Origin of the sequence: Psychroserpens damuponensis (assembly GCF_000826655.1) — a bacterium.
Lineage (GTDB): Bacteria > Bacteroidota > Bacteroidia > Flavobacteriales > Flavobacteriaceae > Psychroserpens > Psychroserpens damuponensis.
This window is the reverse complement of sequence record NZ_JXJO01000011.1, coordinates 1-57671: the sequence shown is the minus strand read 5'-3', so window position 1 is coordinate 57671 and position 57671 is coordinate 1. Positions and strand designations below refer to the sequence as shown.

Here is a 57671-nt window from a genome sequence, read left to right as displayed (position 1 = left end):
CCACATATTGATGCTCGTACAATGGAAATACATCATACAAAACATCATAATGGTTATACTACAAAGTTAAATGCTGCGATTGAAGGAACAGATTTAGAAGGGAAATCTATAGAGAACATACTGGATAACCTAGATATGAATAATAAAGCTGTTAGAAATAATGGAGGAGGTTTTTATAACCACTCTTTATTTTGGGAGGTTATGAATCCTGAAGATAGAGGATATCTTTCTGGAGAATTAAAAGATGCCATTGAAGCAGCCTTTGGTTCAAAAGACGAATTTATTGATGCTTTTAGTAAAGCAGCAGCAACACAATTTGGATCAGGTTGGGCTTGGTTATGCGTGCATAAAGGAGGTAAAGTTGAAGTATGTTCAACTCCAAACCAAGATAACCCTTTAATGCCAGGAGTAACTTGTGGCGGAACACCAATTTTAGGATTAGACGTTTGGGAGCATGCTTACTATTTAAACTACCAAAACAGAAGACCAGATTATATTAGCGCATTCTTTAATGTGGTTAACTGGAACGAAGTTGAGCGTCGTTACGCAGAAGCAAAGTAATTAACTCTTGTGTTGGTAACGCTTGCCTGCATTTTATGTAAGCAAAGTGTCTAAGCCAGAACAAGGAGATCTTAATAGTGAAATTTAGAAAGCAAACTCATTTTGGGTTTGCTTTTTTTATGCTTCGGAAACAGGAAAACTTGAAATTACGAACGGACTAAAAATGAAAAAAGCCGAACGAGAGTTCGACTTTTTTGCCCCAAATCTACCATAAACTTAACCTACTTATGTTATGGTGAGACAAATATACTAGCACTTTTAATTAAAGCATCAATTTTTAGACCAACGACAAATAAATTGGCTTAAACGAGGAAAAGCGTGTTTTTTTAATAAAATTGCACGATATGCGTATGACATGTGTCGTGACCACTAACAAGTTATTTAATATATAGAATAGTTAGAAGTGGTAGCGTAAAAATAGAGATGAAATAGCTCTTGTGCTGTTCATTTATATCCATAAAAAAAGCCGAACGAGAGTTCGACTTTTTTTGCCCCAAATCTACCATGAACTTAACCTACTTATGTTATGGTGACTCCAATGTATGTGTTATTTAATTATAGCATACTAAAAACTAGATGAAATACGTATTTATCAGATTAAAAACAAATTTTAAAAGGTAAAGTGATGGTATTATGCACTTTATCTAATAAGCTCTCTCTTTGTTTCCTTCGTAAAAATTAACGAACGCTCTGTTAACCACACGGTTACCTCCTGGAGTTGGGTAATTACCAGTAAAGTACCAATCACCTAAATTTTTAGGACACGCCTTATGTAAATTTTCAATAGGCTGAAAAATAGTTTTAACCTTTGCCTTTACAGAAGGGTCAGAAATTAGCTCAGCAATTTTATCAGATATTTCATCTGCAGTAAATTGGTCATATAAATCCTTTACGTAATTTTTAACCTCTTTATCTTTAAGCACGAGTTGCGCTTTACATTTATGATAAACCTCTTCTATTAAATGGTATTTGTTATTTTCTTTCAATAATTCTAACATGGCTCTAAACGCAATGAGACTTTCTAAATTAGCCATGTCAATCCCATAACAATCAGGATAACGAATTTGAGGAGCAGACGATACAACTACAATTTGTTTAGGGCTAAGTCGATCCATCATTTTAATGATACTCATTTTGAGTGTTGTACCTCTCACAATACTATCATCAATAATTACAAGGTTGTCTGTTGGTTTAATAACACCATATGTGACATCATACACGTGAGCCACTAAATCATCACGACTACTATCTTCTGTAATAAAGGTTCTAAGCTTAACATCCTTAATTGCTATTTTTTCAATACGAGGTCGTTCTTCTAAAATATCTACGACTTGTTGTTGGCTAAGTTTTCCGTCACCAGCCAAAATAGCTTTTGTTTTTTGTTCATTTAGGTGTTCTTCTACAGTTTCTATCATTCCATAGAAAGAAGTTTCCGCAGTATTAGGAATATACGAAAACACCGAGTTTTTTGTATCACCATTAATTGCTTCTAATACTTTAGGCATTAATAATTTTCCTAAATTTTTACGTTCTTGATAAATCTCGGCATCACTACCACGAGAAAAATAAATACGTTCAAAAGAACAAGCTTTACGCTCAAGAGGTTCTAAAATTTGTTCAATAAATACTTCTCCAGATTTTTTAGTAATAATGGCATGACCAGGATCTAATTCTTTAACATCATCAAATTTAACATTAAACACGGTTTGAATTACTGGACGCTCTGAGGCTACAACCACGATTTCATCATCTTCGTAATAATACGCAGGTCTAATCCCAGAAGGATCACGCAAAACAAAAGAATCTCCATGCCCTAATAAACCTGCCATAGCATAACCTCCATCCCAATTTTTAGCCGCTTTTTTTAATATTTTGGCAACATTTAAACGTTCGGCAATTAAAGGTGAGCATTCGTTTTTACTATAGCCTTCTTTCTTAAGTTTTTTGTAAATTTTTGCAACAGCATCATCTAAGAAATGACCAATTTTTTCCATAATAGTTATGGTGTCTGCTTTTTCTTTTGGATGTTGTCCTAATCGTAAGAGTCCATCAAACAACTCATTAACATTGGTCATATTAAAGTTACCTGCAACGATCAGGTTTCTATGCATCCAATTATTTTGTCTTAAAAATGGGTGAACGCTCTCAACACTGTTTTTTCCAAAGGTACCATAACGCACATGTCCTAAGAGTAGTTCTCCAATGTAGGGAATATGTTGTTTTTGCAACGCTACATCACCTTGATATTCTGGGTGATCGGTTAATTCAGTATTTATGCGTTCATTGATTTGAGCAAAAATATCTTGTATAGGCTGTTGAGCAATTGAGCGCACACGGCTTATATAACGTTCACCAGGTTTTGTGTCTAATTTGATGCTTGCAAAACCAGCACCATCTTGTCCACGATTGTGTTGTTTCTCCATTAAGAGATACATTTTGTTTACACCATAAAATGCAGTTCCATATTTTTCTTTATAGAATTCTAATGGTTTTTTGAGTCTTATGAGTGCAATTCCGCATTCATGTTTTAAAGCATCGCTCATTGTTGTATTGTTGTTTTTAAGTCTTCCAAAATTATAAATTTCGGGTTTTAGTATAGAATAAAAAACGCGCTCAGTTTAGAGCGCGTTAGTTTATGACAGTTCAATATTAAATTGAGTGAGTTTCTTAAAGTCTTTTAATCGATACTCGATATCGTCTTTAGTTAAGTTTTGCATGCGTTCTGTTCCAAATTTTTCAACACAAAATGATGCTAAAGTAGATCCATAGATGACAGCGTTTTTCATATTCTCAAAACTGTAGTCTTCTGTTTTTGCTAAATAACCAGCAAATCCTCCTGCAAATGTGTCTCCTGCTCCTGTTGGATCAAAAACTTCCTCTAATGGTAAAGCTGGTGCATAGAACATATGATCATCATGAAATAATAAAGCACCATGTTCTCCTTTTTTAATTACAACATATTTTGGTCCCATGTCATGAATTTTACGTGCAGCAACAACTAAGGAGTATTCACCCGTTAATTGTCTTGCTTCTTCATCATTAATTGTAATCACATCAACGTTTTTAATCACAGAAAGCAAATCATCTAAAGCAATGTCCATCCAAAAATTCATGGTATCTAAAATAGCCAATTTTGGTTTTGTCGTCATTTGGTCCAATACACCTTGTTGTACCATTGGGTGTAAGTTTCCAAGCATAACAACTTCTGCATCTTTATAAGTTTCAGGGACAACAGGATTAAAATGTTCTAATACATTTAGTTCAGTCACTAAGGTATCACGAGAATTCATGTCGTTATGATATTTACCACTCCAAAAAAATGTTTTACCATCTTTTACAATTTCAATACCATCTGTATTAACATTTCTATCAGATAAAAGATCTAAATATTTCTGCGGAAAATCGCCACCAACAACAGATACTGCTGCTGAATCTACATCGAAATTTGAGGCAGATAACCCGATATAGGTTGCAGCGCCTCCAAGAATTTTATCTGTTTTTCCAAATGGTGTTTCAATAGCGTCAAAAGCTACTGTACCAACTATTACTAATTTGCTCATAAAGCGTTTTAAAATTTGCTGCAAATATACAGTTTTTGAGAACTATTATGCGAATTTATTTTCGTCCAAAATCTGCAGGAATTTCTCCCCAAGCTTTAGTCTCCCATTTCACAATGGTTGTTTTATACTCATTATCTTTTAACCATTGTACAGCACGATCTACAAGATCATAAACGGGTTTGTTCTTTTCATTACGCTCTAACTTTGAGTTACATGTTTTTTTACGAACCCAACTCATGGCTGTTTTTGAGTCTGTATATATAATACGATCACTATTGTGTTTTTTTAGAAATCCTAAGCCATGTACTAGTGCTAAAAACTCTCCTAAATTATTCGTGCCTTGCGCAAAAGGACCTTGAATAAACAATTGTTTTTTTGTTTTAGTATCCACACCACGATATTCCATAATACCAGGATTACCCGAAGAAGCAGCATCAACAGAAATGGAGTTATAATTTGGCTTACCTATTTTTTTGAGTTGCTCTGCAGTGAGTTCACTTTTAAAGGATTTACTCTTGCCTATATAATCAAAGTAATTACCTTTTAATGCTTCTTTTGCAGCAGTAAACGTTGCAAACGATTTATATTGCGCACCTTCAAAATTTTTGATTTGAGCTTTACAATCATTCCACGATTCAAACACACCTGTGTGATGACCTTTCCAAACGGTATAATATTTTTTCTTTTTTTTACTCATGTTTACTTTCCGTGAAAACGGAAATCTTATATTCTTAGTTTCAAAAACATCTTGATTGCGCTCGATGTGACAGTACAATTTGTTTTTGTCATTCAGAAGGAGGTACGACTGATGAATCTATTTAATTAAAAGTGAGATTCTTCGCTTCGCTCTGAATGACATTTAGTGTTTCAATAATTTATCAACAACCTCAGGAAAATGTTTCATCTCCAATTCATGAATCCTATCTGCTACATCTTGAGCAGAATCGGTTTTGAGTACAGCACATTTCGACTGAAAAATAATAGCACCTTCATCATAATGCTCATTGACATAATGTATAGTTATTCCGGTTTCGGTTTCTTTATTAGCAACGATTGCTTCGTGAACGTTCATGCCATACATGCCTTTGCCACCATATTTTGGTAACAACGCAGGATGAATATTAATGACTTTATTTGGAAACTCGTTTAATATATGCTTCGGAAACATCCATAAAAAACCAGCTAGGATAATAAGATCGGGTTTTGAATGTTTAAGTATATTTAAAACATCATCAGTTTGAGTAAATGCTATTTTGTTGAATGATAAGGCACTAACTTTAAGGGTTTTGGCTCGCTCTAAAACTTTGGCATGAGGATTGTTAGTAAGTACCTGAATGACAGAAGCATATTCTCTGTTGTGAAAAAACTTAATTAAATTTTCAGCATTAGTGCCACTTCCGGACGCAAAGATTACAATTCGTTTCATTTACAGACAATCAGTTAATGTTATTCAAAACAAAAAAAAGAATAATAATTAACAATTAGAACGTAAAAGACAAAATCTTCAAAGTAATTTTAGTAAATTACCAACACATTTTTAAACTAAAGGTGTGTATTGAAATAAAGTTTTTTTATTTTTGCGACCTAATTAAAACTTAAAATTAAAAAATTATGTCAGACATTGCATCAAGAGTAAAAGCGATTATAGTAGACAAATTAGGAGTTGATGAAAACGAAGTTGTAACTGAAGCGAGCTTCACAAACGACTTAGGAGCAGATTCACTAGATACTGTTGAACTAATCATGGAATTTGAAAAAGAATTTGATATTCAAATCCCAGACGATCAAGCTGAAAATATAGCTACAGTTGGTCAAGCAGTCTCTTATATAGAAGCAGCAAAATAATTCAGTAAATATTTATGGAATTAAAGCGAGTTGTAGTTACTGGTTTAGGAGCATTAACACCTATAGGAAATACCAAAGATGAATTTTGGGATGCACTTGTAAGTGGTAAAAGTGGTGCCGCACCTATAACATATTTTGATACTGAAAAGTTCAAAACAAAATTCGCTTGCGAATTAAAAAACTTTAACGCTACCGATTTTCTTGATAGAAAAGAGGCTCGTAAAATGGATAGATTTGCACAGTATGCTATGGTAGCTTCAGATGAAGCTATCATAGATTCTAAGCTAGATCTAGATAAAATTAATAAATTACGAGTAGGTGTTATTTGGGGTGCAGGAATTGGAGGATTGGAAACATTTCAGGATGAAGTATTAAATTTTTCTGCTGGAGATGGTACACCAAGATTTAATCCATTCTTTATCCCAAAGATGATTGCAGATATTGCACCAGGAAACATATCTATTAAACATGGATTTATGGGACCTAATTACACAACAGTATCAGCATGTGCATCCTCAGCAAACGCTATGTTTGATTCATTAAATATGATTCGTTTGGGTCATTGTGATGTAATTGTAACAGGTGGTAGTGAGGCAGCAGTAACTATTGCAGGAATGGGTGGTTTTAATGCTATGCATGCACTATCTACAAGAAATGAAAGCCCAGAAACAGCTTCTAGACCTTTTGATGCAACCAGAGATGGTTTTGTATTAGGAGAAGGAGCAGGAGCAATTATTCTTGAAGAATATGAACATGCAAAAGCACGAGGAGCTAAAATTTATGCTGAAGTGCTAGGAGGCGGTTTATCGTCTGATGCACATCACATGACAGCACCTCACCCAGAAGGTATTGGTGTAATTGCAGTAATGAAAAATTGTTTAGAAAATGCAGGAATCAAACCTGAAGAAGTTGATCATATCAACACGCATGGAACTTCAACACCTCTAGGAGATGTTGCTGAGCTTAAAGCGATTTCTGAAGTGTTTGGTGATCACGCAAAAAATATCAACATCAACTCTACTAAGTCCATGACTGGACATTTATTAGGAGCTGCTGGAGCTATTGAATCTATTGCTTCAATTTTAGCAATGGAACATGGTATAGTGCCTCCTACTATAAATCACGAAGTTGTAGATGAAAATATTGATTCTAGCTTAAATTTAACATTAAACAAAGCACAAAAAAGAGACGTAAAAGTTGCTATGAGTAATACGTTTGGATTTGGCGGTCACAACGCTTGTGTATTATTTAAAAAACTAGATTAAATCCCGAATGAGCTTCATTCGTAACATATTAAAAAATTCCCGTTCTGATGAAGACGGGAATTTTTTTTTATTACTCAACGATATTCTAGGTTATAAAGTCAAAAACAAATCATTGTACTTTAAAGCATTTACCCATCGTTCTATGAATATAAAGGACAAAAAAGGGAATGCTATAAATTATGAACGATTAGAATTTGTAGGTGATGCTATGCTGAGTGCAGTAATTGCCGCCTACTTATTTGAAGAAGTTCCTCATGGAGATGAAGGTTATTTAACTAAAATGCGCTCTAAAGTTGTGAGCAGAGAGCACCTAAATGAGTTAGGTAAAGAATTAAAACTTATTGATTTAGTAGAGAGTAAGATTCCTAAATCTAACTTTGGAAACAATATACATGGTAATCTTTTTGAGTCTTTAGTAGGAGCCATATATTTAGACAAAGGATATCAATACTGTGAAAAATTTATTCATAAACGTGTGATTAAACCTCATGTAGTTATCGAAACCTTAGAAGGTCGCGTTATTAGCTATAAGAGTTTATTAATTGAATGGTGTCAAAAAGAAAAGAAAACATTTGATTACAATGTTTATGAAGATACAGGAAATGATGAATTAAAACATTTTTCGGTTAAACTCTCCATAGATGAAAAAGTTATTGCAAAAGCAAGGGCAACCTCCAAAAAGAAAGCTGAAGAAAAAGCGTCGAAGCGTGCCTTTTTTGCATTTCAGAATGAAATAAGTAAAGCAATTTAATAGGTGTAATTATTCTTTGCAACTACAACGTTTTCGCTTTGTCTAGGCGTTAAGATTAACTTTAACTTCACGTTTTAATGGCTATATTGTGCTATATTTACAATATGTAGTTGATTGATTATGGCATTACACAAATTACTTGTTGACGATTTTTATGATGCATCGTTTTCACTCATAGCGATACATTGTAGGTTGGAGGATTATCGTTTGGCTTATCTGTTAAATAAACATTTAGAACTCAACTTACAACGACGAGAACATGATTTAGATTATAATTACTTTGATGCTTCTTTCGCTATTTATGAATGGGAAAATGAAAAGATAGATAGCGTATGGAATTTCGTGTCAAACGTATGTAAAAAAGAAGAAGCAGCTTTGCAGAGTTCGGGATCTTTATTTAATCAAAATCAAGCAACTGTTACAAGAACTATAAACCTACTACCCGAATTAAAAAAAGTAGATTACCTCATCAAAGTTACAAATGAAGATAGACACTTTAATGAAAAACTTATTTTAAATAAAATACAAACAATACCACAAGTTATAACAACGTATAGCGTTGATATCGACCAATTAAAATCAAAAGAACACTTAATTTTCGACTAATGTTAAGAAGAAAAAAAACAAAAATAGTAGCTACACTCGGACCAGCAACAAGTACAAAAGCAGTACTTAAAGGAATGCTAGAAGAAGGTGTAAATGTATTCAGAATCAATTTTTCACATGCAGATTATAAAGATGTAGAAGAGCGTGTAAAAATGATTAGAGATCTTAACGAGGAGTATAGTTTCAACGCCTCAATTCTTGCAGATCTTCAAGGGCCAAAATTAAGAGTTGGCGTCATGAAAGGTGAGGTCGTGGTTAACGAAGGTGATGAAATTATTTTTGCTACAGGAGAGCGTTTTGAAGGTACAAAAGATCGTGTTTACATGACGTATGACAATTTTCCTCAAGATGCAAAACCAGGAGAACGCGTACTTTTAGATGACGGTAAATTAATTTTTGAAGTGGTGTCTACAGATGGTAAAACTGAAGTATTAACACGTGTTATTCAAGGTGGACCATTACGATCTAAAAAAGGTGTAAATCTTCCTAATACAAATATTTCACAACCAGCTTTAACCGAAAAAGATATTGACGATGCTATTTTTGCCTGTAGTTTGCAAGTAGATTGGATGGCTTTATCATTTGTTCGTCACGCTGAAGATTTAATGCAGTTAGAAGAACTCATAAAGGAACACAGCGATCATAAAATTCCAATTATCGCAAAAATTGAGAAGCCAGAAGCCGTAGAAAATATCGACAAGATTGTTGCTTATTGTGATGGCTTAATGGTAGCGCGTGGAGATTTAGGAGTTGAAATTCCTGCAGAAGAAGTGCCATTAGTTCAAAAGCAATTAGTGTTACGAGCTAAACGTGCTAGAATCCCTGTAATTATTGCCACTCAAATGATGGAAACAATGATTACAAGTTTAACACCAACTCGTGCTGAGGTTAATGATGTTGCCAATTCAGTTATGGATGGTGCAGATGCTGTCATGTTATCTGGTGAAACTTCGGTTGGTAAATACCCTGTTCAGGTTATTAAACAAATGTCTAATATTATTAGAAGTGTTGAAGATTCCGATTTAATAAAAGTCCCACAATCACCTCCACATATCAAAACAAAACGTTACATCACAAAGTCTATTTGTTATCATGCAGCTCACATGGCTAATGATATTAATGCAAAAGCCATTTCTACGCTAACAAATTCTGGTTATACCGCTTTCCAAATTTCCGCATGGAGACCAAGTGCACATATTTTAGTATTTACGTCTAACAAAAGAATTTTAACGCAATTAAGTATGCTTTGGGGAGTCGAAGCCTTTTACTACGACAAATTTGTAAGTACAGATGAAACCATAGAAGATGTAAATGCTATTGCCTGTAAAAAAGGCTATATCTCAGTTGGCGATATGCTCATTAGTTTAGCAGCTATGCCAATTCAAGAAAAAGGAATGGTAAATACCTTAAGAGTTACAGAGATTACAAGTTGTAGTTTATAGTAAATTTTTAAAATGATGTCATGTTGAGCGTAGTCGAAGTGTAAGTTGGGCGTTACCACAACCCTTTCTCTGCGTTCCAGGGCAAGTGGTCGCGCTTTCACTACTCGCTCTCTACGAGGAGCTCAAACATACCGTTCAATCGCTAACGCTAATCAAGCTATTTAAATCTGTCATATAAATTCTACTTGAGCCATTGTCATATCTGTTGATTTCAGTCATTAATTCATCAAATTTGAAATACCCATTTTCTTTTTTATCGATATTACTTTTTCGGCTTGTAAAATAAAGCGTTCCTGTTTCCGTATTAACAAAAGGACAATAATCAATGTATTTAGAATTAATCTCAACGCCAAGATTTGTTGCAGGTTGCCATTCATCATTTTTATATGTACTTATATATAAATCGGCACTTCCAACGCCATCTTTTCTACGCCAACCGCTAAACAAAATGTAAGATTCATCAGGTGCTACAAAGGCATTAAATTCGGCACCTTTAGTATTAACTCCAGTACCTAAAGCTTTAGGTGCTTCATAACCGTTATTGTTCCATTCACTTTTAAAGATATCGTCCTGTCCATTCATACCGTCTTTTATTGCTGTAAAATAGATGTTATTTGATTGTGTAATTGATGGATAAAATTCATCATAACTAGAGTTTACAGGTGCACCAATGTTAATGGGTTGAGACCATTTAGAATTTATTTTTTCACGTTCAACATACCAAATATCAAAATCTTTTACTGTAGTGCTATCTTTAGAAATAGGTCTATTAGATGCAAAATATAGTTTTAAACCGTCTGGAGATAGAAAAGGCTCTAAATCTGTATACCGACCAGAAAAGCTTGCTATTTTAGGTTCATTCCATGCGTTGTTTTCTTTTTGTATTCTCATAATTACAGAGAGCTCACCTAAAGGGCTTAGTATGGTAAAATAAGCTTCATTTTCTTGAGGTGTTATAGTAAAATCTCTAACGTTCGTAAATTGTGAAAATAGAGCAGGAGCTACAGGAACCACAGTGCCTTTTTTAAAGGTAATCTCAGAATTAGTTGGGACTTCCTTAGATGCTGTTTTTATGTGTTGGGTATTATTGCAACTTATTAGAAAAAGGCTAAATGTGATAAGAATTAATGGTTTCATATGATAATGTAAAAACTTATAGGTGTAACTTAATATTAATTAGTATTTAGAACTCAAACTTTAATTGTACGCTTACGGGTTCTTCTTGTATTACTTTTTTCTTTTTCTTAGAATCTTCAGTATTTAAATTAGAAAGCGAAATTCCCAATAGTCGTACCGAATTACTCATTTTTTCCTGATATAGTAAATCTTTTGCAGTGTCTAAAATAAGGTCCTTATCATTCACAAAATACGGCAAAGTTTTACTTCTAGTTTGTAATGTGAAATCACTGTATTTAATTTTTAAAGTTACTGTTTTTCCAGAGACTTTACTTTTGTGGAGTCGTTTAGCAACTTCTGCTGCAATATGCTCTAGTTTTTCTAGCATGAAAATTTCCGAAGATAAATTCTCCTTGAACGTGCGTTCTGCTGCGAGCGATTTTCTAATTCTATTTGGCTTTACTTCACTCGTGTGAATACCTCTAACCACGTGATAGTAATAACGTCCAGATTTTCCGAAGTTATCATCCAAATAGTCTAGCGATTTTGATTTTAAATCTTTACCTGTAAAAATTCCTTTTTGGTACATTTTCTCAGCAGTTACCTTACCAACACCATAAAATTTTCTAATATCTAAATCTTCTAAAAACTGAAGTACCTCTTCAGGATTTACTGTTTTTTGTCCGTTAGGTTTGTTATAATCACTAGCAACTTTGGCAATAAATTTATTGATAGAAATACCAGCAGAAGCAGTTAACCCAACGTCATTAAAAATGCGAGATCTAATCTCTTGAGCTAATATTGATGCGCTAGGATGTCCTTTTTTGTTATCAGTAACATCAAGATAAGCTTCGTCTAATGACAAGGGTTCAACAAGATCTGTATACTCAAGAAAGATGCTACGTACCTTTTTAGAAATTTCGCTGTAGCGCGCAAAATCTGTTTTTACAAAAATAAGATGTGGACATAATTTAATTGCCAATCGTCCAGACATGGCGCTTTTTACACCAAATTTTCGTGCCTCATAACTTGCAGCACTTATAACACCTCGTGTGCCTCCACCACCAACAGCAATAGCTTTTCCTTTTAGACTAGGATCATCCATTTGAGCCACAGATGCGTAAAACGCATCCATATCTACATGAATAATTTTTCTAATTGGTAAATCACTAAGCATAAAGCAAATTTATAATATCTTTGATTCAATTGATGTGCAAAACATGAAACTTATATATACACTTTTAATTTTAATAATAGTATTGCTTATATGGTCGGCAATTAAGCCATTTGAATACTTTACATGGTGTCTAGAAGTGTCGCCAGCAGTAATTGGTGTTTTAGTGCTTATGTTTACATTTAAAAAGTTTAGATTTACTAATGTTGTCTATGTACTTATCTTTTTTCACTGCGTTATTTTAATTATTGGAGGTCATTATACGTATGCCGAAGTACCTTTATTTGATTGGATTCAAGAAACCTTTAACCATAGTAGAAATAATTATGACAAACTCGGACATTTTGCACAAGGCTTTGTGCCAGCCATGATAACTAGAGAAGTGTTACTTAGGAAAAACGTGGTGAATTCTAACAGTTGGCTCAATTTTATCGTGGTTTGTATTGCAATGGCTATTAGTGTCACGTATGAGTTTATAGAATGGGCAGTGTCGTTAAGCACAGGTGAAGGAGGAGATTCTTTTTTAGGAACACAAGGTTATATTTGGGATACGCAATCTGATATACTTTTTGCCACCATTGGAGCTATTTTGGCTTTGATTTTCTTCGGAAAATATCATACACTACAAATAGAAAAGTTGACAGTGTAAATAATAAGATTTCCGCTTTTGCGGAACGTAAAATATGATAGAAATAGAACGCAAATTTTTAGTGACTTCAGAGGCCTTTAAAACCGAGTCTTATAAACATACAAGAATTATTCAAGGATTTTTAAATACCAATCCTGAACGTACCGTAAGAGTGCGATTAAAGGGTAATCAAGGGTTTTTAACCGTTAAAGGAAAATCTACAAGTGATGGATTGTCACGTTTTGAATGGGAAAAAGAAATCTCAATTACCGAAGCTCAATCGCTTTTAAAATTATGTGAAAAAGGTGTGATTGATAAAGTGAGATATGAAGTCAAACAAGGTAATCACGTATTTGAAGTGGATGTGTTTGATGAAGATAATAAAGGATTAATTATCGCTGAAGTTGAGCTCAATCACGAAGATGAAAACTTTAAAAAACCTAATTGGCTAGGAAAAGAAGTTACAGGAAATAAGCGCTATTATAATTCTCAATTGAGCCAAAACCCATTTACAAACTGGAACCTATAAAATTTTAAATTATGAACCTATTACGATTATGTTGTGTTGCCGTATTACTGTTATCCTGCAACGATAAAAACAAAGAGTCTGTTGTTTTAGATCAAGAAGTTGAAGACAAGGCAACAACTGCTATTATAAAAGAGCAGTCTGTAATGCAATTAAAAGAGCAACTAAAAACAAAAGGGTTTGAGGTGTTTGAATATGTAGATGAAAAAACTCAAGATACCATTTTGATGCAGCAATATTTTATGGCGTTTTTAAAAACAGGTAAGCACAGGCATCAAAGTGACGAGGAAGCAAAACGGTTACAAGAAGCACATTTGGCACATTTAGGAAAAATGTACGACTTAGGCTATGCCGATATTTCTGGACCTTTTGGAGGTGATGGTGCCATTAGAGGTATTACAATATATAACGTACCTACATTACAAATGGCAGATAGTTTGGCGAACTCAGACCCAATGGTAAAAGCTGGTCGCTTAGAAATTGAAATTCACCCATGGTGGGCAGCAAAAGGATTTAAGCTTAGATAAATACAAAAAAACCACTCAAATTTGAGTGGTTTTTTAGTTTCAGTTTTATTGCGTTAGTCTTGCTTTTCTTCCGAAGAAAAAGAATCAACTGTTTTCATATCTTTTACCTTATAAGTATCACCTGCCTTTGCAACAGCTTCTTCTAAAGTTTTTGGAGTTACCATAGCTTCATCATACTCAACCATGGCTAATTCTTTTTCAAAATCTACTTTAGCAGATTTTACACCATCCATTTTGGCCATTTTCTTTTCAATTGCTTTTGCGCAACCCATAGCACATGTCATCCCTTCTATACCAAATTCTGCTTTAGCATACGTGGCATTAGGGTCTAATTTTTTAGCCGTTTTTGTATTGATGTTTGATGCCGTTTCTACTGTTTTAACTTCAGGTTCTTTTTCACTTTTACAAGCAACCACAGCAATAGAAATCAATGCAATAGCCAATATGTTTTTTAATGTCTTCATAGTAATGTTCTGTAATTATTTAAACAAACTTAATAAATATTGATGTTCGGTGCATTAAAATTAACGAATTTTGTGACTTAGTTAAGAGAACTTATGAATGATAATACGAAAAAATGGATTTTTCTACTGGTTTTGTCAGTGATTTGGGGAAGTTCATTCATATTAATTAAAAAAGCGCTACTCGGTTTAACACCTTTTCAATTAGGTGCATTGCGCACTATAATTACAGGAGTTTTTCTATTTTCAGTGGGATTAAAAAGCTTAAAATCAATACAAAAAAGGGAATGGAAATGGGTTGTTGTTTCGGGTTTTCTTGGGTCGTTTATTCCAGCGTTTTTATTTGCTATTGCCGAAACTGAAATTGATAGCGCAATTACCTCAATTCTTAATTCGTTAGTACCCTTAAATGCTATTTTGTTGGGATTTGCAATCTTTAAAATAGGCTTTACTAAACGTCAACTTTTTGGAGTTATCATTGGGTTTATAGGTACAAGTATACTAATAATGCAAGGCGCAGATTTAAATCCACACCAAAATTATTTGTATGCAAGTTTCGTAATTATTTCAACAGTGATGTATGCATTAAATGTAAATATTATAAAAAAGTATCTCCAAAACGTAAAACCATTGAGTATAGCTACAGGTAATTACGTAGCTATTTTTATTCCTGCAGTTATCATATTATTGTTTACAGATTTCTTTTCTTCGGAAACTTTAGAGCACCCAAATTTTAAAATGTCAATAGTATATGTCGTTATTTTATCCTTTTTTGGAACTGCGCTTGCTAAAGTTTTATTTAACACATTGGTTCAAATCTCTACACCCGTTTTTGCATCTTCAGTTACGTATATAATGCCAATTGTTGCCTTAATTTGGGGGTTTTTAGATGGCGAAACTTTTGGGGTTTTACAAATAGTTGCTAGTATGATTATTTTATTAGGTGTTTATCTAGCCAATAAGAAGAAGACATAAAAAAAATCCGAAGTAAAATATACTCCGGATTTTTTAAAATTTATGTATTGAGATAATTAGTCAAAATCAGCATCACTAACACCTTCGTTTACTTTAACCGATTTTACTGCAAAATCAAAACGACGTGGTCCAGCTGTTTGTCCCATTTTAAATGGAAACTTGATGCCACCAACATCTTTATATTCAGAATAAAATATAGATTGAGAACCAGCTTCACTAGTTTCAACTTGCTTAATTTTTAAGCCAGTTTCTACGCTATAATATAAAGCTTTACTGTCTCCTACAGTGACTTTATAAGCATTTTCACCATCAATATTTTCAATTTTTTCTAAAGTTGCTCCACCATTTAAGTAATTAACTTCAGGAAAAGGAGATGACTCAACAGTTGCTTCTTTTAATTCCTCAGGTGTCATGTCTTTACGTTGCCCTTGTTGTACAATATATCCTCCCTCAGGACTTACAACAGATTTCATAAATGATTGTCCCATTGCAGATACTTCTGACATCGCTTGGTTTTTAGAAGTTTTCTTCATTTCTAAATTCATCATAACACCTGGTTGTAATTCTGCTTCCGCAGTAATATAAACAGAGTTTACTTTATCTAAAGCAGCTTGTCCACCAACGGCATCAATATAAGCTTGCATTACTTTAGTAGCATCCATATCTGCAGGCATTTCAATCTCATAAGATGGCTTATCTGTTGCTGTAGCATACTTATCAAAATATTTAATTGGGATACCAGTTTTTTCAAGATTTTCTAATACTTCGCTACCTTTTCCAATAACTACGATACGAGCGTTTTCAGTTTTAAAATAAGTGTTTGCAACACGATTTACATCATCTGCTGTTACCGCATTGATTTTTTGTAAATATGTTGTGTAAAAATCATCTGGAAGATCATTTAATTTAATGCTTAAAGCATAACGTGCAATAGTTTGTGGACTTTCTAAAGCTAATACAAAATCGCCTACATATTTAGCTTTTGCATTTTTAAGCATATCTTGCTCTACTGGCTCAGTCTTAATACGGTTGATTTCTTTCAACGTTTCAACAACAGCACTATCTGTTACCATATTTCTAACAGCAGCACCTGCAGTAAAACGAGACGCGTACTTGTCTGTTCCAATCCCAGATCTAGCGCCATAGGTATAACCATGAGCTTCACGAAGATTCATATTTAAATAACTGTTAAAACCACCACCTAAAATTTTATTTGCAATTAATACAGAGTGGTAATCGTCATCTTTCATTTCTAAATCAACATTGTTTGTTAATGAAATGTTTGACTGCACAGCATTAGGCATATCTACAAAGTTAATTTGTGTGTATTGAGCATTTGGAGCCTCATTAGGAACAGTGTAATCTACACCTACAGATTTTTCCCACTTAGAAAAATGTTTTTCTATTTGTTTTTTAACCTCTTTAAACTTTACGTCGCCAACAACAACTAAGTAAGCGTTGTTAGGGTTAAAATATGTTTCATAAAAAGCAACTGCATCACCAAAAGAGACATTATTTACAGTTTCTTCTGTAGTAAATTCTCCATAAGGGTGGTTTTTTCCATAAGATAAAGCCGAACCAACTCTACTAGCAACAGCATCTACACTGTTTTCTTCAGTTTTTAAACCATCAATAAGCTTTGCTTTTTCTTTGTCAAATTCTTCTTCTGTTAATAAAGGATTGATTGCAGCATCTGCCATTAATTCTAAGATACGATCAGAGTATTTTGATAATGAACTAGCAAAACCACCTCTAAAATTAAAATTTAATCGTGCACCTAAAAAGTCAACCTCTTCATTAAATTCATCTTTAGAGATGTTTTTAGTTCCGTTACCTAACATGGCACCAATTAGACTCTCAACACCACCTTTTTGACCAACCGTCATTGGTTTATTGTCAATAGTTAGAGAGAATGACACTCTTGGTAATTTATGATTTTCTACAACTAAAACGGTTAAACCATTTTTTAATGTAAACTCTTGTGGCTTTTCCAAAGAAATTTTTGGAGCAGGTCCTGGTTCTGGCATTTTAGAGCGATCAACTTGCGCAAATGCACTAACCGACATTAAAAATGCTACTATTAATATTGATATTTTTAATTTCATGTGTTCGTTTTTTATTTATTTTATGATTGTCACATGTTACATCAAATTAACTAAATCGTTTATAGATTATTAAGTTAAAATCGATGTTTCATTTTCATTCATGTTTTAGTTGTCAGTTTTTTCTTTTGGTAAATATTCTAACTCAACACGTTGATTAGGATTTAAATATTTTTTTACAACATCCTGAATTTCTTGTCTTGTAATAGAACGGTAGATTTCAATTTCAGAATTAATTAAATTGATATCATCATATAACATGTAATTTCTTACTAAAGAGTTTGCTATACCTTGAATACTTGAATTTGAATTTACAAATCTGTTTTCAAATTTATTTTGAAGTTTTTGATAGTCATTTTCTGAAATGAGCTCTGTTTGCATTTTAGCGATTTCAACATCCATTTCGGCAAGTAAAGCATCTAGTGTAGTGTCTCCTAATGGAAGCCCATAAATAGCATAAATACTATAGTCCATTTGATCGATATTAATTGCACCTACTTGAAGCGCCATTTTCTTGTCATCAACAATAGTTTTGTATAATTTTGATGTTTTACCATCACTTAAATAAGCCGAAACCATACTTAAAACATAAGCATCGCGTTCTTTAAATCCTGGAGTTCTATAGGCAGTAATAATTGCTGGAATTTGAATGTTAGGATCATAAAATTTAGCATCAATTTTTTCTGTAATAGGATCTTCTTTGGCAAAGTTTCTAGTTGGAACAGGTCTGCTTTTAATTTCAGAAAAGTACTTTTCTACTAATGTCTTAGCTTCTTTACTATCAATATCACCAGCAACTACTAAAGCTGCATTATTTGGTCCATACCAATCTTTAAAATATTTTTGAAATTCCTCTAAGGTAGAAGCATCCAAATCTGCCATTTCTCCAATATTCTTATTGGCATATGGATGTTTTGAAAATAAGTTTTCACTAACAGCAGCTAAAAACTGACCGTAAGGTGAATTATCATAACGTAATCGTTTTTCTTCTTTTACAACTTCGTTTTGAGTATCAACGCCTACTTGATCAATTACAGGGTGAAGCATTCGTTCAGATTCCATCCAAAGCCCTAATTCTAAGTTGTTAGAAGGAAATACTTCATAATAATACGTTCTATCTAAAGAAGTGTTGGCATTGTTACTACCACCATTTGATGATACTATTGTAAACCATTCTCCACGGTCTATATTTTGAGTTCCTTCAAATAGAAGGTGCTCAAAAAAGTGAGCGAAACCTGTACGAGGAGCTGCGGCAGTTCCTCCTAAATCTTTTCCTCCAACATTATACATGACACCAACAGTTACTACTGGTGCAGTATTATCTTGGTGTAAAATAACGTGAAGTCCGTTATCTAAATCAAATTCTTCAAATTCAACCTGTTGTGCTTTGGCAGAAAAGCCAACAAGCATCAAAGAGGCTAAAATTAATAGGTAATTTTTCATTGTTAGTTTGTTTTAATTAATTGTGATTTTTGTGTTAATTGTGTCAATATGTTCTACAAGTGTGGTATTGTATTAAAAAGTTACACTTATGCTACAAAAATAATGAATAGCATTGCCTTTTTTATAGTTTTTGATCTAAAATATATCTTTAAAATGAGTTATTTAGCATATAATACAATAGCAAAAATGGGTGAATTATAATATTTCAGAAGGATTAAAAAATTAGAAAAAGCTATAAACTTCTTCAAAATGTTTATATCGTTTGTAAATTAATGAATTAGAATGTATATTTGCACCCGCTTTCTGAAGAGAAGGCACATATTTTATTTAAAAATAATTAATAAAAACGTTACGCTATGTACGCAATTGTAGAGATAGCAGGGCATCAATTTAAAGTTGAAAAAGACCAAAAAGTTTTTGTTAACCGTTTAGCAACAGAAGAAGGTAAGAAAGTAGATTTCGATAACGTTCTTTTAATTGGTGATGGTGACAATATTACTTTAGGCGCCCCAGCTATAGACGGAGCACAAGTAAGTGCAAAAGTCTTAAAGCACCTTAAAGGTGACAAAGTAATCGTCTTCAAAAAGAAGAGAAGAAAAGGATACCGTGTAAAAAATGGACACAGACAATCTTTATCTGAAATCGTAATTGAAGGTATTACTACTTCTGGAGCTAAAAAAGCAGCTCCTAAAAAAGAGGCAAAGAAAGAAGAAGCAAAAGCTGCTCCTAAAAAAACAACTGGAAAAGCTGATGATTTGAAAAAAATCGAAGGTGCTGGACCTAAAGCTGCTGAAGCTTTAGTAAATGCAGGCCTTGATACTTTTGCTAAAGTTGCAGAATCTGATGCCGCTAAATTAAGCGAAATCTTATCTGAGGCTAGCTCTAGATTATCTCACATAGTTACAGAAACTTGGCCAAAACAAGCTAAATTAGCTGCAGATGGTAAGTGGGATGAACTAAAAGAATTACAAGACAGATTAGACGGTGGAATTGAAAAGTAATTTTCTGTACCATTAATTATTAACAATATAAAACCTTAAGACAATGGCTCATAAAAAAGGAGTAGGTAGTTCTAAAAACGGTAGAGAATCAGAATCAAAACGCTTAGGTGTTAAGATTTTTGGTGGACAAGCAGCATTAGCTGGTAACATTATCGTAAGACAAAGAGGAAATACACATCACCCAGGTGAAAATGTGTATGGCGGAAAAGACCACACTTTACATGCTAAAGTAGATGGTTTAGTAAGATTCACAAAGAAAAAAGATGGTAAGTCTTTTGTTTCTATTGATGCTTTTGAAGCATAGTTGAATTTTATCTCACAGTATTAAAAACCTATTCTCATTGAGAATGGGTTTTTTTTTGGTTTATAGATTTTTATCTTTTAGAGCGTAGCGAAGAATCTCTTTATAGACTGTTTTAATTTTAAAGATTCTTCGCTACGCTCTGAATGACAGAATTAATCCACAATCTCCATCTTCTTCAGTAAGAAACTTGCATTCATATTCTGGCAAATTCCTTCTTTGAATTTGTAATCAAAATAGAGCTCATCGTTAACGATTTCTGCATCAAAATAATAGTTTTTAACGTCGTTGAGTTCTTCGGAAATTTCACAAAGACTCAAATCGTGCGTGGCAATAATACCTGTTGCGTTTCCAGCTACTAGTTTCTCAACAAATTTTCGCGAACCAATCGCTTTATCTGTACTATTTGTACCTTTTAATATTTCATCTAAAATGATAAAGTAGGGTTCTTTTAGGATGGCATCTACAATAAATTTAAGACGTGTTAACTCACTAAAGAAGTAACTGCTATCATCAGTTAAAGAATCACTTGTGCGCATGCTTGTAATGAGTTTTACAGGAGAATATACACTAGATTTCGCAGACACTGGTAATCCAACGTTAGCCATGACAATATGTAGTGAGATGGTGCGTAAAAATGTGCTTTTTCCAGCCATGTTTGCACCTGTAACAATAAAAAATTCTCGATTATTTATTAATACATCACTGTTTACTCGTTTTGTTTTAGCTAAAAGTGGATGTCCTAAATCTTTGGCTTCAATCACTGGTTTTTCTGAGGAAATCCTAGGGAAGCTTTGCTCATTATGATTAAAGGCATAGGTGCCTAAACTATTATAAGCATCAAAAAATGATACAACTTCAAACCACTCTTCAACTTTATTGGCGTATTTAGAAATCCATTGTTCTACTCTATAGGTGTTTCTAATGTCTAATAATAAATATCCATTGCCTAAAATGGCTCCAAAAAGATTATTTCTATTATCCAACGCATCTAAACATTTTGAAAATTCGGAAAATATTGCAGATGCTTTTTTATTATCAGATTGTATTTGTTGTTGTTTGTTTTTTAATAATTGTGAGGTAAACGTGTTGTTTTCTATCTGTTGTAGTAAGGAGGCATATTGTCTAAAGGTGTCTTTAGTTTTGTCTGCATTTGCTGCTAGACTATTAATCTTTTTTAGAAATAATCCTGTAATTCCTAATCCGGCGAAAATCCAATAGCCAAAATAGCCTATACCTATAATCTCAAAAATGGCTAATGCTAGTAATGATACAGAAATTAGAGCAAAGAGCCAAGTTGCCCAAACCATCTGTTTTGGAATAAAGGTTTTATGAGTTTTTAACCATTTAATAATTGTAGGAGCAGATGTTTCGGTTTTTATGAGACTTGCTGTAGCTGCATAGAGTTGCGTCCATTCGGTTTTTTGTGATAATTCTTTAATAGCCTCTTGTCTGTCTTCTATACAAGAAACGTTATTGGCTTTTAAAGCATTTGCTAGTTGTGCTTCGCCTTCTTTAGAACTTGTTCGGTTGATATATTGAAAGAATGATCCTTTTCCGAAGAGATCAATATCTAAACTATAATAATGAAGTGGATCCTGAAATTGCTCACCTGTAGGTCTATGATGAAATTCTCCAGCTGCTATTTTTAATTCTTCTTCATTTATAACAACTAATGATTTGTGTAATTCTCTTTGTGCTTTTAAATTGGTGTATTTAGTTAGTAAGAATAAGAATAGGAGTAACCCAACACTGGCTATGCCAACTGCTATTTGCCAATTAGGTAGCACGAGATAGATGGCAAATGCGGTAATTAAAAATATACTTAATCGCAACATGCTATATAATACAAGTTGCTTTTTAAGTAGACCAACTTTGATTTGATGTGTTTTTAATTGTGTATTATAAAATTGTATAGTGTTATTCATAAGTTGTTTTAAAGTATAAAGAAACAAAAAAACCCAAGTCGTTACAACTTGGGTTTAAACATATTTAATTTAAGTAGTATTAACCTTTAAGTGATGCTTTTAAATACTCACGATTCATGCGAGCAATGTTCTCTAGAGAAATTCCTTTAGGGCATTCAACTTCACAAGCTCCAGTGTTGGTGCAGTTACCAAAACCTTCTTCATCCATTTGTTTGACCATGTTTAAAACACGATCTGTAGCTTCTACCTTACCTTGTGGTAATAATGCAAATTGAGATACTTTTGCTCCAACAAATAACATTGCAGATGAGTTTTTACAAGATGCAACACAAGCTCCACAACCAATACAAGTTGCTGCAGAAAAGGCATCATCAGCATCATGTTTATTTACAGGAATCGCATTAGCGTCAATAGTATTACCAGATGTGTTTACAGAAATAAATCCACCAGCATGTTGTACGCGATCAAAAGAACTTCTATCTACAATTAAATCTTTTACTACAGGAAATGCAGTTGCTCTAAATGGCTCAATTGTAATTGTGTCTCCATCTTTAAACATTCGCATGTGCAACTGGCAAGTGGTTACTCCACGATCTGGACCATGAGCTTCTCCATTAATATATAACGAGCACATACCGCAAATACCTTCACGACAATCGTGATCAAAAGCGACAGGACTTTCGTTATTGTTGACCAATTGTTCGTTTAAAACATCTAGCATTTCAAGGAAAGACATATCTGGTGAGATATCGCTGACTTTATAATCAACCATACTCCCTTTATCACTTGCGTTTTTTTGACGCCAAATCTTTAGTGTTAAATTCATCATAGCTATCCTTTATTTGTAACTTCTTTGTTTTAATTCAATATCATTAAACTCTAGTTGCTCTTTATGTAATACGGCATCACTAGGTTCTCCTTTGTATTCCCAAGCAGAAACGTAAGCAAAATTTTCATCGTCACGTAATGCTTCTCCTTTTTGCTCTCCGTCTAATTCTACAGAGTCTTCTCTAAAGTGTCCTCCACAAGATTCTTCTCTATTTAAAGCATCTTTAGCAAACAATTCTCCTAACTCTAAGAAATCTGCTACTCGACCAGCTTTTGCTAATTCTTCGTTATACTCTTCGTTAGTTCCAGGTACTTTTACTTCTTTCCAGAATTGCTCTCTTAAAGCTTTTATTTCTGAAATAGCTTCGGTTAAACCTTGAACGTTTCTGGACATTCCTACTTTGTTCCACATAATTTTTCCTAATCTCTTATGGAAATAATCTACAGAGTGTTGTCCTTCATTTGAAACGAAGAAGTTTATTTTTTCACGTACTTCTTTTTCAGCGTCTTCAAATTCTTTTGTTTCCGTTGAAATTGGACCAGTACGAATATCATTAGATAAATAATCACCAATAGTATATGGTAATACAAAATAACCATCGGCTAGACCTTGCATTAAAGCCGAAGCTCCAAGTCTGTTTGCACCATGATCAGAGAAATTAGCTTCACCAATACAATATAAACCAGGTACAGTAGTCATTAAGTTATAATCTACCCAAACGCCACCCATTGTATAGTGTACTGCAGGATAAATCATCATTGGTGTATTGTATGGATCTTGATCTACGATCTTCTCATACATTTGGAATAAGTTTCCGTATTTATTTTTGATAACTTCTTGTCCTAATTTCTTAACAAGAGCTGCATCATTTTCATCTAAGCCTTTAACGTGAGCTGTTTCTTTTCCGTAGCGCTGAATTGCAGAAGCAAAATCAAGGAACACAGCTTCACCAGTTGCATTAACACCAAAACCAGCATCACAGCGCTCTTTTGCTGCACGAGAGGCCACATCACGAGGTACTAAGTTTCCAAAAGCAGGATAACGACGCTCTAAGTAATAATCGCGATCGTCTTCGGCTAAATCTTTAGGTTTTAATGTTCCAGCTTTAATAGCCTCAACATCTTTCATGTGTTTTGGTACCCAAATACGTCCATCATTACGTAAAGACTCAGACATTAACGTTAGTTTAGACTGATGATCTCCAGATACTGGAATACATGTTGGGTGAATTTGTGTGTAACATGGGTTAGCAAAGTAAGCACCACGTTTGTGAGCTTTCCAAGCTGCTGTAACATTACTTCCCATCGCATTAGTTGATAAGAAGAATACGTTACCATAACCACCAGTTCCAAGAACTACAGCATGAGCTGAGTGTCTTTCAATTTCACCAGTAATTAAGTTACGCGTTATAATGCCTCGAGCTTTTCCATCAACTTTAACAACGTCTAACATTTCGTGACGATTGTACATTTTGATTTTACCACGACCAATTTGGCGGTTCATAGCAGAATACGCTCCTAATAATAGTTGTTGTCCTGTTTGTCCAGCTGCATAAAAAGTACGAGATACTAATACACCACCAAACGAACGGTTATCTAATAATCCACCATATTCTCTTGCAAAAGGAACACCTTGAGCAACACATTGGTCAATAATATTTGCCGAAACTTCTGCTAGACGATAAACGTTAGCTTCACGAGAACGATAATCTCCACCTTTTACAGTATCGTAAAATAATCGATATGTAGAATCACCATCTCCTTGGTAGTTTTTTGCTGCGTTGATACCTCCTTGTGCTGCAATTGAGTGCGCACGTCTTGGAGAATCTTGAAAACAAAATGCTTTTACGTTATATCCTAACTCTGCTAAAGTAGCAGCAGCAGATCCACCTGCCAATCCTGTACCAACAACGATAACATCTATGTTACGCTTGTTAGCTGGATTTACTAAGTCGATGTGGTTTTTATAATCTGTCCATTTATCTTTAATTGGACCTTTTGGTATTTTTGAATCTAAAGCCATAGAAAGCTAATTTTTAATGTCCTGTTAAATGATGAAACAATGCGATGAAAATAAATCCTAAAGGAATACCGATTGCATATACTTTACTAAATCCTACCAATCCTTTGGTGTATTTATTGTTTGCACCAACCGATTGAAATGCAGAATTAAAACCATGCAATAAGTGTAATGCTAAAAACACAAATGCTATAACATAAGCTCCAACTCTAATCGGACTGTGAAATTTCTCTACTAATTCATGAAAATATCTGTACTCGCCATTATGCATACCAGACATATCACCAACGATATATTTTGTGTTTATTTCTGGAATCCAAAAATCAATAAAGTGTAAAACGATAAAAGCTAAAATTGCTAATCCACTCCAGATCATATTTCTACTCATCCAAGATGAATTTGCAGATCCGTTGTTTTTAGCATAGCTAATTTGTCTTGCTCTGTTGTTTTTTATCTCTAAGACAAAACCCATAACAAAGTGAAAGATGACACCAAATATTAAAACAGGTTGCAATAGATACTGAACTGCCCAAAATGTTCCCATAAAATGAGATACTTCATTAAAAGCATCTGGGCTAAAGACAGATAGAATGTTAATTGCAAAATGTTGTAATAAGAAAATCATTAGGAAGAGTGCCGAAAGTGCCATGGCAAACTTTCTTCCAATAGACGAATTTAAAATTCCGCTCATTATAATTGTGGTTGAATGTTTGTTATACAAAGATAAGGCTCAGAGGCTAGCACAGCAAATTTTAGTTTCTATTTTAGTTATTTAGAATGGGTTTAATTAGATATCACAGGTATTAGGCCTCTTAATCCCATATCTATGACTTGCTCGCCAGCTTCAGGTTCGTATTTTCCATCCATATGTACTTCTGTCCATTCAAAGCTATGATTAGTTGAAAATGAAAGTGTTATAATGATGTCTTGAGTTTCGTTACCCGTAAGTGATAATGTATTTTCAAACTCACCAGTAACAATACAAGATCCTGAAGGAACTGGAGATGTATTAGATAACGGATTTGGGACCGTTGTCGCTCCTACTGGTGCTTGTCCTTGAGTTGTAAAACCTAAAGCTTCAAAAGCCCAAAACCCTTGTGCTTTATTTTCATTGACATTAAACGTGCTTCCATTAAGGTTAAAAGATGTAATATATGAGTTATAACCTACAAAACTAGCTAAGGTTCCAGTGATATCTTGTCCATTCACTAATATATCAATATCACCTTCTTGATAGGCTAAAGAGACTCTTACCCATTCGTAATTTCCTGTAGCAATTTCACTTAATGGAATGGTTAAGAAAGTGTTATTGTTTCCAGCAAAAACTGCATTTTGAAAATTTATAGCAACATCACCTCCAGCAGTGGTTTCATCACCATTAAAAATAATTTCACCTGTGCCTAAAGCTGTTGTTGAAGTTGGCGCTAGTTCTATATAATTGGCACTCATTTGTTGTATTGTAGGAGATTGAGCGGCATTGCCTGAACTTACAGAAGCTGGTTGTCCTAAATTACCTAAGCGCTCTTGTGTTGGGTCAAATTTTAATTTTATAATTAAATTAGGACTATTTGGTTGTGAAGTATCATCTTGATCTTCACCACAAGCCATTAGAATTATAACAATAAATAGCCATAGTAATTTAAATACTTTCATTAGTTTAGAGTTTGATATATAACTCTAAAAATATTAAAAAAGTATTGTATTTATGTTTTCTCAACCGCATCTCGATTTTTTATAAACATAGATTTATAATAATCGTATGACTCAGCGTCATAATCATCTCTTGTTTTCTCCAATATCTCTAATGCTTTACTATAATATCGGCTGGCTTCATTCTTGTTTCCAGATTTGAGATAAGCCTCGGCTGTACTGTCATAAAGATTTGCATTATCTGGATATAGTGATAGTGCCCAATTAAAAACACCTAATGCATCTTCATACTTTTTGTAATATAGACAGTCATAACCAAAGGTGTTAATTTCATCTACAGAAGGTAATACTTCATATCCTGCAAATTTTGAAAGTTCAGAATAAAACGATTTGAGGTCGTCAACAAAAGGAATGGTATTGTCTTTTATGAGTTCTTCATTTTTTTCTTCGGAAATCGTCCAGATTTTAGCCATCTCAGAAAACCCTTTATTAATAGTATGAATTGGTGTTGTAGAATGATTTTCGCCTTCAAAAACTGTAAAGTGATACTCTAAATTTTTGGGATTATGATAGTTAATTATGTGATCGAGTTTTTCTGAAGCTTTTCTAAAGTTATTTTCCATGCCACCTACGGTTCCAGCAGACACATAAATGAATTTTTTCAAAGTATCATGCGTTTTTAAATAGGTGTCAAAACGTTTGTTTATTTGCTCATTATCATATTCTAAATTGGGACTAATTGCAATCACTGCTTGAAAAAATTCTGGTTTGCTTAATACCGAGTTTAACACAAATGTTCCACCTAGAGAATGTCCTATTGCTAATCTAAAAGGTTGGATTCTGTATGTTTTTTCAATTAAGGGAAATATCTCGTTTTGTAAATGATCTTCCAAAATATGTGCCTCTCCAACTTTGGTTTCTCCCCAACCTTCTTGAGTCTTTTTGTCTGTATACATTGGAGTAAATTCACGTGCGCGTTGCGTTGTCTTGATGCCAACAATAATATATTGGTTAAACTCTCCAACCTGAGACATATAATCCATGGTGCCACTTGTCATATCAAAAAGCGGATCAAATTGACCATCAAATAAATAAATCACAGGATACTCTTGAGTTTTATTTTCAGAATAAGAAAATGGAAGGTACACACGTATTTCACGTTCTGCCTCAAACGCTTTTGATGTTAAAGTGTGCGTTTTTGATGTTCCAGAATACTGTTGAGCAAAACTAGAGTAAATGGTTACTAATAAGAATGCGATTAAACTATTGATTTTCATAATGTCGTTTTTTGATGATGATTAAATGTTATTCTATAGGATATAATTTTGGTTCTAAAATTCCTTTATCTTTTAAATAATAGTCTTTGTTCATTTCAAAATGCATCTCAGTCATGGTGTTTAAATAAGCTTCTAAGGGTTCTAAATGGATAGATTTTCTTCTTTCATTGACGTTGATACTGTCACTTAACGGTTTAGGATAAGCTTGTCCTGTATTCATATTATAAGTGACTTGAGTGCCATAAACCTGAGCTTTTCCTGTATTAAGTAGAACTCGATCAACTAAAAGTCCATAATCACTTGGGTCTGCATTATTATTTTCGATCTCAATTTTCATTTGTTTTAAAACCTTAGTTTGAAATTCGGGGTTATGGTCACTGTGTTGTACCATTAACCAAAAATTAGTAGCACCTTCTTTTCCTACTAAATCATAACCCGTAAAGCCATGTGTGTTAAAAATCTCTTGAAGTCGTTTTTCGTGCGTTGTAAACACACTGTCTTTAAATGTATTCCAGCTGTTTTCTGATAATTCCTTATGCTTTCCTTGTGGAATATAGGCAGCAACCTGATCTAACTCGGCCATTTTACTAAGTTCATCAGCTAATGCTTGATTAAATACGACTTCCTTTTTAATTAAACCAGTATCTTTAGGAGTGTCTTTACAAGACAACATTATTAGAACAATGCAAATTAAATTAAGAGTTTTATTCATGCGTTTTTAGATGATGTGCATGACAAATTTAAGGCCATAATAATTTAAAAAATTGTAGAAATGGGACAGTTACTTAGATTTTAAAACCGTCCAAAATGTGTCTTCAGTACCAAGATGTGATAAATTACCAAAGAATTTTTTAGGATTAAAACCAGTAATTTTTTTAAAATGTTTGATAAAATCAGACTGATCATAATAATCATTTTGATAGGCTAAATCTGTTAACGCAGGTTTGTATTCTTGATAGGTATTGATGGCTTTTCTAAATTTAACCAAATTAGAAAACGATTTGGGTGAGCAGTTAAGGTGTTTTTTAAATAAGCGCAGCAAAGTTTTTCGGTTGATATGTAATGCTTCGGAAATTTCTAAAACACTCAAATCGCCCTTAAACATTAAATCTACAGCTTTAATAAGTCGATGGTCTTGAAAAGGCTTAATGTTTTGCAATAAAAAAGCATCTAATACCATTACTTTTTCATCAAAATCTGAAGTATTATAAACTTGATTTAAAACTGTGACGAAGTCGTTTCCGAAGTAATTAAAATTTCTCATTGGATCCTCAGTTACGATTTCGGTAAGGGATTCAGATAAAAAATTATTCAATCCTAAGGGCTGAAAAACAATGCCTATTTTATCAAAAGGTGCTATGATTTTTCCAAATCGACTATTGGGATGAATTCCTGTGTATATAATTTCAAAATCTTGATGTGCATTAGGTACTACTTTAGAGGTATTGCCATTAAAGCTAATTTTAGAATTTTGATATACGGTTATAGAGTTTCTATAATGCGGATAAAACACAAAGGATTTTGTATAATTGGTTTCTTTTGAAGTATTAAAATAATAATAAGCGATGTACTTAGAAAGCACATCACTTTTAGGTTTTAACGTCGTGTAGGTTTCTTTTGGCATTAGTATATCATCGAAAAAAGGTAGGTTTATTTCAATCGATTATTTAACCTCAAATGTCGTTTTTTCATCACCAATTTGAATAGTATATTTGCCTTTTGGCACATAATATTTGCCATTTTTAGCTTTATTAATATCAATACTAGTGTTTTCTTTTAATAGTGCTTTTCTACCTTTTTCAGTTACTGTTAAATCGTATGCTGTATAATTAAAGCCTTTATCTGCATTAATTTTTACTTGGTTTACAAGGGCTCCTTTTTCAGAATAAATACGCATTGTTTTTTCTTCGGAAACATTAGAATAAAACGTGACGTCTGTTTTAGGTTCAAAGGTGTCAAACCACTTGCTCCATGCATTTCCCCAGCGTGAAGAATGTCTCGCATCATTTACATTAAAAAGCGTTGTGTTTTTAGATTTCATGCTATCACTCATTTGTTGAAGTGGTGTGAGATCTGTTTGATAAATACTACGACCATGAGTTCCTAATAATAAATGTTTTGCTTCGGGTTGAATCACGATATCATGCACAGCAACATTTGGAAGTCCGTTGCTAAATGCTTCCCAGCTAGTTCCGTTGTTAAACGATACATAAGCACCATTATCGGTTCCTAAATATAATATGTTTTCATTTTCAGAATCTTCTCTAATCACATTCACAGGAGATGTTGGGATGTTAGCGCTAATATCTTTCCAGGTTTTTCCCATATCATCACTCATGTACGCGTAGACTTTAAAATCGTCCCAACGGTAACCGTTTAATGTAGCGTAAACCCGTTCTTTTTTATGTTGTGAGGCGACTACGCGACTTACCCAAAGATCTTTTGGTAAGGTGTTAGAAATATTTCTCCAATTTCCGCCACCATCATTTGTAACATGAATTAGGCCATCATCACTACCTGTGTAAATTAAGCCAAATTGAAAAGGGGATTCGCTAATAGCTGATAAAGTACCATAAGCGACATTTCCCTTTTTGCCACCATTGGTTAAATCACCAGAAATGGCAGTAAAATCGGTTCCTTGATTCATAGAACGCATTAATTTATTACCACCCAAATATAAAATATCTTGGTTGTGAGGTGAGAGTAAAATTGGTGTTTGCCAATTAAAACGATACGGACTTTCCCCTAACTCATGCTTTGGCTGAATGTAGGTAAACTCTTCTGTCTCTAAATTAAGTCTGTAGTAGTTTCCAAATTGATATCCTGTATAAACAACGTTGTGATTTCTATTATCAATTTGAATTTGCATGCCGTCTCCACCCATTATACTTTCCCAGGGATATTGACCAGTTTGGTGCCATTCTTTATTTTCGGGAGCACCAAATGTGCCTTTCCAAACACCATTATCTTGTAAGCCACCATATACATTATATGGTTTTTCATTATCTACATTAATTGCATAGAATTGTCCTACAGCAGGCGAGTTATTTTTAATCCAATTTTCGCCATCATCATACGTGATATTTACACCACCATCATTACCATTAATTAAGTGATTTGGGTTTTTTGGATTAATCCATAGCGCATGATGATCTGCATGAACATTTTCTGCGCTTATTGAAGTATATGTTTTACCACCATCTTTTGATTTAACGATTGGCACACCATAAATATAAATATGATCTGCATTATTTGGAGCTACATAAATATGACCAAAATAATATCCATAGCTGTAGTAAATATCATCTAGATAATCGTCGTGTGTTTTTTTCCAAGTAACACCTCCATCTGTACTTTTATAAACTTCAGTACCAATAACTGGAGTGTCAAATAACATAGAATTGGCATCTTCTAAATAACTTGCCAAATCAATAGGTTTTACATTGCCACTTCTTACCATTTGTTTAACATTTTCAGCTCTGTATTTCTCTTGAAACCCATTCATTTTCAAGTAGCCATTTAATTTTTTATCGTCTAATTTTAAAAACTCATCAGTAGTCATCGTTTTAAAATCGTCTTTTGATAATACGTTTGAGGGTTCTTTTTTTTCTTCGGAAGGTCTACGAAATTGGCTGTCATGAACTGCGTAAACTATATTATCATCATAAACCGCTAAGCCAATTCTACCAACGCCTTGTCCTGTTGGAAAACCACTATTTTCTATAGAGACTTTAGTCCAAGTATCACCAGCATCAGTGCTTTTGTAGATCCCAGAATTATTGCCATTACCATCAAAATTCCATGCTTTACGATCTTTAGTCCATGACGACGCGAACATTAAATTGAAGTTATTAGGATTGGTTTGTACATCAATAATACCACTCATATCGTCAACAAATAGCTTTTGCGACCAAGTGTTACCACCATCTGTAGTTTTGTAAATTCCTCGTTCTTGATTTGCAGAATATAAATGACCAGTAACACCAATAACCACTTCATCTGGATTATTAGGGTTAATGAGTATGCGACCAATATGGTGAGAATCTCTCAATCCCATATGTTGCCAGGTTTTACCGTTATCGGTAGATTTTAAAACGCCAATTCCTGCATAACTAGAGCGAGAGGCATTGTTTTCTCCCGTTCCAACCCAAATGGTTTTAGATTTCCAATCAACAGCAAGATCTCCAACGTTTTGAGTTTCCGAAGAATCTAGAATAGGTGTAAACGTTGTACCGTTATTTATGGTGTGCCAAACGCCTCCTGATGCATAGCCAACGTAAAATTCAATTGGGTTGTCTGGATTTACTGCCAAATCAGTAACACGACCACTCATAACAGTTGGTCCAATATTGGTAAAAGCAACGTTTTTAACTAATGAAGTTTTTGTGAGTTGCTCTTTTTTGTTAAGTGCATCTTTAATAGTTTGTGACGACGTAGACGGTTGTTGAGCATTAGCTAAAACTGATGCTCCAAAAATAAAATAACAGATATATTTTAACATAATTGGTACGGTTAGATTGAAATTGAAAAAATAATAAGCCTAAAGGTACTAAATATAGTTTATGGTTTTTAGAATTACTGTAAATGAGAATTAAAAACAAAAAGGTGTTTGATTTTTAAATCAAACACCTTTTTTATGTCATGTATTATTGGTTTTTATTCGATAATAAACTTCTTTGTTATTGTGTTATTTTCGACGTTTATTTTAATAAAGTAAACGCCGTTTTGAAGTTGACTTACATCAATGCTGTTAAGGGTGTAAGTGGTATTTAAATTTTTGGTAACAACCAACCTTCCTCTTACATCATAAATGGTTGCAAGCTCTAATTGTAAGTTTGATGAAGTTAGAATATTTAAATTGTTTTTTGCTGGGTTTGGATATATTGATACATGTTCTGATATGTAAACGTCATCGATTCCAAGACTAGAGCAAGCAGATGCTGTCATAGCTCCAGCACCACAAACTGTGGTGTTTGTATTTCTATCCATTACATCTGCAGCACCTGCCAAATCACTAGGACCAAGAATTCTGCTGTTTTGACCATTAGCAATTGAATAGTGCATGACTTCGCCAGGATTAATAATATGTGCCAATTGGTGACCATGTCCAAGTTCATGAACTGCAACACTTTCAAAATCAACTTCAAATCCGGTAGCTGTTCCTGGACCAAATTCCCATGACAATACAGAAAGATCTCCTGTAAATACATCATTAAAAACGATGTCTAATTCTGTGACGACAACATCAATTCCGCCAGGTGATGAAGCGTTAGTACAAGATCCAAATCTTGATGTACAACGTCCTAGAACTCCAGCGGGTAATTCTGTTCCATTATCAAAACGAATTACATTTACGTCGTCATCTGCTATGACGTCTGTTGTGGTTACTGCTCCAATTTCCCAATTAATTCCAGTAGTGCAAACCCATGACTCAAATGCTCTAACAAATGAGGCGTTAGCTGCAGAATTGGCATCGAAACTGGTTTCCATTTGCCATGTGTAACCTCCCGAACCGTTTAAGTCAACATGCTGCGATTGAAAATTCGTGGTCCCATTACTAGGGTTTATTTGAGAATAAAAGACTGTGAGGTCAGAGCTAGAGGTTGTTGTAAAATCAAATGATGTAATAACTTGTATGTCGCCAGTTCCTGCTCTAGAAGGTACTTCTACTTCTATTTGATTATCTGACCAGCTTAGTACTTGACTGTCTAATGCGGTATAATATTGATTACCTCCAAAGTTAGCATCTCTAAAATTAACGGTCCCTTGTGTGCTACCAAATCCTATTCCGTTTATAGTAAGTATATCTCTTACACCACCATTTATTATAGTTGGTGAAAATCCTGTTATTCCTATAGCTCCATTATCATCACGATTTGAGATGTAGTTATTATAGATTGCTTCAGCATCAAAATTTGATACTTCTACAACATTAGTAGTGTTAGTTAAAGCTTTAATAGTATTATGAAATGATGTAGTAATACCTGTATCACTTATAAAGGGATTAAAAACAGTGTTGTTTTGTAAATCATATTTGTAGAACCCTTGTGAAGATGCATAAGGTTGAAACTTACTATGCGAAGTTCCATTAGATATAGATACATTATTATCATCAAGAAGAAATACACCAATATCTCCTACATTAAGAGTAAGACTAGGTGTTACAACTTCAAATTGGTTAGCGACAGTTCCGCCTGGTGTTATAACTTCAATTATTTCGGTATGTGTTTGACCTTTAAATACTTTGTAAACTTCAATTGTATTTACTGTATAAATGTTATGATGGTGGTTATCCCAAAATGAGTTTTTTGAGATGACTTTACCTTCAATAATTTGTGATGACGATTGTACTTGAGTTGACAATGGTAATTCAACTAAAAGCTCTTGAGCTCTTAAGGTTATAGATGTTGCTACTGTTAAAAACAAGGTAAGCAACAACGTTGAGTAAGTAATATTTTTCATGGAAATGAGTTAGGCTATTATGGGAAATGTGTATTTCGGCGCGTAAATATAACAATTTACCGATAATTTGATATAATTACTTAATCTATTTACCTTTACACTGTAAAAACATAACATAAAATGAGCATGATAAAAATAGTATTACTCAAAGCCTTGATTAATACTATGAAGCATGATAACTATCTAAAAATAATCACATGAAATATCACAAAATAGACAGCAATCTTTTTATAAAAAACCGTAAAAATTTTATGTCTAAAATGAAACCGAGTAGTCTAGCGGTTTTTAATTCTAATGACGTTTATCCAGTAAGTGCAGATAGTACGTTGCCTTTTGCACAGCATCGAGATATTTTCTATTTAAGTGGTGTAGATCAAGAAGAAAGTATTTTAGTGCTTTTTCCAGATTGCCCAAAAGAACATCATAGAGAAATCTTGTTTTTAACCGAAACGAATGAGCATATTGCAGTTTGGGAAGGTGAGAAATTAACTAAAGAAGCTGCTTTAGCAACAAGCGGAATTAAAACCGTGTATTGGCTTAAAGACATGGAGAAAATCATGTTTGAACTCATGACGCAATGTGATACCGTTTATATTAATACTAATGAGCATTATAGAGCATCTGTAGTTACCCAAACTCGCGAAGACCGTTTCACAAAATGGTTAAAAGATAGATATCCTGCGCATAGTGTTGCAAAAAGCAATCCTATTTTACAGCGCTTACGTTCTGTTAAAGATCAAATTGAAATTGATCTTATGCAACAAGCTTGTGATATTACCGAAAAAGGATTTCGTCGTATATTAAATTATGTAAAACCAGATGTTTGGGAGTTTAATATAGAGGCTGAGTTTATGCATGAATTTTTAAATAATCGTTCTAAAGGTTTTGCATACACTCCAATTATTGCTTCTGGTAATAATGCAAACGTTTTACATTATATAGAGAATAATCAGCAATGTAAAGCTGGTGATTTAATTTTGTTTGATGTTGCTGCAGAATATGCCAATTACGCAAGTGATATGTCTAGAACGATACCTGTTTCTGGACGATTTACCGATCGTCAAAAAGCGGTGTACAATGCTGTAAACCGTGTAAAGAACGAAGCTACAAAATTATTAACTCCAGGAACTTTGTGGGCAGAATATCATATTGAGGTTGGAAAATTAATGACTTCGGAATTATTAGGGCTTGGGTTGCTAGACAAGGCAGATGTACAAAATGAAGATAAAGATTGGCCAGCGTATAAAAAGTATTTTATGCATGGTACTTCTCATCATATAGGATTAGATACACATGATTACGGAATATTAACAGAGCCAATGCAGGCCAATAATGTATTTACGGTAGAGCCAGGAATTTATATTCCTGCGGAAGGTTTTGGTATTCGTTTAGAAGATGATGTAGTCATCCAAGAATCTGGAGAGCCTTTTAATTTAATGCGAAATATTCCAATTGAAGCTGACGAGATTGAGGAGTTGATGAATAATTAAATCCAAATAGATTAAAGTTTAAAGCCTAAAGCAAATTGCTTTAGGCTTTTTTAGGTTTAGAAACTAATCCAGCTACCAAACAAGCCACTAAAGCAGGTAAAACCCATCCTAAACTATATTGAGCTAAAGGAATATATTGTGTAAGTTGTTCTAAGTCTTCCGAAGGAGAAATAAAACCTACAACATCTGGGATGCTACATAAAAATGTTGTAATCACAACAGCTCTAAATACGACAGGTGTTGAAAATCGTTTTGGTAGTACATTTAATATAATAAGTACAATGGTTATAGGGTAAATAAATAATAAAACTGGCACTGCAACAATAATAATAGAGTTGAAATCTAATTGTCCAACCACAATGCCTAGTGCACTTGCCAAAATTGCGGTTGCAATATATACTGTTTGGGAATTTCCCATGAGGCCTTTAAAATAATCTGCTGTACCTGCAACAATACCTATGGCAGTTGTAAAACAAGCGAGAGAGATTAAAATGCTTAAAACAGTGTTGCCAAAACCTCCAAGAGATGATAAACTAATTTTGCGAAGGAGATTCGCACGCTGCATGTCATTTGGCAATGTATCGTTGATGCTAATTTCTGAACCGTAATAGGCACCAACCGAAATGAGTCCGGCATATATAATAAATAAACCAAATCCTGCAATCCAACCAGATTTTGCTATAAGCGATTTTTTCTCTTCAAAACTACCATTATGTCTTAAATTAATAGAGATTATTATCACAGCTCCAACGACAACAGCTCCAATAGCATCAAAGGTTTGGTAACCTTCTAAAATCCCTGAAACTAATGGTGTGCTCATTTCTGATGTGGATGTGAGCATTTCCGAAGAAAACAACCCAATGCCAATAACCGTCAATAACATAATCACTATTAAAGGGGTTAGAAATTTACCTATAAACCCTAATATTTTTGAGCGATTAAGAACAAAAACCAAAACAAGAATAAAATAAACCGTACTAGTTAATAATGGGCTGGTGCCAAAAGTAGGATGAATTGCAATCTCATGCGTTGCAGCTGCTGTTCTAGGAGACGGTATCGCTACAGCGATCACATAAATTAAAATACAATAAATAAGACTAAATTGCGGAGATACTTTTTTGCCAAAGTCATATAACGTGCCTTGTAACTTGGCGTGTGCTAAAATACCTATAATTGGGATGACAACAGCAGTTATCATAAATCCTAAGGCAACCCAAAACCAATTGTCGCCAGCATTATACCCTAAAAGTGGTGGCAATAATAAATTTCCTGCTCCAAAAAACAGAGAGAATAAACCAAAACTGGTGATAAAAAGTTCTTTTCTAGAATTCAATATTTAAAATTTAGTTAGTTTATCAAATATAGTAAAATGTTAATTGCAAAATCTATTCAAACCTTATCTTTGCGGCTATGATACTATACCATAGAGAAAGTCCGGTTTATTATGAAGATGAAGGTCAAGGAGAGGCTGTAATTTTACTGCATGGGTTTTTAGAAAATTCGTCTATGTGGAATGATTTAAAACCGCAACTATCAAAAAATAATAGGATTATTTGTGTTGATCTATTAGGTCATGGTCAAACTGAATGTCAAGGATATGTTCATACCATGGGTGATATGGCAAATGCGGTTTTAGCCGTCGTAAATCATTTAAAACTAAAAACATATACCTTAATTGGCCACTCCATGGGTGGTTATGTCGCTTTAGCCTTGGCTGAGAAAAACCCGAATGCAGTACAAGGTTTGTGCCTTATGAATTCTACATTTCATGAAGATGATGATGAGCTTAGAGCGTTGAGAAAGCGAGCTAATCTCATGGTTCAAACCAATTTTGAAAACATGGTAAGGATGTCGTTTACGAATTTGTTTTCTTCGGAAAGTAGACGAACTCATAAAATAGAGGTTAAAAAAGTTTTAGAGCAAGCATTAAAAACCTCGGCACAAGGTTATGTTGCAGGACAAGAAGGTATGATGTTGAGAGAAGATAAGTTTGAGTTCTATAATAATCTTGATGCTAAAAAATTAATTATTATTGGTGAAAAGGATCCTGTTATTAAAGGAGCATTGATTTTAACAGAAACTAAAAATACTTCGATAAGATGTGAAACATTGTCTTTAGGTCATATGAGTCATATTGAAAATAAAGAGGAATTATCTTACATTTTATTGCGTTTCGTCGAATAATTACAACTTTTAAACCTTAAGTGATTATTATTTAATATGTTAGTAGTCCCAAAAACTAACAGTCATGAAAAATGCTAACTCTACAAAATTAACTAGTCCGTTAAAAATTTACTGTGATATATTTGGTCATAAATATGAAATGACAAAAAAAGTCACGTCTCATGTTAAAGAGTATACTTGTAAATGTTGCAAGCATCAATTAACAACAAACGGCAATGGTAAGCTTACAGAGCTTACGCCTAAGTTTCAAGAAATCAATGAGATTTTAGAAGTTATTTATTCGCGAAGAATGTCACGTTTAAAGCAAAAATCGCTCAGTTCGTCGATATATTAAAGTAAAATCGTACGTTATTATTTGGTTTTCATATATTTAGATATCCTCTAAAATTATTAATTAATAGCGCAATACATTGAAAAGTTTCTACTGCTCGGTTTTTGGACATCAATACGAGGTTTCAAAAAACATTACATATCACGTAAAAGAATATAAATGCTCTCATTGTAACTCTCAAGTAACCACAAGTGGAAATGGTGGTTTGACACCATTAACTCCAAAATTTCGAGAAATCAATTCTGTTTTATCACGAATTCATAAAAGAAGAGTTGCTAGAATGTCTCAAAGCACAACACCCAAAATGCAACAACATGATGAGTTGTTAGATTTTAGCCCTCATTTTTCATAGCATTCCACCCTTTGGCTATTATTGGTATAGATTGTTCACCACGAGTGATGAGGTTCATGCCACGTCCTTTTTCAGTGATATAACCTATTACTGTTAAATTTGGATTCCCTTTAATTTTAGGAAAATCGTCTTGAGAAATCGTCATTAATAATTCGTAATCTTCACCACCATTTAAAGCAATAGTCGTACTGTCTATTTTAAACTCTTCGCAAGTAGAAATGACTTGAGGGTCTAAAGGTATTTTATTTTCGTAAATCTCTGCGCCAACATCACTTTGTTTACATATGTGTATGATTTCAGATGATAAACCATCACTTATATCAATCATACTTGTAGGTTTAACCTCTAATTTTTCAAGTAGCTCTACAATATCTTTTCTTGCTTCAGGTTTTAATTGTCGCTCAATAATATAGGTATATGGGTCTAAATCTGGTTGATTTTGCGGATTCACTTTAAACACCTCTTTTTCGCGTTCTAAAACTTGTAATCCCATGTAAGCAGCACCAATATCACCACTTACTACTAGCAGATCGTTAGGTTTGGCGCCATTTCTATAGACCACATTGTCTTTGTCAATTTCACCAATTGCTGTTACAGAAATTATAAGGCCAGTGGTTGATGAGGTGGTATCTCCTCCTACAACATCAACATTATATATAGAGGCAGCAGTTTCAATTCCTGCATATAAATCTTCTAGAGCTTCTAATGGAAAGCGATTGGAAACTGCAATAGATACCGTAATTTGAGTGGCCTTAGCATTCATAGCATACACATCACTCAAATTAACAACAACAGCTTTGTATCCTAAATGTTTTAAAGGCGCATATGATAAATCAAAATGCACGTGTTCAACAAGTAAATCTGTAGTGACTACAATTTGTTTTGATTTTGCATCTAAAACAGCAGCATCATCGCCTATACCTTTTATTGTCGAGGACTGTTTGATGTCAAAATTTTTAGTAAGGTGCTCAATGAGACCAAATTCTCCAAGTTGATCTAATGAAGTACGTGATTGGTTTTTATCTTCTATCATGTTGCAAAAATAAGTCCATTTTTTTAAGCAGAGAATGCATTTAGGGTATTTTTAAGGACTTCTGAAATAGTAAACCATGCATTTCAACGAAAAAATACGTGTTTAGTCGGTTTTTTGAAAATTATGTTCTAAATTCGTAATCCCAAATTTATCAACCTACTATGAAAACGTCTACTAGCAAATTGCTATGTTCAGTTTTTGGACATAACTCAAAACAGACTTCAACAACAGCAAAAAAAGCACGCGGATTATCTTGTGCATCTTGTAAATCTAAACAGATAGATAGTGATTTTGAGCGTTTAGATATGTTTCCGTTTGAAAATAAAGAAATAAAGACCGCTTTACAGGAGCTTTTTATTTTAAAGATTCAGCATACTCGCAAGCACATTTCCGTGTAAAACACAATTCCTATTTTATTTTAGAGTTTGATGCTAAGGCTTCAAATTCGCATTAAAATTTGTTATACAATCATTTACTAATATAATGTTAGGATGCATGGTTAAAATCGACATATGTCGTATATTTGCAATCTATTAATACCGTTTCTTATTTGAAATGATTTTAAAAGAAAATGTTGAATTTTTTCTTTGAGCTGAATATAAAAATAAAGCAGAGCCTGGATTACGGTTTGTTTATTTTATTGAGGTAGAAGGGCAAATGGACATTTTATAAGGATTATTTTAAAGGTGAAAGGGTATTTATAATATCTATATAACAAATGATAAAAGTATCAGAAACAGCGAAAAAGAAAGTCATGGAACTCATGAGTGATGATGGCTTTAATACAACAACAGATTACGTTCGTGTTGGTGTAAAAAGTGGTGGATGCTCTGGTTTATCTTATGATTTAAAGTTTGATAACGAACAAAAAGAAGATGACAAAGTTTTTGAAGATAATGGCGTTAAAATCATTGTTGACAAAAAAAGCTTTTTATATTTGATAGGAACCACTTTAGAGTATTCTGGAGGATTAAATGGTGCTGGATTTGTATTTAACAATCCTAATGCGAATAGAACTTGTGGTTGCGGAGAATCATTTTCGCTTTAAATCCCATCCTAAACTTTCCTTTTAGGAAGGAATTAAAATTGTAAACATTATTATGTCAAAATATACAGAAGACGATTTAAGAGAAGAATTAAAAACCAAAGAATACGAATATGGTTTTTATACTGACATAGAATCTGAAACATTTCCAATTGGATTAAACGAAGATATCGTTCGTGCTATTTCAAAGAAAAAAGAAGAGCCAGAATGGATGACAGAATGGCGATTGGAAGCATTTAAAGTTTGGAAAGAAATGACTGAACCTGAATGGGCTAATGTACATTATGAAAAACCAGATTTTCAATCTATAGCATATTACTCGGCTCCAGTAGCAATTGATCCAAATAAAACACTTGATGATGTAGATCCAGATTTACTAGCGATGTACAAAAAACTGGGTATTTCTGTAGATGAGCAAAAGAAAATGAATAATATAGCAATGGATATTGTTGTAGATTCAGTTTCTGTTGCGACAACATTTAAAAAGACTTTAGCCGAAAAAGGAATCATTTTTATGAGTATTTCTGAAGCGATTAAAGAACATCCAGAATTAGTTAAAAAATATTTAGGTACAGTAGTCCCTCAAAAAGATAATTTTTATGCTGCCTTAAATAGTGCTGTGTTTAGTGATGGTAGTTTTTGTTACATTCCTAAAGGCGTGCGTTGCCCAATGGAACTCTCTACCTATTTTAGAATTAATCAAGCAGGAACAGGGCAATTTGAAAGAACTTTAGTAATTGCCGATGAAGGCAGTTATGTATCCTACCTAGAAGGTTGTACCGCACCAAGTCGTGATGAAAATCAATTACATGCAGCAGTTGTAGAACTAATTGCTCTTGATGATGCCGAAATAAAATACTCTACAGTACAAAACTGGTTTCCAGGAACTGCGGAAGGTAAAGGTGGTGTTTACAATTTTGTGACTAAAAGAGGGCTTTGTGAAACTAATGCAAAAATTTCTTGGACCCAAGTTGAAACAGGAAGTGCCGTGACTTGGAAATATCCATCATGTGTCTTAAAAGGTGATAACTCGGTTGGTGAGTTTTACTCAATAGCTGTGACTAATAATTATCAGCAAGCAGATACAGGTACTAAGATGATTCACTTAGGGAAAAACACAAAATCTACGATTATATCTAAAGGAATTTCCGCAGGAAAATCTCAAAACTCCTATAGAGGATTAGTGCAAATAAGCTCTAGAGCAGAGAACGCTCGTAATTTCTCACAATGTGATAGTTTACTAATGGGCAATGAATGTGGCGCACATACATTCCCATATATTGAAGCTAAAAACAAATCGGCCCAAATAGAGCACGAAGCCACAACGAGTAAAATTGGTGAAGATCAAATTTTCTATTGTAATCAAAGAGGTATTGATACCGAAAAAGCAATTGCTTTAATTGTTAACGGTTTTAGTAAAGAAGTGCTTAATAAATTACCAATGGAATTTGCTGTTGAAGCACAAAAATTATTAGAAATAAGTTTAGAAGGTTCGGTAGGATAAACACAAAAAGTATAGCATGAAAAAATTACTTGTACTATTGATGATGTTTACAGTATTTGTAAGCTGTAAAGAAGACAAAAAAACTGAGGTTGACTCATCTCAAGATGATAAAACAATAGTTGCTCAAGATGGTAAAACTCCAAAACAGAGTGATGGCTTAGTTGCGGTTCAAGGTGATTTTATTTATTATGCAGACGCAGCCGTATTAAAAACACCAACAAAAATATATGGCGTTGTGGTTGACGAGAAAATGCAAGAATTGCAAACTCAAGTTAAAGCCTATAAAAAATTAGATACAGATATGGTACCTGTAACCATTAGAGGTCGCATGTTTAAAAAAGATCCAAGTGAAGAAGGCTGGGAAGATAGAATTGAGATTAAAGAAATTTTAAAAGTTTCGCCTCCTAATCCAGAGGTGAACGACGTTATAAAAATTGGAAGCAAATAGTATGTTAGAAATAAAAGATTTACACGCAAGTGTAGAAGGTAAAGGCATTTTAAGAGGAATAAATTTAGAAGTTAAAGCTGGAGAAGTTCATGCTATCATGGGACCAAATGGTTCAGGTAAAAGTACTTTAGCTTCTGTAATTGCTGGTAAAGAGGAATACGAAGTTGAAAAAGGTCAAATTCTCTTAAATGATGAAGATATTGAAGAATTGGCTGCCGAAGAACGTGCACACAAAGGCGTGTTTTTGTCATTTCAATATCCAGTCGAGATTCCTGGAGTTAGCGTGACTAACTTCATAAAAACAGCAATTAACGAAACTAGAAAATCTAAAGGTTTAGATGATATGCCTGCAAAGGATATGTTGAAAATGATTCGTGAAAAAGCTGAGCTTTTAGAAATTGATAGAAAATTTTTATCACGTTCTTTAAATGAAGGATTTTCAGGTGGCGAGAAAAAGCGTAATGAGATTTTTCAAATGGCAATGTTAGAGCCTAAATTAGCAATTCTTGATGAAACAGATTCTGGTTTAGATATTGATGCTTTGCGTATTGTTGCTAATGGTGTTAATAAATTAAAGAGTAAAGATAATGCTGTAATAGTAATTACACATTACCAACGTTTATTAGATCATATTGTTCCTGATTTTGTGCACGTGCTATACAATGGACGTATTGTGAAATCTGGTACTAAAGAGTTAGCTCACGAGTTGGAAGAAAAAGGTTACGATTGGATTAAAGAAGAAGTAGGAGCTTAAATAAGTGAGCAGTAAACAGTATACGGTAGGTCGTTTTTTTTAACGAGCTTACTTTGAATGCTGAAGACTAAGAACTGAAGATTAAAAGAAATGGAATTAAAAGATAAGTTAGTATCGTCATTTATGGCATTTGAAGACACAGTAGATGTAGATGCTCCTGTACATGATGTTCGAAATGAAGCGATTAAAATTTTTGAAGACAAAGGATTTCCTTCTAAGCGTGATGAAGCATGGAAGTACACATCGTTAAATAGTGTTTTAAAACATGATTACAGTGTGTTTCCTAAGCAAGAAAATGCCATCGAATTTAGTGATATAAAAAAATACTTTATTCATGATATTGATAGCTATAAAATTATTTTCATTGACGGTAAATACTCTTCTCACTTATCACAAACCACACATGATGGTATAGATGTATGTTTAATGTCATCTGCATTAACAAAGCCTAAGTATCAGCTTATTATTGAAAACTATTTTAATAAAGTAGCTTCAAAAGATGGGATTTCATCATTAAATACTGCGTTTTCTAAAGAAGGTGCTTATATTCATATTCCGAAGAACAAATTAGTCGCCAAACCAATTCAAATTATTCATTTTTCTACAGGAAATGAATCGGCTTTACTTTTACAACCACGTAATTTAATTGTTGTAGATGAAAATTCTCATGTTCAAATTATCGAACGTCATCAAAGTTTAACAGAAAACCCTGTTCTCACCAATAGCGTTACCGAAATATTTGCAGCTAAAAGAGCTATTGTAGATTATTATAAAATTCAAAATGATAAAGAAAGTGCGTCACTAATTGATAGCACATCTGTAAATCAAAAACGAGAGAGCCACGTCTCAATGCACACCTTTACATTTGGAGGAAAATTAACCCGTAACAATCTTAATTTTTACCAAAATGGAGAGCGTATGGACTCTACTTTAAATGGCGTAACCATCATTGGAAATAAACAACATGTAGATCACAACACATTGGTACATCACATAGAACCAAATTGTGAAAGTCATCAAGATTACAAAGGTATTTTTGCAGATAATGCTACAGGTGTTTTTAATGGAAAAGTACTAGTAAATAAAGAAGCTCAAAAAACAAATGCATTTCAATCTAACAACAATATTTTGTTGAGTGACAAAGCATCAATTAACAGCAAGCCTCAGTTAGAGATTTTTGCAGATGATGTGAAATGTTCTCACGGTTGTACAATTGGACAACTTGATGAAAGTGCTATGTTTTATATGCGTTCTCGTGGTATTCCAGAAAAAGAAGCTAAAGCATTATTAATGTTTGCATTTAGTAATAACGTATTAGACTCGGTGAAAATTCCTGAAATTAAACAACGCATCACTAAAATTATAGCTAATAAATTGGGAGTTAATATTGGGTTTGATCTCTAACAAATTCAATGTGACTTACTTGTCCGTCACAGGACAATAACATTCCAATTATTTTACCCTTTGTATTTGTTGTAAACTCATATAAAGTCCTGTCATGATTGCCAAAACTATAATGTTGAATTGGATATAACGTGATGTTATCATGATTTTTATAGCTTAGTTTGAGTGTATTATCATCTATAAAAAACGTATAATTTGTTTGTAGTTCTTCGGAAAAATAATCACCTACAAAATCGTTTAAATTAGAAGGATTTTCGGTGATTAGTGTAGCGCGTTTAAAATAAAAAGGTGTACCTGAAAATGAGATTATCAAATCATAATTAGGTGTTTTGGTAAAATCGTAGGTGACATGCTGTGCGTGACGTCTTACAAACTTATTTGTGTCAACTTGCAATAAAGGAATGTGCTGTTTTCCCATAGAACCTATAGCTTTTAAGGTGTCATTTTCTTCGGAAATTTGCATGATCATATCACTATTAACTTCTTTATAATCTCCTGTAAATACATTTAGTTGTTGTGGTTTAAAACGTGTTAATTTATCAGTAGATACAACTTCAGTTTGTTTTGAAGGTAATAATAGATCCAAAATTTGATATGATATAGGCCTTGGGTTTATAGATTGCAAATTGGTTAATATAATTATACTAATTTGTGCTTCAGGTAGTGTTAAGAGCTGAGTTTGTCCTCCAAAACCATAACCGCTATGGCTCACAGTTTTAAGCCCTTTATATTCGTCAATCATTACACCTCTTGCATAATTTGCTTTTTTTCCGGTTGTTAGAATTTCCGAAGTTATAAGAAACGTTGCCAGTTCTTTAAATTGATCATGGTTACCATTGAGCATTGTGGCCCAAATCGCTAAATCTTTAAGATTACTTCCCATGCTTCCTGCACCATAACTTAATTGCGTTGATGTATTGTATACAAAATTATCGTTGTGTTTTTGATATCCAATCGCTTTATTTTTTATGACTGTGCCATGAGAAACTCTAACAAAAGTATGGGTCATTCCTAAGGGTATAAGAATGTTAGTTTTAAGGTATTCATCTAAATTTTGCCCCGAAATTTGTTCTATAATTAAAGCTAGTAGGTTGTAATTTGTGTTAGAATATATGATTTTTTCGCCAGGAGCAAAGTCAAGGTGTTTTTGTCTTTTAGCTAGATTTAGAACAAAAGCGTTATCATAATAATCTCTGTTAGGGTCAAAACCAGACAAAAACATGGTGGTATGATAATTTCTAATTCCACTTGAATGATTTAGCAAATGTTTGATTTGAATGGTTTTGCCATAATCTGGAAAATTTGGAAAAAATTGATGTAAGTTATCCTCTAGATTCAGTTTTTCCTCTTCAATCAAAGACCATATGGCAGCTGCAGTAAATTGTTTTGCAATGGATGCTAAACTAAAAACAGTAGAATCTGAGTTTTTGATATTATAATCCAAATTAGAAAGCCCAAACCCTTTAGAATAGATGGTCTTGCCATGTTTTAAAACTTTCACACTTAAACCTGGTTGCTCATCAGATTTGTAACTATCAAACAATATATCAATTTGTTGTGTTAGATCTGTTTGTGCGTTAAGTGGGCTTAAAGCCAATACGCAAACTAAAGTGCTAAAATATTTTATGATTGACATTGCTTGTATTTTTGGTAGAAATATGTTGGTATGAGTCCAAAATTTAAAAATAGGAATCCTACAAATACGATAATCCCTCGATAAGGCCATGTTAGAAATTCAAACATAGCGCCAATGCCAAGAATAAAAAATGTTATAAAGCCAAGGATGTAAAATGATTTTTTCATGTGTAATTAGGTATTGTTTTTTAATGGTCACATACTGTTCGTTATTAACCTTTCATTTTGATAAGCATATGTAGAACAGCCTCGTTTGATATGAAATGATAGTTAGGACAAAGTATGAATGGAGGTTTTGTAACGTGCATAAAAGTGCATAGGTAAGATTACTAATACCGAAATTATTATGGCACTAAGCAGCCAGGCATTTGCATATGGCCATTGCATCATTTGAAATACTAAACTCATAATCAACAATACTATGACTATAAAACCACTCGTAAATTTTACTTTGTTAATCGTTATAATTTGTTTTGCAAATTTTTGATAATTGGTTTCTAGTTGTAGATTTTGAAAACTAGCATAACCACCAAATTTTTGAAGTGCTTTTTGATATAATACATCAAAATCTTGAGATTCATTAGTTTCTATATACGTACAAATATGATCTAACAAGTCTTCTCTTAAATCTTTAGAGTTGACTCCGTAAAATTTTAAGTTGTTATCAATAAATTCAATGTGTTGCTCTGTAAGTATCATGCTTTTAAAGTTTCAGAATTAAAAATAAGATGTAGCGTATCCATGAAGTCATTAATTTCTTTAGTAACCTCAGTCACCATTATTTTGCCATTACTCGTGACTTTGTAATACTTTCTTACACGTTTACCTATATATACTTTTTCGGTTTCTAATATACCTTTAGCTTCTAGTTTATGAAGAATAGGGTATAAAGCACCTTCAGAAATATCTATTTTGCCTGAAGTCAATTTTTTTACTTCTTGAGTTATTTCGTAACCATACATTTTGTCTCTACTATCTATTAGTTTTAAAATGATGGGTTGTAATGTTCCTTTTGTGAGTTCTTTGCTATACATTTTACAAATATACATTTTATTTAAATGTATTGTAATAAAATATTAAAAAAGACATAAGTTTCGTTTTTGGCATATTATTTTAAGTAAACATCTCGTAACTTTGTACATATGATAAACATCGCTAAAATAAGAGAAGACTTTCCAATCTTAAACCGTAAGGTTAATGGGAAACCCTTAATATATTTTGATAATGCAGCAACGTCGCAAACTCCACAACGAGTTATTGATGAGATTGTAAATTATTATTCTAATTATAATGCTAATATTCATAGAGGTGTGCACACGCTAAGTCAAGAAGCTACAGACTTATATGAAGCGGCACGATTAAAAATCCAGAAACATTTCAACGCAAAGCATAGTTATGAGGTTATATTAACGTCTGGTACTACTCACGGTATTAACTTAGTAGCCAATGGTTTTTCTACTTTGCTACATAAAGGAGATGAGGTACTCGTATCTGCGTTAGAGCATCATAGTAATATTGTACCTTGGCAAATGTTATGCGAGCGTACAGGAGCAACGCTCAAAGTGATTCCTATGAATGAACATGGCGAATTAATTATGAGTACGTATGAGGAGCTACTTTCAGAACAAACAAAATTGGTATTTGTTAACCATATTTCTAATGCATTAGGAACGATCAATCCTATAAAACAAATGATTGATATGGCTCACAAGGTTGGAGCGGCTATTCTTATTGATGGTGCGCAATCTTGTCCGCATATAAAACCAGACGTTCAAGAATTAGACGTTGATTTTTATGTCACTTCTGCACATAAAATGTGTGGGCCAACAGGAGTTGGTATGCTCTATGGTAAAGAAGAATGGCTTAATAAACTACCACCTTATCAAGGAGGAGGAGAAATGATTGATCAAGTGACTTTTGCGAAAACAACTTATGCTGGCTTACCTCACAAATTTGAAGCTGGTACTCCAAATATTTGTGGTGGTATTGCTTTTGGAGCAGCAGTAGATTATATGAATGCGATTGGTTTTGATGCTATTGCCAGCTACGAGCATAAACTTTTAAATTATGCCACGAAGCAATTATTAAAAATCGACGGACTAAAAATTTATGGTACAGCAAAAGAAAAAACCTCAGTAATTTCTTTTAATATAGAAGGTATTCATCCTTACGATATAGGTACTATTTTAGATAAAATGGGTATCGCAGTAAGAACAGGTCATCATTGCGCACAACCTATTATGGATTTCTTTAAAATTCCAGGAACGGTTAGAGCTTCATTTGCGTTTTATAATACAAAAGAAGAAATCGATGCTTTAGTTAAAGGTGTAGAGACTGCAAAAATGATGCTCTCGTAAAGTTTGGCTTCTTTTTTGTAATATTACTCGTGTAACCATTAAAAAAAGAATAGTATGAAACTAATTATATGTATGTTTATTGTGCTTATTTCAGCAAAAGAATGCGATAAAAATAAAGCACAATTAGCGAATCAAAATACTGCAGAAACGACAACAGTAGAAATGACTGAAAGAGCAATTCAAAATGATGTCAAATTTAATTATCGCGCTATTACCCGAGGTTTTTATTTAGAAATTTGGATTGAAGGTGATTCTATAAAATATACTTCAGATAATACTTTAAAGTTCATTACCTCAACTATAATTCCTGCCAAAGAACAGGTAGACCTTATGAAACTGCTAAGCGATATAGACGAAAAGATGCTTCCAAAATTGGAGGCTCCTTCCACTAATTTTAGATTTGATGCTGCTGCTATTGCAACTTTAGAAATCTCTAAAGATGAAAATTCATATAAAACAGTGTCTTTTGATCATGGAAATCCGCCAAAATCGATAAAAGCTATCGTTGAAAAGATGTTATCGATTAAAACAATGATCGAGAAGCAATAGAGATGTCGTATCTTTGTAACTTCGGAAGAAAACGGTCAAACAGACAAAAATAGAAGAATGACAATTTCAGAAATACAAGAAGAAATAATAGACGAATTTTCAATGTTTGATGATTGGCAAGAACGCTATCAATATATGATAGATTTAGGCAAATCATTACCTTTAATAGATTCAAAATATAAAACTGAAGACAATATTATTACAGGTTGTCAAAGTAAAGTTTGGGTACATGCAGAGATGAAAGCAGATAAAATTGAATTCACTGCAGATAGTGATGCCATTATAACTAAAGGCATAATTGCAATTTTGATTAGAGTATTTTCTAATCAACATCCAAAAGATATTATAGAAGGTAATACAGAGTTTATAGATGCCATTGGATTAAAAGAACACTTGTCTCCAACGCGAGCTAATGGGTTGGTAAGTATGATTAAAAAAATAAAAATGTATGCTTTAGCATATCAAACACAGTTAAATTAATTTTTTCTAAATCTGCTAATAAACAGTCTTAGAAATTTTAACACGATACCACATGAGTGATACAGCAATAGACACCAACCTTTTAGGTGAAAAAATAGTAAGAGTTTTAAAAACAATATTCGATCCAGAAATTCCTGTAGATATTTACGAATTAGGACTTATATATGATGTATTTGTTAATGAAGATTTTGATGTCAAAATTTTAATGACCTTAACAACACCAAATTGTCCAGTGGCAGAAACATTGCCATTAGAAGTAGAAGAAAAAGTAAAATCATTAAATGATGTTAAAACAGCCGAAGTTGAAATCACTTTTGATCCACCATGGACACAAGATCTAATGAGTGAAGAAGCTAAACTAGAACTAGGAATGCTTTGATGATTTTTGAGATTGTATATATAAATGCCTAGACAGAAACCTAAATCTATAGCAGAAGGTAATAAAGTTAACCTAAAAGGGTCCTTTAGAGCTTTAGTCTATATTCCTAGATTTTTTAAAGAAATCTGGAATACTAATAAATCACTTTTTTTAGGTTCTGCTTTTTGTCGTCTCATTGCAGCTGTATTGCCAGTAGTGATTCTATGGGTTGGGAAGCTCATTATCGACGAAATTATAATACAAACAAAAACCGAAGTCACAGATTTATCTACACTTTGGATGTATGTTGGTGTAGAGTTTGGTCTCATCATTCTATCAGATTTAATAAGTAGAGCCATTTCTCTAACCGATGGGCTTTTAGGAGATGCCTACTCTATTGCTTCATCGGTAAATATTATTAAAAAGACCAATAAAATTAATATTAGTCTTTTAGAAGATTCCGAATTTTATGACAAACTAGAACGCGCTAGAACTCAAACCACAGGACGCGTAGCATTAATGTCAAATGCACTTGGTGAGGTTCAAAGCCTTATTTCTATTGCTACTTTAGTTGCAGGTCTTATTTATTTTGAACCCTATTTAATTATACTCCTCATTTTTAGTATTGTACCATCGTTTATAAATGAAATATGGTTTAGTCAACGACAATATTCATTAGCTAGAGGCTGGACAGCCGAGCGACGTGAACTCGATTATTTAAGATATATTGGTGCTAATAATGAAACAGCTAAAGAGATTAAGCTTTTTGGTCTTACAGATTTTATAGTTGATCGTTTTAAAAATCTCTCTCAAGAATATTATGATCTCAATAAAAATTTAGCAATTAAAAGATCAGCACTAGGGTTTTTATTTAATGTATTGGGAACGTTAAGCTATTATGGCGCCTATGTTTTTATAATTTATCGAGTGGTAACTGGTATGATAACATTAGGTGAACTCACATTTCTATCAGGTTCATTTAATAGATTGACTAAAAATTTACAAGATTTCTTCTCAAAGTTTACACGAATAACCGAAAGTGCTTTGTATCTAAAAGATTATTTTGAATTTATTGATATCTCGATAGAACCTAATCATATTGAAGATCAACCAGTGCCAAGTAAAATTATGTCGGGATTTGAATTCAAAAACGTCACATTCTCCTATCCAGGATCTGAGGTCCAAATTTTAAAAGGCATATCTTTTAATTTAAAAGCCGGTGAAAAATTGGCTTTTGTTGGGCAAAATGGTGCAGGTAAAACAACGCTTACAAAATTGCTCTTACGTTTTTATGAACCTACTTCTGGTGAGATTTTATTAGACGGAATCAATATTAACCGTTTTAATAAAGCAACATATCAAGAGTTTTTCGGTGTTATTTTTCAAGATTTCTTTAAATATGAATTTACCGCTAAAGAAAATATTGCCATTGGTGATATTGATGAGATAAACAATTTGAAAAAAATTGAAAATGCTGCGGAAATGAGCCTGGCAAGCGAAGTCATCTCTGAATTGAAAAAAGGATACAACCAACAACTCGGTAAGCGTTTTGCAAAAGGGCAAGACCTATCTGGAGGTCAATGGCAAAAAGTGGCATTAGCAAGATCATATATGAAAGATGCCGAAGTTATGGTGCTCGACGAACCAACATCTGCATTAGATGCAAAAGCAGAAAGTGAAGTCTTTCAGCGTTTTATTGCATTAACCGAAAATAAAACAAGTATCATTATCTCTCATAGATTCTCTACCGTTAGGCAAGCAGACCGAATCCTCGTTTTAGAAGAAGGCAAAGTCTTAGAAATTGGAACACATCAAGAACTTATGATTAATGATTCTTTGTATGCCGAATTATTCACCCTTCAAGCAGAAGGCTATCAATAGAAAATAACTTAAATTTGTAGTATGCAGGAAGAGATTGTAAATAGAGTTGCATTAAGTAAACTTATGGTAGTTGATCTAGAGGATTATTATCCAGAGGGTGAGCGTATCATTTTTGATATTAAAGATTGGTTGTATGAAGGCTTTGTTTTAAGAGAAAAGGAATTTAGGCAGATGGTTAAAGCTTATGATTGGTCAAAACATCAAAATCAATTTATTGGTTTAACTTGTTCTACAGATGCTATTATTCCAGCCTGGGCTTATATGTTGCTAACTATAGAGTTACAGCCTTATGCTAAAAAAATTATAGTTGGAGATTTAGAAACTCTTGAGACTTCAATTTATCAAGACATTATAAACAACTTAAATCTAGAGCCTTATGCCGATAAGCCTCTAATTATAAAAGGTTGCGCGCACAAGCCAGTACCTGCAAATGCTTATATTTTACTGTCTAGTAAATTAAAACCAATAGCCAAATCTATTATGTATGGTGAGGCTTGTTCTTCGGTTCCTTTATTCAAAAGAAAATAAATTTATTAAAATTGTGACTTTAAGAAATTATTAGAGTCTAACTCTACACAGTGCAATGCTATTACATGCGTATTTAACTCAATTATTGGTAGTTAAAAATGAGAATGAATTATATTTGCACCTTTAATTATAAATTGAAAACTATTAAAATTAAAATTATGACTAAAAAAGTATTTCTAACAGCTTTATTGATGTTATCAGTAGCGTTTAGTTTTGCTCAAACTAAAGAAGAACTAGAAACTCAAAAAGCAGAAAAACAAAGTGTTGCAGATGCTGCACAAGCTGAGGCAGATGCATTACAAGCTCAAATAGATGCGCTTCCAGGATGGAGAATAGGTGGATTTGGAGTTATAGGTGGTAGCTTGTCTAACTTTAATAACTGGTATTCTCAAGCGGCAGTAAATAATTCTTCAGGAAATATCGGAATCTCATTTAATGCATTTGCAAATAAAATTGAAGACAAATACTTTTGGAGAAATTCATTAGCAACTAACTTTAGTTGGGTAAAATTAGATGATAAGGATACAGATTTAGATTCTGATAAATTTGAACCAACAACAGATGTATTTAATATTTCGTCTTTATACGGAAGAAAGTTTAGTGAAAAATTAGCAGCGTCTGCATTAATGGAATATAGAACAACTGTTTTAGATAACTTTAATGATCCAGGATATTTAGATATAGGTATTGGTGCCACATGGACTCCAATTGAAAACTTAATTGTAGTAGTTCATCCATTAAACTATAACTTTGTATTTGCAGATAATGATAATATTTTTGAATCCTCATTAGGAGCTAAGATTGTAGCAGATTATACACGTCAAATTGGTGCTATTGGATTTAAATCTAACTTATCTATGTTTCAAAGCTACAAAAGCGGAGATCTATCTAACGTAACTTGGACAAATTCTTTTAGCTATACACTTTGGAAAATGATTGGTGTTGGTTTTGATTTTGGTTTAAGAAGCAACAAACAAGAAGCTTTGAACTATGCTCTAGGTCAATTTGATCCAACAGGAACTGGTGCTGCTCCTACTTTTGATAATGTCGATAACGAATTACAATCATATTATACATTAGGATTAACGTACAAATTCTAAATAGATATTGTACAAAAACAAAAAAGCATCTCGAATTAACGAGATGCTTTTTTTGTTTTAAAATTATTTCACTGTTTTTTCACTGGTAGGTGTGGGATTTATTCTTCTTCAGAATAATCAGGATATAAGAAACTGTTATAAGGAAACCTAGTAACATGAATCTCTCTCACTTCATCATATACACGTTTTTTGAAGTCATCAATATTCTTTTTGTCGATTGCCGAAATAAATAGGGCATTTTTACCAACACGATTCATCCATGTCTTTTTCCATTCCTCAAGAGAATAATGCATTGATGTTCTTTCGGTCACTAAATCATCAGCATCAAAAGGTTCAGCTTCATAAGCATCGATTTTATTAAACACCATAATTGTAGGTTTGTTCGCACTATCGATTTCACCTAAAATTTTATTGACAGATTCAATATGTTCTTCAAAATTTGGATGAGAAATATCTACAACATGTAATAATAAATCTGCTTCTCTCACTTCGTCTAACGTACTTTTAAAACTCTCAACGAGTTGAGTTGGCAATTTTCTTATAAAACCAACGGTATCTGTTAATAAAAAAGGAAGATTTTGAATCACCACCTTTCTAACTGTTGTATCTAAGGTTGCGAATAATTTATTTTCGGCAAATACATCACTTTTGCTAATCACATTCATTAAGGTAGACTTACCAACATTAGTATATCCAACTAAAGCTACACGTACCATTTTACCGCGATTGCCACGTTGTACAGCCATTTGCTTGTCAATAGTTTTAATCTTCTTTTTTAATAACGCTATTTTATCGCGTACAATTCGTCTATCGGTTTCAATTTCTGTCTCACCTGGTCCACGCATTCCAATACCACCTTTTTGTCGTTCAAGGTGTGTCCACATTCCTTTTAATCTAGGTAACAAATATTCACACTGCGCTAACTCTACTTGAGTACGTGCGTAACTAGTGGTTGCGCGTTGTGCAAAAATATCTAATATTAAGTTGGTTCTGTCTAGAACTTTACAGCCTAGTATTTTGCTAATGTTGCGTTCTTGAGCGGCAGATAACTCGTCATCAAAAATGGCAGTACCTACATTGTGGTCTTCAATAAACTGTTGTACATCTTTCATTTTACCAGACCCTATAAATGTTTTAGGATTTGGCATTTCCATTTTTTGAGTAAATCGCTTTAAAACGTCTCCTCCTGCTGTGTATGTCAAAAATTCTAATTCATCTAAGTACTCATTTGCTTGATCTTCGTTTTGTTCTCTAGTGACCACACCAATGAGAACTGCTTTTTCAAGTGCTATATCTTTTTTTTCAATCATAATTTTTAATAAAAACCAAAGTTACATAATTGAATGTACGTGTATTTCATTTTAAAACCTAAATTTGTGTTGTGAATTCCCAAGAAATAAAAACTTCAGAACATACCATTGCATTTTATAATCTCGAAAATCTATTCGACATTCAAAATGATGTTACCATACATGATAATGATTTTCTCCCAGGATCAGAAAAACGATGGACCAAAAAAAGATACGATAGAAAAATACATAAATTGGGACAAGTGATTTCTAAAATTGGTTTTAAAAACACTCAAAAACCACCCGCAATTTTGGGGTTAGCAGAAATAGAGAATAAAAAGGTGATTAATGACTTAATTACAAGTTCAGATCTTGATGCGTATGATTATGGTATAGTTCACTTTGATTCAAATGACGAAAGAGGTATTGATGTGGCTATGATCTATGATAAAACAGTTTTTACTTTAGAAACGTCTAAAACATTTTCTGTGTATTTAGAAGATGAAATAGGTGAGCAAGATTATACCAGAGATATATTGGTGGTTTCTGGAATATTCATTACTGAAAGATTGCATCTTATTATTAATCATTGGCCTTCAAGGAGAGAAGGAGAATTAGTTTCTAATTCTAAACGAATAAAAGCTGCTGAGAAAGTGGTTGACATTATAAAAGATATAAACAACACCTATTTAGAGCCTAAAATATTGGTGATGGGTGATTTTAATGATAACCCAAGTAATGATAGTATAAAGCTTTTGTCTAACCAAGGAGAACTATATAATCCTATGGAAACTTTACTCTCCTATAGTAGAGGTAGTGTAAGTCATAATTTTAGATGGAACTTGTTTGATCAAATTTTATGTTCTACTAACTTTTTTGAAACAAAATCGAACAAACTTAAATTTGATGAAGCAAACATCTTCGACGCAAAATTTTTAACTCAACATAAAGGTAAATATAAAGGACAACCTTTTCGAACGTATGTTGGAAAAAAATATAAAGGCGGTTATAGTGATCATTTTCCTGTTTATGTACAAATAAATATTCCTCAATAGCCAAGATCGCAAAGTAATTTTCTTTTTATCGATGATAATTACCTTTTATCTATTATAACAATGTTAACAGTCTGTTAACTGTCATTTTTTTTATCTTCGGTATCTTATATACGTCTTTCCTACTAGACGTATTTGTAAAGTTTTAATAGTTCTACCCGAAGGACTAAATTTAAGATATTAATTATCAAATGATTAATTTAATTTAATAGCATTCATTGATATGAAAAGATTATTACTCACGTTACCACTTCTGTTTATTTTTTCAATTTGGTGTGCCGAGGCACAAGTAACAACGTATCCTTATCTAGAAGATTTTGAATCTGGAGATGGAGGATGGATTGCAGACAATACAACTGCAGGAACATGGGCTCTTGGAACTCCAGCCGCTACTGTTATTAACAGTGCTGACTCTGGATCAAATGCATGGGTCACTAACCTTACAGGATTATATAATGCAGATGAAGATTCATTTGTGACTAGTCCAATTTTTGATTTTTCTACATTAAATGCGCCTTCAATAGAAATGAGTGTTTGGTGGAATTCAGAATTTAGTTGGGATGGTATGGCGTTGCAATCCTCAATTGATGGAGGAGCAACATGGCAAACTGTTGGTGCAAGTGGAGATGCAAACAATTGGTATAATGACAATTCAATAGGTGGTAATCCAGGAGGACAACAAGATGGTTGGACAGGAAGAGTCTCAACTAATAATGGATCTGCTGGTTGGGTAATTGCAAGACATGCTTTAAATGGCTTAGGAGGAGAGTCTAGTGTGATTTTAAGAATTGCATTTGGATCTGATGGATCTGTTCAAGACGAAGGTACTGCTTTTGATACCGTAACAATTTTTGAAGTAAGTTGTCCAGAGCCTTCAGGTATTACAGTTGCTGCTGTAACAGAAAACTCTGCAGATATTACTTGGGATGCTGGAGGAGCAGAATCTCTATGGGATATTGTAATTCAAACAGCAGGTACAGGTCTACCAACAGGTTCAGGTGTGTCAACTATGGATAATATAGCTTATGATGCGTCATCATTAACACCTAGTACAGCTTATGAAGTATATGTAAGAAGTAATTGTGATACAGATGGATTTAGTAATTGGGTTGGTCCAATTAATTTTACAACACTAAATGAGCCGCCTCCTGCACCATTAGGAGTTACTTGTGCTTCAGGAGCTTCATCATTTATTTTTACTGAAAATTTTGATGATAACCCACCATCTGGTTGGACAGGAACTGGATTTGATGGTTCTAATGGGAATTGGGATATTGCAGCTGCAGGTGCCAACTCATTTGGAACAGGTCCAGCAAACGCTTATGATGGCGGTTCAGGAACACATTTAGAATATGAGGCAACAGGAGATGCAACAGATATCGCATCTGCAATTAGTCCTGCTATAGATTTAACAGCAGCATTAGATGGAGCTGAATTATCATTCTTTT

General features: G+C 33.3%; 55 protein-coding genes and 1 pseudogene (1 of these 56 running past the window's edge). 31 read left to right on the top strand and 25 right to left on the bottom strand.

Annotated elements, in window-relative coordinates; all coding sequences use genetic code 11:
• Positions 1-561: the 3' portion of a superoxide dismutase gene (locus TD29_RS05550; protein ID WP_040279493.1), read on the top strand. Its footprint begins 48 nt before the window's first position; only the last 561 of its 609 coding nucleotides appear in the window; its start codon lies beyond the left edge, outside the window; its stop codon occupies positions 559-561.
• 644 nt (positions 562-1205) lie between these two features.
• Here TD29_RS05550 and TD29_RS05545 read toward each other — a convergent pair.
• From TD29_RS05545 to purN, 4 genes are all read right to left on the bottom strand, one after another.
• Entirely contained in the window at positions 1206-3104 is a 1899-nt protein-coding gene (locus TD29_RS05545; RefSeq protein WP_040279491.1) for an amidophosphoribosyltransferase, read from the bottom strand.
• Between the two features lie 90 nt (positions 3105-3194).
• The gene (locus tag TD29_RS05540; protein WP_040279490.1) at positions 3195-4121 is read right to left on the bottom strand and encodes a PfkB family carbohydrate kinase; all 927 of its coding nucleotides are present in this window, start codon (positions 4119-4121) and stop codon (positions 3195-3197) included.
• A 55-nt stretch (positions 4122-4176) separates the two neighbouring features.
• Positions 4177-4818 (bottom strand): ribonuclease H1 domain-containing protein, encoded by a 642-nt coding sequence (locus TD29_RS05535; protein WP_040279489.1) that lies wholly within the window; start codon positions 4816-4818, stop codon positions 4177-4179.
• Between the two features lie 162 nt (positions 4819-4980).
• Positions 4981-5547 carry a phosphoribosylglycinamide formyltransferase gene (gene purN, locus TD29_RS05530; protein ID WP_040279488.1) on the bottom strand — a complete coding sequence of 189 codons (567 nt, stop codon included), beginning with the start codon at positions 5545-5547 and terminating at the stop codon, positions 4981-4983.
• A gap of 185 nt (positions 5548-5732) precedes the next feature.
• Here purN and TD29_RS05525 point away from each other — a divergent pair, with 185 nt between their 5' ends.
• The 5 genes from TD29_RS05525 to pyk all read left to right on the top strand — a co-directional run bounded on the left by TD29_RS05525 (position 5733) and on the right by pyk (position 10030).
• Positions 5733-5966 (top strand): acyl carrier protein, encoded by a 234-nt coding sequence (locus tag TD29_RS05525; RefSeq protein ID WP_013869581.1) that lies wholly within the window; start codon positions 5733-5735, stop codon positions 5964-5966.
• 14 nt (positions 5967-5980) lie between these two features.
• Positions 5981-7231, top strand: a complete 1251-nt coding sequence (gene fabF, locus TD29_RS05520) for a beta-ketoacyl-ACP synthase II (RefSeq protein WP_040279486.1) — start codon at positions 5981-5983, stop codon at positions 7229-7231.
• Positions 7232-7238: 7 nt separating this feature from the next.
• On the top strand, positions 7239-7982 hold the full coding sequence (rnc, locus tag TD29_RS05515; RefSeq protein ID WP_040279485.1) for a ribonuclease III: 744 nt from the start codon (positions 7239-7241) through the stop codon (positions 7980-7982).
• 120 nt (positions 7983-8102) lie between these two features.
• The gene (locus TD29_RS05510) at positions 8103-8588 is read left to right on the top strand and encodes an IPExxxVDY family protein (RefSeq protein ID WP_040279484.1); all 486 of its coding nucleotides are present in this window, start codon (positions 8103-8105) and stop codon (positions 8586-8588) included.
• Positions 8588-10030 carry a pyruvate kinase gene (pyk, locus tag TD29_RS05505; RefSeq protein ID WP_040279482.1) on the top strand — a complete coding sequence of 481 codons (1443 nt, stop codon included), beginning with the start codon at positions 8588-8590 and terminating at the stop codon, positions 10028-10030. Before TD29_RS05510 ends, pyk begins: the two co-directional genes overlap by 1 nt.
• Before the next feature lie 135 nt (positions 10031-10165).
• On the opposite strand, the gene TD29_RS05500 is transcribed toward pyk, so the two are convergent.
• The gene (locus TD29_RS05500) at positions 10166-11167 is read right to left on the bottom strand and encodes a TolB-like translocation protein (protein WP_040279481.1); all 1002 of its coding nucleotides are present in this window, start codon (positions 11165-11167) and stop codon (positions 10166-10168) included.
• A gap of 46 nt (positions 11168-11213) precedes the next feature.
• Positions 11214-12323: a DNA polymerase IV gene (dinB, locus tag TD29_RS05495; protein WP_040279479.1), complete on the bottom strand. Its 1110-nt coding sequence runs from the start codon at positions 12321-12323 to the stop codon at positions 11214-11216.
• A gap of 43 nt (positions 12324-12366) precedes the next feature.
• Between dinB and TD29_RS05490 the strand changes: the two genes are divergently transcribed.
• The 3 genes from TD29_RS05490 to TD29_RS05480 are packed head-to-tail and all read left to right on the top strand — an operon-like array spanning position 12367 to position 14001.
• A complete protein-coding gene (locus TD29_RS05490) occupies positions 12367-12969 on the top strand; it encodes a DUF2238 domain-containing protein (RefSeq protein ID WP_040279478.1) in 603 nt (200 codons plus the stop codon).
• Between the two features lie 34 nt (positions 12970-13003).
• Positions 13004-13477, top strand: coding sequence for a CYTH domain-containing protein (locus TD29_RS05485; RefSeq protein WP_040279477.1), 474 nt, complete (start codon positions 13004-13006; stop codon positions 13475-13477).
• Positions 13478-13488: 11 nt separating this feature from the next.
• Positions 13489-14001: a YciI family protein gene (locus tag TD29_RS05480; RefSeq protein WP_040279476.1), complete on the top strand. Its 513-nt coding sequence runs from the start codon at positions 13489-13491 to the stop codon at positions 13999-14001.
• Between the two features lie 53 nt (positions 14002-14054).
• Here TD29_RS05480 and TD29_RS05475 read toward each other — a convergent pair whose 3' ends face one another.
• On the bottom strand, positions 14055-14465 hold the full coding sequence (locus tag TD29_RS05475) for a heavy-metal-associated domain-containing protein (RefSeq protein WP_040279474.1): 411 nt from the start codon (positions 14463-14465) through the stop codon (positions 14055-14057).
• A gap of 93 nt (positions 14466-14558) precedes the next feature.
• Here TD29_RS05475 and TD29_RS05470 point away from each other — a divergent pair, with 93 nt between their 5' ends.
• Positions 14559-15437: a DMT family transporter gene (locus TD29_RS05470; protein WP_040279473.1), complete on the top strand. Its 879-nt coding sequence runs from the start codon at positions 14559-14561 to the stop codon at positions 15435-15437.
• A 56-nt stretch (positions 15438-15493) separates the two neighbouring features.
• Here the strand turns inward: TD29_RS05470 and TD29_RS05465 are convergent, their stop codons facing one another.
• Entirely contained in the window at positions 15494-17542 is a 2049-nt protein-coding gene (locus TD29_RS05465) for a M16 family metallopeptidase (protein ID WP_040279472.1), read from the bottom strand.
• 105 nt (positions 17543-17647) lie between these two features.
• Positions 17648-18982: a M16 family metallopeptidase gene (locus tag TD29_RS05460; RefSeq protein WP_040279470.1), complete on the bottom strand. Its 1335-nt coding sequence runs from the start codon at positions 18980-18982 to the stop codon at positions 17648-17650.
• A 356-nt stretch (positions 18983-19338) separates the two neighbouring features.
• Here TD29_RS05460 and rplU point away from each other — a divergent pair, with 356 nt between their 5' ends.
• Positions 19339-19983, top strand: a complete 645-nt coding sequence (gene rplU / locus TD29_RS05455) for a 50S ribosomal protein L21 (RefSeq protein WP_040279469.1) — start codon at positions 19339-19341, stop codon at positions 19981-19983.
• A 43-nt stretch (positions 19984-20026) separates the two neighbouring features.
• Positions 20027-20287: a 50S ribosomal protein L27 gene (rpmA, locus tag TD29_RS05450; RefSeq protein WP_040279468.1), complete on the top strand. Its 261-nt coding sequence runs from the start codon at positions 20027-20029 to the stop codon at positions 20285-20287.
• Between the two features lie 152 nt (positions 20288-20439).
• On the opposite strand, the gene TD29_RS05445 is transcribed toward rpmA, so the two are convergent.
• The 10 genes from TD29_RS05445 to TD29_RS05400 all read right to left on the bottom strand — a co-directional run bounded on the left by TD29_RS05445 (position 20440) and on the right by TD29_RS05400 (position 34449).
• Positions 20440-22212 (bottom strand): MutS-related protein, encoded by a 1773-nt coding sequence (locus TD29_RS05445; protein ID WP_040279467.1) that lies wholly within the window; start codon positions 22210-22212, stop codon positions 20440-20442.
• A gap of 79 nt (positions 22213-22291) precedes the next feature.
• Positions 22292-23038, bottom strand: a complete 747-nt coding sequence (locus TD29_RS05440) for a succinate dehydrogenase/fumarate reductase iron-sulfur subunit (RefSeq protein WP_040279465.1) — start codon at positions 23036-23038, stop codon at positions 22292-22294.
• Between the two features lie 12 nt (positions 23039-23050).
• Positions 23051-25063, bottom strand: a complete 2013-nt coding sequence (locus TD29_RS05435; RefSeq protein ID WP_040279464.1) for a fumarate reductase/succinate dehydrogenase flavoprotein subunit — start codon at positions 25061-25063, stop codon at positions 23051-23053.
• Positions 25064-25076: 13 nt separating this feature from the next.
• Positions 25077-25751 carry a succinate dehydrogenase cytochrome b subunit gene (locus tag TD29_RS05430; protein ID WP_040279463.1) on the bottom strand — a complete coding sequence of 225 codons (675 nt, stop codon included), beginning with the start codon at positions 25749-25751 and terminating at the stop codon, positions 25077-25079.
• Positions 25752-25843: 92 nt separating this feature from the next.
• Entirely contained in the window at positions 25844-26713 is an 870-nt protein-coding gene (locus tag TD29_RS05425) for a hypothetical protein (RefSeq protein ID WP_040279462.1), read from the bottom strand.
• A gap of 50 nt (positions 26714-26763) precedes the next feature.
• Entirely contained in the window at positions 26764-27987 is a 1224-nt protein-coding gene (locus TD29_RS05420; RefSeq protein ID WP_040279461.1) for an alpha/beta hydrolase-fold protein, read from the bottom strand.
• 28 nt (positions 27988-28015) lie between these two features.
• Positions 28016-28699, bottom strand: coding sequence for a DUF6624 domain-containing protein (locus TD29_RS05415; RefSeq protein WP_040279460.1), 684 nt, complete (start codon positions 28697-28699; stop codon positions 28016-28018).
• Positions 28700-28768: 69 nt separating this feature from the next.
• Positions 28769-29611, bottom strand: coding sequence for a helix-turn-helix domain-containing protein (locus tag TD29_RS05410; RefSeq protein WP_040279458.1), 843 nt, complete (start codon positions 29609-29611; stop codon positions 28769-28771).
• 39 nt (positions 29612-29650) lie between these two features.
• A complete protein-coding gene (locus tag TD29_RS05405; RefSeq protein WP_040279456.1) occupies positions 29651-32488 on the bottom strand; it encodes a WD40/YVTN/BNR-like repeat-containing protein in 2838 nt (945 codons plus the stop codon).
• A gap of 155 nt (positions 32489-32643) precedes the next feature.
• Positions 32644-34449, bottom strand: a complete 1806-nt coding sequence (locus TD29_RS05400) for a T9SS type A sorting domain-containing protein (RefSeq protein WP_040279455.1) — start codon at positions 34447-34449, stop codon at positions 32644-32646.
• 197 nt (positions 34450-34646) lie between these two features.
• Between TD29_RS05400 and TD29_RS05395 the strand changes: the two genes are divergently transcribed.
• Positions 34647-35939, top strand: coding sequence for an aminopeptidase P family protein (locus tag TD29_RS05395; protein ID WP_040279454.1), 1293 nt, complete (start codon positions 34647-34649; stop codon positions 35937-35939).
• Between the two features lie 40 nt (positions 35940-35979).
• Here the strand turns inward: TD29_RS05395 and brnQ are convergent, their stop codons facing one another.
• A complete protein-coding gene (gene brnQ / locus TD29_RS05390) occupies positions 35980-37272 on the bottom strand; it encodes a branched-chain amino acid transport system II carrier protein (protein ID WP_040279453.1) in 1293 nt (430 codons plus the stop codon).
• Positions 37273-37349: 77 nt separating this feature from the next.
• Here brnQ and TD29_RS05385 point away from each other — a divergent pair, with 77 nt between their 5' ends.
• The 3 genes from TD29_RS05385 to TD29_RS05375 all read left to right on the top strand — a co-directional run bounded on the left by TD29_RS05385 (position 37350) and on the right by TD29_RS05375 (position 38806).
• The gene (locus TD29_RS05385; RefSeq protein WP_040279452.1) at positions 37350-38123 is read left to right on the top strand and encodes an alpha/beta fold hydrolase; all 774 of its coding nucleotides are present in this window, start codon (positions 37350-37352) and stop codon (positions 38121-38123) included.
• Positions 38124-38187: 64 nt separating this feature from the next.
• On the top strand, positions 38188-38457 hold the full coding sequence (locus tag TD29_RS05380) for a hypothetical protein (protein WP_040279450.1): 270 nt from the start codon (positions 38188-38190) through the stop codon (positions 38455-38457).
• Positions 38458-38533: 76 nt separating this feature from the next.
• Positions 38534-38806 (top strand): hypothetical protein, encoded by a 273-nt coding sequence (locus TD29_RS05375; protein WP_241485214.1) that lies wholly within the window; start codon positions 38534-38536, stop codon positions 38804-38806.
• On the opposite strand, the gene thiL is transcribed toward TD29_RS05375, so the two are convergent.
• Positions 38787-39839, bottom strand: a complete 1053-nt coding sequence (thiL, locus tag TD29_RS05370) for a thiamine-phosphate kinase (RefSeq protein WP_040279448.1) — start codon at positions 39837-39839, stop codon at positions 38787-38789. The two genes, TD29_RS05375 and thiL, sit on opposite strands and share 20 nt — an antisense overlap.
• A gap of 161 nt (positions 39840-40000) precedes the next feature.
• On the opposite strand from thiL, the gene TD29_RS05365 reads away from it, so the two are divergent.
• From TD29_RS05365 to sufD, 6 genes are all read left to right on the top strand, one after another.
• Positions 40001-40237, top strand: coding sequence for a DUF1660 family phage protein (locus TD29_RS05365; RefSeq protein WP_040279447.1), 237 nt, complete (start codon positions 40001-40003; stop codon positions 40235-40237).
• Between the two features lie 320 nt (positions 40238-40557).
• Positions 40558-40887: a HesB/IscA family protein gene (locus tag TD29_RS05360; RefSeq protein ID WP_040279446.1), complete on the top strand. Its 330-nt coding sequence runs from the start codon at positions 40558-40560 to the stop codon at positions 40885-40887.
• 52 nt (positions 40888-40939) lie between these two features.
• The gene (gene sufB / locus TD29_RS05355; protein ID WP_040279444.1) at positions 40940-42388 is read left to right on the top strand and encodes a Fe-S cluster assembly protein SufB; all 1449 of its coding nucleotides are present in this window, start codon (positions 40940-40942) and stop codon (positions 42386-42388) included.
• A 16-nt stretch (positions 42389-42404) separates the two neighbouring features.
• The gene (locus TD29_RS05350; RefSeq protein WP_040279443.1) at positions 42405-42836 is read left to right on the top strand and encodes a hypothetical protein; all 432 of its coding nucleotides are present in this window, start codon (positions 42405-42407) and stop codon (positions 42834-42836) included.
• 1 nt (position 42837) lies between these two features.
• Positions 42838-43590: a Fe-S cluster assembly ATPase SufC gene (gene sufC, locus TD29_RS05345; RefSeq protein WP_040279677.1), complete on the top strand. Its 753-nt coding sequence runs from the start codon at positions 42838-42840 to the stop codon at positions 43588-43590.
• A 90-nt stretch (positions 43591-43680) separates the two neighbouring features.
• Entirely contained in the window at positions 43681-44994 is a 1314-nt protein-coding gene (gene sufD, locus TD29_RS05340) for a Fe-S cluster assembly protein SufD (RefSeq protein WP_040279441.1), read from the top strand.
• Here sufD and TD29_RS05335 read toward each other — a convergent pair.
• The 3 genes from TD29_RS05335 to TD29_RS05325 form a co-directional block, all read right to left on the bottom strand.
• Positions 44972-46630: a serine hydrolase domain-containing protein gene (locus tag TD29_RS05335; protein ID WP_161792603.1), complete on the bottom strand. Its 1659-nt coding sequence runs from the start codon at positions 46628-46630 to the stop codon at positions 44972-44974. The genes sufD and TD29_RS05335 overlap by 23 nt on opposite strands.
• A 269-nt stretch (positions 46631-46899) precedes the next feature.
• A complete protein-coding gene (locus tag TD29_RS05330; protein ID WP_040279437.1) occupies positions 46900-47328 on the bottom strand; it encodes a hypothetical protein in 429 nt (142 codons plus the stop codon).
• Positions 47325-47663: a PadR family transcriptional regulator gene (locus TD29_RS05325; RefSeq protein WP_040279435.1), complete on the bottom strand. Its 339-nt coding sequence runs from the start codon at positions 47661-47663 to the stop codon at positions 47325-47327. Before TD29_RS05325 ends, TD29_RS05330 begins: the two co-directional genes overlap by 4 nt.
• A gap of 108 nt (positions 47664-47771) precedes the next feature.
• Here TD29_RS05325 and TD29_RS05320 point away from each other — a divergent pair, with 108 nt between their 5' ends.
• The 7 genes from TD29_RS05320 (at position 47772) to TD29_RS05290 (ending at position 53882) form a co-directional block, all read left to right on the top strand.
• Positions 47772-48986, top strand: a complete 1215-nt coding sequence (locus tag TD29_RS05320) for an aminotransferase class V-fold PLP-dependent enzyme (protein ID WP_040279434.1) — start codon at positions 47772-47774, stop codon at positions 48984-48986.
• Positions 48987-49040: 54 nt separating this feature from the next.
• On the top strand, positions 49041-49535 hold the full coding sequence (locus TD29_RS05315; RefSeq protein ID WP_040279433.1) for a hypothetical protein: 495 nt from the start codon (positions 49041-49043) through the stop codon (positions 49533-49535).
• 57 nt (positions 49536-49592) lie between these two features.
• Positions 49593-50015 carry a SufE family protein gene (locus TD29_RS05310; protein WP_040279431.1) on the top strand — a complete coding sequence of 141 codons (423 nt, stop codon included), beginning with the start codon at positions 49593-49595 and terminating at the stop codon, positions 50013-50015.
• A gap of 52 nt (positions 50016-50067) precedes the next feature.
• Positions 50068-50394 carry a DUF59 domain-containing protein gene (locus TD29_RS05305; RefSeq protein WP_040279430.1) on the top strand — a complete coding sequence of 109 codons (327 nt, stop codon included), beginning with the start codon at positions 50068-50070 and terminating at the stop codon, positions 50392-50394.
• Positions 50395-50418: 24 nt separating this feature from the next.
• Positions 50419-52254 carry an ABC transporter ATP-binding protein gene (locus TD29_RS05300; RefSeq protein ID WP_040279429.1) on the top strand — a complete coding sequence of 612 codons (1836 nt, stop codon included), beginning with the start codon at positions 50419-50421 and terminating at the stop codon, positions 52252-52254.
• 21 nt (positions 52255-52275) lie between these two features.
• Positions 52276-52782: a DUF2480 family protein gene (locus TD29_RS05295; protein WP_040279428.1), complete on the top strand. Its 507-nt coding sequence runs from the start codon at positions 52276-52278 to the stop codon at positions 52780-52782.
• Positions 52783-52940: 158 nt separating this feature from the next.
• On the top strand, positions 52941-53882 hold the full coding sequence (locus tag TD29_RS05290) for a DUF3078 domain-containing protein (RefSeq protein ID WP_040279676.1): 942 nt from the start codon (positions 52941-52943) through the stop codon (positions 53880-53882).
• A 98-nt stretch (positions 53883-53980) separates the two neighbouring features.
• Here TD29_RS05290 and hflX read toward each other — a convergent pair whose 3' ends face one another.
• Positions 53981-55192, bottom strand: coding sequence for a GTPase HflX (gene hflX / locus TD29_RS05285; RefSeq protein ID WP_040279426.1), 1212 nt, complete (start codon positions 55190-55192; stop codon positions 53981-53983).
• A 71-nt stretch (positions 55193-55263) separates the two neighbouring features.
• Here hflX and TD29_RS05280 point away from each other — a divergent pair, with 71 nt between their 5' ends.
• Both TD29_RS05280 and TD29_RS05275 read left to right on the top strand, forming a co-directional pair.
• On the top strand, positions 55264-56226 hold the full coding sequence (locus TD29_RS05280; RefSeq protein WP_040279425.1) for an endonuclease/exonuclease/phosphatase family protein: 963 nt from the start codon (positions 55264-55266) through the stop codon (positions 56224-56226).
• 220 nt (positions 56227-56446) lie between these two features.
• Positions 56447-57671: pseudogene (locus tag TD29_RS05275) on the top strand (hypothetical protein); the annotation flags it as partial.

Excerpts from the sequence above, each read along its gene's own strand:
- TD29_RS05545 (WP_040279491.1), bottom strand. The coding sequence starts at position 3,104 with ATGAGCGATGCTTTAAAACATGAATGCGGAATTGCACTCATAAGACTC.
- TD29_RS05540 (WP_040279490.1), bottom strand. The coding sequence starts at position 4,121 with ATGAGCAAATTAGTAATAGTTGGTACAGTAGCTTTTGACGCTATTGAA.
- TD29_RS05535 (WP_040279489.1), bottom strand. The coding sequence starts at position 4,818 with ATGAGTAAAAAAAAGAAAAAATATTATACCGTTTGGAAAGGTCATCAC.
- purN (WP_040279488.1), bottom strand. The coding sequence starts at position 5,547 with ATGAAACGAATTGTAATCTTTGCGTCCGGAAGTGGCACTAATGCTGAA.
- TD29_RS05525 (WP_013869581.1), top strand. The coding sequence starts at position 5,733 with ATGTCAGACATTGCATCAAGAGTAAAAGCGATTATAGTAGACAAATTA.
- fabF (WP_040279486.1), top strand. The coding sequence starts at position 5,981 with ATGGAATTAAAGCGAGTTGTAGTTACTGGTTTAGGAGCATTAACACCT.
- rnc (WP_040279485.1), top strand. The coding sequence starts at position 7,239 with ATGAGCTTCATTCGTAACATATTAAAAAATTCCCGTTCTGATGAAGAC.
- TD29_RS05510 (WP_040279484.1), top strand. The coding sequence starts at position 8,103 with ATGGCATTACACAAATTACTTGTTGACGATTTTTATGATGCATCGTTT.
- pyk (WP_040279482.1), top strand. The coding sequence starts at position 8,588 with ATGTTAAGAAGAAAAAAAACAAAAATAGTAGCTACACTCGGACCAGCA.
- TD29_RS05500 (WP_040279481.1), bottom strand. The coding sequence starts at position 11,167 with ATGAAACCATTAATTCTTATCACATTTAGCCTTTTTCTAATAAGTTGC.
- dinB (WP_040279479.1), bottom strand. The coding sequence starts at position 12,323 with ATGCTTAGTGATTTACCAATTAGAAAAATTATTCATGTAGATATGGAT.
- TD29_RS05490 (WP_040279478.1), top strand. The coding sequence starts at position 12,367 with ATGAAACTTATATATACACTTTTAATTTTAATAATAGTATTGCTTATA.
- TD29_RS05485 (WP_040279477.1), top strand. The coding sequence starts at position 13,004 with ATGATAGAAATAGAACGCAAATTTTTAGTGACTTCAGAGGCCTTTAAA.
- TD29_RS05480 (WP_040279476.1), top strand. The coding sequence starts at position 13,489 with ATGAACCTATTACGATTATGTTGTGTTGCCGTATTACTGTTATCCTGC.
- TD29_RS05475 (WP_040279474.1), bottom strand. The coding sequence starts at position 14,465 with ATGAAGACATTAAAAAACATATTGGCTATTGCATTGATTTCTATTGCT.
- TD29_RS05470 (WP_040279473.1), top strand. The coding sequence starts at position 14,559 with ATGAATGATAATACGAAAAAATGGATTTTTCTACTGGTTTTGTCAGTG.
- TD29_RS05465 (WP_040279472.1), bottom strand. The coding sequence starts at position 17,542 with ATGAAATTAAAAATATCAATATTAATAGTAGCATTTTTAATGTCGGTT.
- TD29_RS05460 (WP_040279470.1), bottom strand. The coding sequence starts at position 18,982 with ATGAAAAATTACCTATTAATTTTAGCCTCTTTGATGCTTGTTGGCTTT.
- rplU (WP_040279469.1), top strand. The coding sequence starts at position 19,339 with ATGTACGCAATTGTAGAGATAGCAGGGCATCAATTTAAAGTTGAAAAA.
- rpmA (WP_040279468.1), top strand. The coding sequence starts at position 20,027 with ATGGCTCATAAAAAAGGAGTAGGTAGTTCTAAAAACGGTAGAGAATCA.
- TD29_RS05445 (WP_040279467.1), bottom strand. The coding sequence starts at position 22,212 with ATGAATAACACTATACAATTTTATAATACACAATTAAAAACACATCAA.
- TD29_RS05440 (WP_040279465.1), bottom strand. The coding sequence starts at position 23,038 with ATGAATTTAACACTAAAGATTTGGCGTCAAAAAAACGCAAGTGATAAA.
- TD29_RS05435 (WP_040279464.1), bottom strand. The coding sequence starts at position 25,063 with ATGGCTTTAGATTCAAAAATACCAAAAGGTCCAATTAAAGATAAATGG.
- TD29_RS05430 (WP_040279463.1), bottom strand. The coding sequence starts at position 25,751 with ATGAGCGGAATTTTAAATTCGTCTATTGGAAGAAAGTTTGCCATGGCA.
- TD29_RS05425 (WP_040279462.1), bottom strand. The coding sequence starts at position 26,713 with ATGAAAGTATTTAAATTACTATGGCTATTTATTGTTATAATTCTAATG.
- TD29_RS05420 (WP_040279461.1), bottom strand. The coding sequence starts at position 27,987 with ATGAAAATCAATAGTTTAATCGCATTCTTATTAGTAACCATTTACTCT.
- TD29_RS05415 (WP_040279460.1), bottom strand. The coding sequence starts at position 28,699 with ATGAATAAAACTCTTAATTTAATTTGCATTGTTCTAATAATGTTGTCT.
- TD29_RS05410 (WP_040279458.1), bottom strand. The coding sequence starts at position 29,611 with ATGCCAAAAGAAACCTACACGACGTTAAAACCTAAAAGTGATGTGCTT.
- TD29_RS05405 (WP_040279456.1), bottom strand. The coding sequence starts at position 32,488 with ATGTTAAAATATATCTGTTATTTTATTTTTGGAGCATCAGTTTTAGCT.
- TD29_RS05400 (WP_040279455.1), bottom strand. The coding sequence starts at position 34,449 with ATGAAAAATATTACTTACTCAACGTTGTTGCTTACCTTGTTTTTAACA.
- TD29_RS05395 (WP_040279454.1), top strand. The coding sequence starts at position 34,647 with ATGAAATATCACAAAATAGACAGCAATCTTTTTATAAAAAACCGTAAA.
- TD29_RS05385 (WP_040279452.1), top strand. The coding sequence starts at position 37,350 with ATGATACTATACCATAGAGAAAGTCCGGTTTATTATGAAGATGAAGGT.
- TD29_RS05380 (WP_040279450.1), top strand. The coding sequence starts at position 38,188 with ATGAAAAATGCTAACTCTACAAAATTAACTAGTCCGTTAAAAATTTAC.
- thiL (WP_040279448.1), bottom strand. The coding sequence starts at position 39,839 with ATGATAGAAGATAAAAACCAATCACGTACTTCATTAGATCAACTTGGA.
- TD29_RS05365 (WP_040279447.1), top strand. The coding sequence starts at position 40,001 with ATGAAAACGTCTACTAGCAAATTGCTATGTTCAGTTTTTGGACATAAC.
- TD29_RS05360 (WP_040279446.1), top strand. The coding sequence starts at position 40,558 with ATGATAAAAGTATCAGAAACAGCGAAAAAGAAAGTCATGGAACTCATG.
- sufB (WP_040279444.1), top strand. The coding sequence starts at position 40,940 with ATGTCAAAATATACAGAAGACGATTTAAGAGAAGAATTAAAAACCAAA.
- TD29_RS05350 (WP_040279443.1), top strand. The coding sequence starts at position 42,405 with ATGAAAAAATTACTTGTACTATTGATGATGTTTACAGTATTTGTAAGC.
- sufC (WP_040279677.1), top strand. The coding sequence starts at position 42,838 with ATGTTAGAAATAAAAGATTTACACGCAAGTGTAGAAGGTAAAGGCATT.
- sufD (WP_040279441.1), top strand. The coding sequence starts at position 43,681 with ATGGAATTAAAAGATAAGTTAGTATCGTCATTTATGGCATTTGAAGAC.
- TD29_RS05335 (WP_161792603.1), bottom strand. The coding sequence starts at position 46,630 with ATGTCAATCATAAAATATTTTAGCACTTTAGTTTGCGTATTGGCTTTA.
- TD29_RS05330 (WP_040279437.1), bottom strand. The coding sequence starts at position 47,328 with ATGATACTTACAGAGCAACACATTGAATTTATTGATAACAACTTAAAA.
- TD29_RS05325 (WP_040279435.1), bottom strand. The coding sequence starts at position 47,663 with ATGTATAGCAAAGAACTCACAAAAGGAACATTACAACCCATCATTTTA.
- TD29_RS05320 (WP_040279434.1), top strand. The coding sequence starts at position 47,772 with ATGATAAACATCGCTAAAATAAGAGAAGACTTTCCAATCTTAAACCGT.
- TD29_RS05315 (WP_040279433.1), top strand. The coding sequence starts at position 49,041 with ATGAAACTAATTATATGTATGTTTATTGTGCTTATTTCAGCAAAAGAA.
- TD29_RS05310 (WP_040279431.1), top strand. The coding sequence starts at position 49,593 with ATGACAATTTCAGAAATACAAGAAGAAATAATAGACGAATTTTCAATG.
- TD29_RS05305 (WP_040279430.1), top strand. The coding sequence starts at position 50,068 with ATGAGTGATACAGCAATAGACACCAACCTTTTAGGTGAAAAAATAGTA.
- TD29_RS05300 (WP_040279429.1), top strand. The coding sequence starts at position 50,419 with ATGCCTAGACAGAAACCTAAATCTATAGCAGAAGGTAATAAAGTTAAC.
- TD29_RS05295 (WP_040279428.1), top strand. The coding sequence starts at position 52,276 with ATGCAGGAAGAGATTGTAAATAGAGTTGCATTAAGTAAACTTATGGTA.
- TD29_RS05290 (WP_040279676.1), top strand. The coding sequence starts at position 52,941 with ATGACTAAAAAAGTATTTCTAACAGCTTTATTGATGTTATCAGTAGCG.
- hflX (WP_040279426.1), bottom strand. The coding sequence starts at position 55,192 with ATGATTGAAAAAAAAGATATAGCACTTGAAAAAGCAGTTCTCATTGGT.